The organism is uncultured Methanobrevibacter sp. (genome assembly GCF_902788255.1).
In the GTDB taxonomy this organism is placed as follows: Archaea; Methanobacteriota; Methanobacteria; order Methanobacteriales; family Methanobacteriaceae; genus Methanocatella.
The window spans coordinates 56,741-112,480 of record NZ_CADAJR010000001.1 but is presented as its reverse complement, the minus strand read 5'-3'; the positions used below and the strand labels follow the sequence as shown (position 1 = coordinate 112,480).

The following is a 55,740-nucleotide window of genomic DNA, read 5'->3' as shown; positions in this document are numbered from 1 at the left end:
CAAATCCTTAATAGACTGTTGTAAACTTGTAGACTCCATAGCATCCAAATAAGGTATTGCTTTTTTAAATTTCATCATCAAACTATTTAAAAAAGTATAAGTAGGTTTTATACTATTATCTTTTTTGTATAATTTGTTGTATTCATTTAAGGTTAGATTGTAAACTTTCCTGACACAACCGAAATTCTTATGAAACTCTTCAATCTGTTCCGATGTAGGTTTAATTCTAACCTTAATGCCTATAATCCTCTCAACCATTAAAAATCAACCATATATTATTTTTTTGAATTAAATAATTTAATGATTCTTTAATCTAAAACATACACAAATTAAAGACTCACTAATATTAAATTAACAACATCCTACATATATAAAGAGACAGTAAGAGAGCAAATGATAATCAAAAAAAATTCCATATAAAAAAAATAATTATACTAATAAAAACAATCACGAAAAAAGTTTATACTGAAAATTAATACACATCAGTTATTATAAAATAAGATTATTTAAAAAAAATAACGATTTAAATCAGATAATTAACAAAAGTACACCCAATTTGCGATTCATCCTCGACTTACAGAAGTCGAGGTATTCTCGCATTTTTAAGATAAAAATGGGGTCATAGGGATTTGAACCCCAATCCGGGGATGTCTCTTGCCTCAGTACTCCAATTGTTCATCACAACAGGTACTGTTCAGTTACGCGTATATTTCTTCATAAGACAACTGGAGTCCCCGATGCTGCCAGGTTACACCATAACCCCACATAACATACAATAATAGATATGAGCCTAATAATATATAAACATTTGCAATTATTCAAATTTCATTTGCTTGTCAATACCTGCAATTTCATCAATTTCAAAACCTTTTTCTAGTGCATAATCCTTTTCTACACGATAATTTCCGTTTCTAGTTCTAGGAGTATCCTTTGGTTCTAAAAATAGCCATTTGGTGTATTTGAACCTAACTCCAATATATGGTTTTGCACCGAATATTTTTGAAAATTCACAAAGTGCAGTGATCTGTTCTTCCTCAATATAAATCTTATCCTTTGTGGTGGTTTTAACTTCAATAGCAAGATAAAATTTACCATTTCCAGCTAAAACATCTGGTAAAGGCCTTTTAGTAGCTCCTCCTGATGCCGGAGCCCTCATGGCTGCAAAATTCCTATCCCACAGTTTATGTACCAAATCCCTTTCTTCAGCAGAACCTTTTTTTGCCATATTAACACTCAAATAATAATCTAAATTTAAAGGTATATAAATTGAATGAGAGAGCATTTGAAAACTAATATCAGAAAAATAGCAATTGAAATTATTAATAGAATTTTTAAATTAAAATCAAAAAAAATAGTTTATATAAATGGGGCCGGAGCCGAGATTCGAACCCGAGTCCCGGGATCCACAGTCCCGGAGGATGACCGCCTACCCTACCCCGGCATTTATAAAATATTAAATAAAAAAAATTGTTAAAGTGCGGGAGCAGGGATTCGAACCCTGGAAGACCTGCGTCAACAGGTCCTAAACCTGTCCCCTTTGGCCTCTCGGGCACCCCCGCTTATAAAAAGTAAGGATACAAGAAACCATAAAAAATCTTAACAAGTTTTTTTGAATGCTCCGGCCGGGATTCGAACCCGAGTCTTCGGCTCGAAAGGCCGAAATGATTGGCCGGACTACACCACCGGAGCAAATACATACATTTTAATTAACATGGGCCCAATGGGGTTCGAACCCATGACCTTCCGGTTATGAGCCGGACGCTCTACCTGGCTAAGCTATGGGCCCAAAAGCGCCATCGACAGGGCTCGAACCTGTGACCAATCGGTTAACAGCCGAACGCTCTACCTACTGAGCTACGATGGCATGAGACACCCATCCAACTTAACCAAATAAAACCCATGATAAAAATCAAAAGACTTTAAACAGTAATTAATTGTATGTGATTACCTACTATATAAAGGTTTTGGTATTTCCAAAAATTTCATTGAAAAAACCATCAACATAAATAAATTAGTCTACCTACTATATAAACTTTAAGAACAATATATAAACTCATGGATTCAAACATATTCGACCTAATAAAAAAAGCCAATGACATTACTTTAAAAAATCATGGCAATCTGATAACCCTTGAAAGGGCTGTATTTCTATCCTGGTGGTGTGACAAGGGAGACTGTGCATTCTGCTACATGTCAACACAAAAAAATAAAATTAAAGACCCTAAAAAGGCAAGAAGAAACATCTACAACATCTATGCCGAAGCTGAAATGTGCAGCCGTCTGGACTGGAATATTGAATTCCTGTCCGGAGGCTATGAATCATTCACCACACAGGAAATAAAAGAGATTGCAACAACAATAAAGGACATTACCGGCGACGGAGTATGGTTGAATACCGGAATTACTGATGAACTGGAGGAATTCGGTTCAGAAATCAAGGGGATCACCGGTGCGGTCGAAGTTGCAAATCCCGATATCCACAAAAGAGTTTGTCCATCAAAAAAACTTGAAGACATAAGCAACATGATGGATGTGGCGGGAGATTTAGGATTTAAAAAGGCAATAACTATAATTTTGGGTCTTGGAGAAACATTGGAAGATGTTAACTACCTGATAGATTACATCAAAGAGCATAAAATAGATAGAGTGATATTTTACTCCCTAAATCCGCACAAGGAAACAATCTATGCAAACTCTTCCCAGCCTGCTTCACTTTACTATGCGCAGGTCGTCTCACAGGTAAGGCTGGCCTTTCCGGAAATAGAAATAATCTGCGGAACCTGGATTGACAATCTGGCAAATATCGGAATATTGATCTTGAGTGGAGCTAACGGAATAACCAAATTCCCATTATTTAAAATGTTTGGAACCAAATACGGGAAACGAGTTGAGGAAGAGGTCAAATGGGCAGGACGTGAACTTAAGGGAACATTCACTGACAAATCCCAATTAGGTCCGGAAAAAAGTGAAGTTTCGCCGGATTTGGATAAATTCATCAAAAGGTATGTTAAGGAATCCCTGAAAAATAAATACTGAAAAAAATTATTAATTATTTTCAGGCACAAATACTGAGGAACCCGATCACAAAACTAATTGATGAATTTGAAAACTAATTCTTTATTTTTCAAAAAACACCTAAAAACCCAAATTTTAACATATATTTATAAATTGAAATAAACAAATATAATGATAATATAAAAAATTATCCTAAAATGGAGGAATTATTATTAGTGACGATGTCGATATGATGTGTGGACTTGAAATCCACGTACAATTAGAAACCGAATCAAAATTATTCTGTGATTGTCCTACAAATTATCAGGACGCACCTATTAACTCAAACATTTGCCCAGTTTGTCTTAATCAACCGGGTGCAAAACCACATCCAACAAATGAAAAAGCGTTGGAAAATGCATTGATGATTGCTTTAATGCTCAACTGTGAAATAGACCAAGATGTTATTTATTTCATGAGAAAACATTACGATTACCCTGACTTGCCTTCAGGTTATCAGAGAACTTCCGTTCCAATTGGAATCAACGGAGAATTAAACGGAATTAGAATTCGTGAAATTCACGCTGAAGAAGATCCTGGACAATTCAAACCTGACAGAGGTACCGTGAACTTCAACCGTTCTGGAATCCCATTGGTTGAAATCGTTACAGAACCGGATATAAAATCTCCAGAAGAAGCAAGAAACTTCTTAAAAGAATTAATACGTGTTTTACAATACAGTGGAGGAGCACGTGGTGAAGGTACCATGAGGGCAGACGTAAACATTTCCATCAATGGAGGAAACAGGGTGGAAATGAAAAACGTTAACTCCATCAAAGGTGCATACAAAGCATTGAAATTTGAACTTGTAAGACAAAAAAACCTTATGAAAAGAGGAGTGGAAGTCAAACAGGAAACTCGTGCTTACCTCGAATCTCAAATGATTACCGTAGGTATGAGGATGAAAGAGGATGCTGATGACTACAGATTCATTACAGATCCTGACTTGCCACCAATGAAAATTTCCGATGAAACAATTCAAAGAATCCTCGACACAATGCCTGAAGCACCACACAACAAAGTGAAAAGATTTGTTGAAGATTATGATATTGATGAAGAATCCGCTAAGGTATTAACCTCAGAACTTGATTTGGCAATTGCATATGAAGAAGTTGTAAAAGAGGTGGATTCCAAATTTGCAGCCAAAGTAATGAGAGATGAACTTAAACGTGTTTTATCATATAATAAATTAGACTTTTCAGACAGTGGAATTACCTCTAAAGATCTGATTGAATTCTTAAGTATGATGCAAAACAAAGAGATTACCGCTAAAGCAGCTCATAAAATCATCGAACAAATGCCTAATAACGAAAAATCTCCAAAAGAAATTGCAGAGGAATTAGGTTTACTTGGTGTTGTAAAAGATGATGAAGTGCTTGCAGCAGTTAAACAGGCAATTGATGAAAATCCAAAGGCTGTACAAGATTATTTAGATGGACAAAAAGCTTCACTTAATTTCTTAGTTGGTCAAGTAATGAGATTAACCCGTGGAAAAGCTGATCCTGGAGAAACCGTTAAGCTATTAAGAGAAAATATCGAATAGGAGTGACCTTAATGGCTGAAAAGAAATCCTTTGTAAAAGATTACATGACAAAAAACGTTATTAGCGTTTCTCCAGATACTGAAACTGATAAGATTATAGAATTAATGAGAGAGAGTCACCACAACAGTTATCCTGTAGTTGATAATGGAAAATTAGTGGGAATGGTGACTGCGTTCGACATTGTAGCTAAAGAATGGGCAGATACAGTTTCAGGAATAATGAGTACAAAACTTGTAGTTGCAAACCAGGAATTATCCATTAATGACGCTTCAAGAGTTATGTTTAGAAGAGGTATTTCAAGGATGCCTGTTGTCGATACTAACGGAACCCTTGTAGGAATTATCACAAATACAGACATGGTCAGATCACACATTGAAAGGTCAACTCCAAACAAGGTAGAATACTTTAAAAATACTATGGAACAGTTATACGGCATCAAAACTACTTTAAAACACATGCCGGTTGAAACAAAAAAATTAAGACCTACACAGGACAGGGTATATGCTGATGAACTTGAAGGAAGAGCCTATGAACTTGAAAAGGGACTGGCAGAACCTGCAATTGTGGTTAAAACCGGTGACAGATGGATTCTAGTTGACGGACATCACAGAGCGGTGGCCTCAGCACAAAGAGGATATGAAACCGTGGACTCATATGTTGTTGATTTAGGTCAGGACATAAAGTTAGGTATGGAAAAAACTGCGGACAAGGCAGGAATAAAAACTTTTGATGACATTGAAATAATCGATGATGATAAACATCCATTAATTGCACTTACTGAAAGCCTTCAAGACCAAGAATCAAAAGGTGATTAATGATGGAGAAGGATAAGATTATAAGAGAAGTTTATGAAGTATTGGAATCTAGAAGGGATAACCCCATCGATTCATACACTTCCAACATCATGCAAGACAGTGACAAAAAAGCTGAAGATAAAATACTTGAAAAAGTAGCTGAAGAAGCAGGAGAAGTTATTATCGCTTCAAAAAATGATGAAAATCTTGTATATGAATCTGTTGATTTAATATTCCATACACTATTGCTTCTTGCTTATAAAGGCATAGAACTTGATGAAGTCTTCGATGAATTCGCAAGAAGGCACAAATAGAAAAAATTATATTAATATTTAATAATAAATTAATGTTATTCAATTGAATTAATGGTAAAACAATGTTTGACACATTATCTGAAAAAAAATTTTTATTAAAACAACTCGTTAAAAGAGATTTGACTTCAAAATATAAGGATTCCGTTTTAGGAATTCTATGGAGTTTTTTAAATCCTCTTTTTATAATGTTAGTATTTACAGCAATTTTTTCCATGTTATTTGGTCGTCAAATTGAAAATTATCCCGTTTATTTCCTTTCAGGAAGAGTAATTTACGATTTTTATAACTCCGCAACAAAAGGTGCAATGCAATCAATCAGATCAAATGCAAACCTATTGAAAAAAATTTATGTACCCAAATACATGTTTACAGTAAGTAAGGTTTGCTATGAATTTATTAACTTCCTTATATCCTTTGTGATATTATTTGGAGTTATGCTGATAACTGGAGCTTCATTCCACATTACATCAATTTTCGCAATAATTCCATTAGCTTTATTGGTAATACTGATATTCGGAGTTGGTCTGATTTTAGCTGTATGCAATACATATTTTTCAGATATTGGTCATTTGTACAATGTATTTGCATTGATTTTAATGTATGCTTCCGCATTATTCTACCCTATAGAAATCGTTCCGGCAAGAGTTCAAATCATATTCACATTAAACCCTCTATATTCAGCAATTACCTGCTTTAGAGAAGCGGTCGTATATGGAGTATTTCCGGACTTATGGACCCTTGCATACCTTGCGGTATTCGCATTTGCAGTATTAGGAATTGGAATTTTATTATTCAGCATATATGAGAAAAAATTAGCATTAGAAATATAGTTAGGTTTTACTATGGGTTTTAAAGACATCATTTCAAATTTATTTAATAAAAATTCAAAAAGGCAAATGCTCGATAATGATAATGAAATTGCCATCAAAGTCGAACATTTGACCATGGAATTTAAAATTACAAAGGATAAAATTGATACACTCAAAGAATATGTCATTAGAACTCTAAAAAACAATAAAAATGACAAAAAGAAGATTAGAGTCCTGGATGACATCACATTTAATATTTATAAAGGGGACAGAGTAGGCATTCTAGGATTTAATGGTGCCGGAAAAAGTACTCTTTTAAAAATTTTAGCGGGAATTTATGAACCTACTTATGGTAAAATCACAATTAACGGCAAGGTTGCACCATTACTTGAATTAGGTGCCGGTTTTGATAAAAATTACACTGGAAAAAACAATATTTATTTAAATGGCGCTTTCTTAAGTATGGATGAAAAATTCATTAACAGCAAATATGATGAGATTATAGAATTCTCCGAACTTGGAGAGTACATTAACTATCCAGTTAAAAATTATTCATCAGGAATGCGTGCCAAATTAGGTTTTTCTATTGCTACATTAGTGGAGCCGGATATACTAATCATTGATGAGATCTTATCCGTAGGAGACATTAAATTCAGAAAAAAAAGTTCAGAAAAAATCAGATCAATGATGCAGGATGGAGTCACCGTACTTCTTGTTTCACATTCTATCGGTCAGATTCGTGACATTTGCGACAAATGCATTTGGATTGAAGATGGACATCTTATAATGGAAGGAGAAGCTAATGAAGTATGTGACGCTTATATCAAAAGTGCCGAATCAAGTCAAAAATAGGTCATAACATGGATAAACGATGGATATTAATATTAATCATAATAATTATTGCAATAATATGCGGATATGCAGTCGTATCTTCTTCAAACACCGTTGGTAATGCAATAATAGATATACACAAATCTACTGCTGTCTTACCACCAGAATTTTCAGTTACAGATTCTGGGTCATACAGTACTGAATTGACAAAAAGAGAAGGTGTTGAAAAGATATACATTGAAGATTTAGGTAAAACAGATGTCGCAGGGAAAAGTTTTAATGATAAAGTGAAAGAATTATCCCATGAAGATGACATTAAAATCCTGCAGAATTCAACCAATACAACTAATAAGTACAAATATTATGTAGTTTATTATCAAAACAGTTCTAATCCTCATTCCGGATATTTATCAACTTCATATCTGTATTCACATAACCATACATTCATATTCAACTGTTCTAAATTCCATAGCATTGATGAAATTAACGAAAATCTAAAGCTATTAGTTACCACAATTAAACCGGATTATAAAAAGTCACAGGAGTAATCATTAAATGCAAATTAATTTTTCAGTGATTATTGCAGCGTATAATTCTGAAAAATGGATTGAAGAATGTTTAAATTCATTAATTTTTCAAGATATTGGATTTGAAGAGAATATTGAAGTTATTATTGTTGATGACAACAGCCTAGACAATACAAAAAGCGTCTGTAAAAAGTTTATTGATAAATTTCCAGATAATTTCAAATATATCCGCAATGATGAAAATCTAGGACCTGCAATTTCCAGAAACATCGGTTTAGATAATGCAAACGGAAAATATGTAAATTTCCTAGACAGTGACGATTATTTCTCAAAAACTACCTTTAAAAATGTATTAAATTTCTTTGACACACATGAAGAAACAGATATAGTGTCAATACCCATATTTTTCTTTGAAGACAGGCAGGGCCCTCACTATCTAAACAAGAAATTTGATGAAAGCAAAACTGTAAACCTTATAGAAAATCCTCAATATTACCAATTGTCCGCACCGTCAAGCTTTGTCAAAAAAAGTGCAGCAAACGGTATTAAATTTCCAAACATAGTTACATCTGAGGATGTGGTGTTTGTAAATGAAATACTGATTAATAACCCGAATTTGGGATTGTGTTGCGAAGGAAGATACAATTATAGAAAAAGACGGGAAAAAAGCTCCATTATAGATAATTCTCAATCAGATAAGAATTATTATATTCCAAGGGTTGAAAAGTACTTTAATTACTTATTTGATAAAAGTGAAGAGAAATACGGGCAAATTCCAAAATTCATACAGAATGTAATCATGTATGACATTTCATGGTTATTTAAGGTCAATAGTATCCCAGAGATATTGGAAGGTGAGGAATTAATCAAATTTAAAAAGTCATTAGAAGATATCATAAAAAAGATTGATGATGAAATTATCCTAAACTATGAATTTTTCGACAGATACGATAAAATCAATGCATTCTTATTAAAATATGGAACCTATTCCCATCCGATATTTTCTCAATTCCAACCGGACACCATAGTTATAGACAATTATGATATCATTGAAGACAAATTGCGTGTGCTATTCGATATTTATGATTTCAATAGTGTGGACATTGAGGCATATGTCAATAATGAAAAAATTGCCCTGAAAGAACTCAAGTTTCCTCAAAGGGATAAAAGATATCTCGATTACATTTACTGTGAAAACTTTTCCTTTGAATTCGAAATAGACCTGTCAAAAAATAAAGAGTACACAATTGAATTTAAAAACAAAAACCAAACGTTAAACATCGATTTTTCAAGGCCTTGTAACTTTTCAAAGATTGTCGGATATGCAAAAACTAAAGATTACTTAAGCATTTTACAGGACAATAAGATACATATAACACATAAGACCACAATGAAATGGATTAAACAGGAAATCAAAGCATTGATTCATATGTTTAAAGAAAAAGAACAGGGATATAAAGTTGGAATTCCATTTAGGATAATGTATATGATTGGATATCCATTCTTGAAAAACAAGCATATCTGGTTTTTTATGGACCGTCCTGAAGTGGCAGACGACAACGGAATGCACCTTTTCAGATATGCCGTTGACAAGGATCCGGACATTAAAAAATATTTCATAATCAAAAAGGACAGCCCCGATTATAGTGAAATGGAAAAAACCGGCAATGTTTTAGGATTTAAATCGATTAAACATAGATTTTTAGGACTGTTTGTTGAAAATATCGTGACCTCCCAACCGGACAATGAACTCATATATCCGTTTTGGGGAAGTTATCCTCATTTGGCGGGACTTCACAAATCAAACAATGTCTTTTTACAGCACGGAATAATTAAGGATGACATCTCCTCATGGTTAAATAAATACAACATGAATCTTTCATTCTTTTTAACAAGCGCACCACTCGAATACGAATCCATTTTCAAGCATCCATACAATTATGATGAAAATGTAGTGCAGTTGCTGGGCCTTCCAAGATACGATACCTTGGAAAATAATGAGAATAAAAAGCAGATTATCATAATGCCCTCATGGAGAAGGGAATTTACCCGAAAATCCGCCAACTACATTACCGAAAGTGAATTCTTTAAAAGATTCAATTCACTGATAAACAATGAAAAATTAATCGAAGCCTGCAGGCAGCACGATTATGAGATAATATTCAAGCCTCACCCTAACGTCTATAAATTCATTGATCTGTTTGACAAAAATGACTATGTAACAATAGCTGACAGCAAAATAAAATATCAGCCACTCTTCAATAACGGATCATTGCTGATTACAGACTATTCATCAGTGGCATTCGACTTTTCATATCTCCATAAACCTATATTATACTATCACTACAGTGATGACTATCATTTCGATTTAAACGACAGTTACTTTGACTATGAGACCATGGGTTTCGGTGAAGTGATTAAAGATGAAAAAGAACTGGTGGACTTGATTATAGATTATATTGAAAACGACTGTCAGATAAAGGATGAATATTCAAAAAGAATCGATGAATTTTTCCTATACAACGACAAGGAAAACTGTAAAAGAGTATATGATGCAATAAAAAAATTACCTCTTAAGGACTAATTCCATATTGTGCATTCCCCTTTCAAAACTGAGGAATTTCAGTCTTTTTTTATTAAACTCTCTAAATCCTATTTTTTCATATAATCTTTTTGCACCTTCATTTCTGAAATCGGCATCCAGGATTACACGATTCAGATTTTGGCTTTTGGCATAATCAATGACTTCAAGAAGAACCTGTTTACCCAAACCCTGACCCCTCAGTGAAGAGTCTATTGCAATTTCAGCAATATAGAGGTCTCCCGGTCCAACATCACACAATACAAAATAATCCAGTATATCTACTATCAACAGCCTCAGTGACCGGAAGTTGAAGTGTCTCGGAAACTTGTCTATATAATATATAAGCATCCCAATTATGTTATCATCGTCATCCAAGATTACAGTGAAGGTCTCCAAATCCTCATTTTCAAGGCTTTTTGAAATGGTCTTAACAGCACTGTCAGGTGATTTGAAAAGCATGTCAAATGTCCTAAAATCAACATCATAAACAAACCTGGCCACTTTGGACACATCATGTATCTTGGGATTGAAAGTCTCATATCTCATTTAATCACTTTTTACAATCGTAAGAGCAAATACTCCCGCTCCAAAACCGTTGTCAATATTTACTACCGCTATTCCGGGAGCGCATGACTGAAGCATAGCATCAAGTGCCACCCTTCCGCCTTCACCGACACCATATCCTACGGATGTCGGAACTCCAATGACCGGAACATCCACCAATCCGGCCACAACGGACGGGAGCGCCCCTTCCATTCCCGCACATACGATGAATGCCTTCACATCCTCCTTTACCATATGTGCAATCTGTGGAAACAGCCTGTGGATTCCGGCAACCCCTATGTCATAGGAGGTAATGGCTTCGCACCCTCCTTCCTCAACGATTACGCGTGCCTCTTCTGCAATATTGATGTCTGATGTTCCTGCAGTTATAATGCCTATTTTGGCTTTCGGTTGTCTTTTAGTGATTTTCTTTCTGATGATTAGAATCTGTGCCCTCTTGTTATATTCAACAATATAGGGGTTTTCACCCAAATCTTTTAAAATCCTTTCGTATCTTTCATTGGATAATTTGGTTATAATCAAATCTTCATCGCTGTTTTCAAGATAATTTTTGATAATTGTAATCAGATCTTCATAATCCTTGCTTGGAGAAAATATTGCCTCCGGAAAACCTGTCCTATCGGTTCTTTTAATGTCAAACTTGGCAATGTCATCAAACTCCAGAATGTTTTCAGCCTTCAGGAGTTTTTCAGCTTCATCTATATTTACTTCCCCACGTACCAATCTTTCAAGAATATCTTTCATAATATAATATATAGGATAAAATTATATAAAATTTGACTTACAATATTATAATTTAATGAAGGCATTAAAGATTTTAACACAAGGTATCGTCCAGGGAGTGGGATTCAGGCCATACGTATACAGGTTGGCAAGTGAACTGGATTTGAAAGGACATGTAAGAAACCTTGGAAATGTGGTGGAAATAATAATTGAAGGGGAAAACACTGAAGAGTTTGTAAAAAGACTTCCTGCGGAATTGCCCCCAATAGCCAAAATAGATTCAATGGAAACCACAGAAACAGAACCTGAAAATTATACTGATTTTGAAATCATCGAAAGTGGAGACACATATTCAGGAGTTAGCGTAATTCCACCCGACATTGCAATATGTGACAAATGCCTGGCGGAAATTAGAGATCCGAATGACAGACGCTACAAGTACGCATTCAATGCATGCACCGACTGCGGACCAAGATTTACAGTGATTGAAAGTGTTCCGTACGACCGTGTTAGGACCTCAATGGAGGATTTCCCACTGTGTGACGACTGTCTTGTCGAATACAAACAGCCTCTTGACAGACGTTATCATGGTGAGGCGATATGCTGCAGCGACTGCGGACCACAAATGAGCATCTACAAGGGTCTGGAAGAAATGGATGTTTCCAATCCGATTAGAAAGGGTGCTGAAATCTTAAAAGAAGGAAAAATTTTGGCAATAAAGGGAATCGGAGGAACACATCTTGTAGTTGATGCATACAATGACGATGCAATAAAGGAACTTAGGAAAAGACTGAACCGTCCGAATCAGGCATTTGCTGTAATGTGCAAGGATCTTGAAAGCCTTAAAAATTATGCACAGTTAACGGAAAGGGAAATCCAAACAATAACCTCCAACAAAAGGCCAATTGTCATCTTAAAGAAGAATGAAGGTTATAATTTCCCTGAAAGCCTCTCACCGGGACTGCACAACATTGGAGTGATGCTTCCATACTCACCAATGCACTACCTGCTGTTTGATGAGGGAGACATTGACACTTACGTAATGACTTCAGCCAATATTCCGGGAGAACCTATGATGATAGAAAACGAGGAAATCATCAATGGAGTCAATGACTATTCACTTGTTCACAACCGTAGGATATTGAATCGCTGCGACGATTCTGTAATCAGATTCAGAAACAATGAACTGTCATTTATCAGGCGTTCACGTGGATACACCCCTGAGCCGTACACAATAAACTATGAGGTAAATGACCTGAACGTGTTGGCATTGGGTCCGGAACTTGATGTGACATTTTCAATAGCAAAAGGAGACAGGGCATATCCTTCACAGCATATAGGAAATACCAACAAGCCCAAAACACTGATGTTTTTGAGAAATGCAATTGAAAACATGGAAAGGATTACAAAAATCAATGAGTTTGACGTGATTGCATGTGACATGCACCCGCATTTCTTTACCACACGCCTGGCCCATGAGCTGGCGGAAAAATACTCTGCAGAAGTGCTTCCGGTTCAGCACCACCATGCACACAGCGTTGCACTTGCAAACGACCATGGAATCGATGAGATGATAAGCATTGCCGCAGATGGTGTGGGTTACGGCAGTGACGGCACAAGCTGGGGAGGAGAAATCCTTTATACAAATATTAATGACTTTGAAAGGATGGGACATCTTGAGCCTCAAATGATGCCCGGCGGAGATATGGCAACAAGGTATCCGGTAAGAATGCTTACAAGCATCCTTAACGATGACGAATTGATTAAGAATTACATTGATTATTTCAAATATGGCGAGATTGAAATCAAAAACATCAAAAAGCAGATTGATGCCGGAATCAATGTCGGCGTTTCCACAAGTACCGGAAGGGTTCTTGATTCAATGGCCGTTGCATTGGAGATATGCCATGAGAGGACATATGAAGGCGAGTGTTCCATGAAGCTTGAGTCATGCGCATATTATTCAACCGAAGAACTGGAAATTCCGGTGATAATAGAAAATGACCAGTTGAACACAACAGAAATCCTTCGAGAAGTTGTAAGGCTATACCAGAACGGCGCGAAAAAGGCGGATGTTGCCGCTGCAGGACAGGCTGCAGTTGCAAAAGGATTGAGCGAACTTGCGATTCGGGCTGCAGATAAGAAAAACATAATGGATATCGGAGCAACCGGAGGAGTCTTCTACAATGAGGCAATAACCGAAACCGTCAAGGATTATGTTAAAAACAACGGATACAACTTCATTCAGCACTTGAATACATGTGCAGGTGACGGGTCAGTTTCCCTTGGCCAGAGCATTGTTGCAAAAAAGATTTAAATTTTGAAACTCCTTTTTAGCAATCTTTTTATTGAATTGAAAATATATTTAACATTATGTTAGAAACAGTGTTTTATTTTCCGTGGGAAGTTAGTCTGATACTATTTATACAAAGCACATTTCCCGATTTAGTAATGGGACTCTTTAAAGTCATAGCTGACGTCATCAACAAAAATGTCCTTGCGTTTATATTCATTTCAGTCTATTTGGTATACAACAAAGATTGGGGTAGATTCACATTGCTTTCACTGGGTGTGGCCGGTGTGTGCTGCGAATTTATCAAGGTGACAGTTGCACGTTTAAGGCCATATGCAGTTGTGGACAAAATCAAGTGCATTCATGCCAATGTTCCAGATCAAAACCCTCTAAACTTAAAAATCCAGGGATATTCACTTCCAAGTGGACACAGCATGATGGCAACCAACTTGTTTTTGGCCATTCCAATATATCTCAAAAAATACTCATATGCCGCTATCGGATTGATTGGAGTTTTCATCGTTGCGCTTTCAAGGGTAGGGCTAGGCGTCCACTTTCCGACAGACACCATAGCAGGTTTCGTCATTGCATTGGTGATAATCTTAATATTATCCCGTATTTATGATGCTATTGAAAACAGAACATATCTCTATTTGGGCATTATCGCACTGTCTTTGGTGGGAATCGTATTCTGTCCAGATATGAGCTATATAAAATATGTGGCACTGATAATAGGAATCTCACTAGGTTTTCTTTTTGAGGAAAAATACGTCAACTTTGAAAATCCTAAAAGCAGACGGGACGCAATTGTAAGATTTGTTGGAGCGCTCGTATTGTTTGCATTGCTTTTTGTACTGATTCCTAAACTTGCAGGAAAAACCGATTTGATGGACTGCATCAAGTATTCCTTATTTACATTCATAATACTTGCAATATATCCGTTAGCTTTTAATAAGATTGACAGGGATGCTTAATAAATCCCTCAATCAACTTTATTTTTTCTGATTATTGATTAAATTCACAAAAAGCATTATAAAAAAAGTAAAAAAAGAGTTTGAAATTAAATTCAAACAATAATTATCTATTTTTCATGGTTCTCTCAAGGATGTATTCAGCTCTATCCAAGAGATTACCGTATAATCTGATTTGATTTTTCAGCTCGTCGATTGCCTCGAGCTGACCGTCATCAATTCTTTTTTCTATGTCCAATAGCTTGGACCATTCATCTCCAGATGGCAGTTGTAAAGTATTGAGTATGTCGTCTGTAAATTGCACATCGAAGTTGTTTCTGTTGATAGTAATGTGGATGTTAACTTCGTTTTGCAAATCATAGTATTTACGTGGGCGACCTCTTAAAATCTTTTTGTAAGAGGAGTTCAAGATACCTATATCTTCCATCGCACGCAAATGTGCAATAATAGCTTTTTGACCAATGTCGAGTTCATTGGAGATTTCACTAACAAACATAGGTTCTTCCCTTAAAAGATTTATAATGTCTCTTCTAGTTTTACAACCCATTACATCAAGGATATCTTCCACATCAATGTCATCCGCAGCGTCATTATAGTTTCCACGAATTTCTATATGACCTGTAGGTTCTGTGACATTTCTGCGAGCATTTTTATTTTTCTCAATGTCGTTTGCATTAGTCATGTTTATAGATTATGTATCGAAACCTTTATATAACTTTTTGTTACTATAATAATGTAAGAGAAAGATAACTTTTGGTTACTTTAATATTTGGTTCAGAAAAACTTGAAGTAATAACTCTTGAATGATGAACCATTTTCCTATATGTCCATAAATTCCCAAAAACCAATGTTAAAGAACTAAAATTAAATCTTCTCGGGTTAGAGTTATTACAAAAGTTTTTCAAAAAACCTAAAAAAGGTGTAACTATGACTGATGAAAATAAAAGTGAAACTGAAGTTGAAACCCAAGATTTAGACGTAAATTTTGAAGAACTTCTCGAAGAAAAAAATCAAGAGATAGAACAGCTTCAAAAAGATCTTGAAAAATCACAAAACGAAACCCAAGAATACATTTCACTATCACAAAGACTTCAAGCGGATTTCGAAAACTTCAAAAAAATAACTGATAAAAGAAACAAGGACCTTGTCAAATTCGCAAACGAAAACGTGATAAAAGAATTCCTTGACTGCTATGAAGACTTCGGCAGAGCTTTAGAAACTGAAAACGATGAAGATTTAAGAAATGGTATTGAATTGATCTACAATAAATTTACTGACGTACTTACAAAAGAAGGAGTAAGTGAAATTCCCGCAAAAGGTGAAAAATTTGACTTGAACAAACATGAAGCACTCATGGTTCAGGAATCCGATGATGTTGAAAACGGATACATCATTGAAGAGCTCATGAAAGGCTACATGTACAAAGACAAAGTTCTTAAATATTCAAAAGTTATAGTTTGTAAAAAATAATGTTTATTAAATAATTCATGAAAAAAATAAGGTGATAATTATGTCTGATACTAAAAAAGAAAAAATTATTGGAATCGATTTAGGTACAAGTAACTCAGCAGCATCAGTGCTTGTAGGAGGAAAACCAACTACAATCCCATCTGCTGAAGGAGCAAGCCAGTACGGTAAATCATTCCCAAGTTATGTTGCATTTACAGAAGACGGTCAAATGTTAGTCGGTGAACCTGCAAGAAGACAAGCAGTAACCAACCCGGAAAATACAATCAGTGCAATCAAAAGAAGCATGGGTACTGATCACAAAGTTACTGTAAACGGAAAACAATACTCTCCACAGGAAATTTCCGCATTCATCCTTCAAAAAATCAAAAAAGATGCAGAATCATTCTTAGGAGAACCAATTGAAAAAGCAGTTATTACCGTACCAGCTTACTTTGACGACAACCAAAGGACCGCAACCAAAGATGCAGGAACCATTGCAGGTCTTGACGTTGTAAGGCTCGTAAACGAACCTACCGCAGCAAGCCTCGCATACGGACTTGACAAAGCTGACGAAGATGACATGAACATTATGGTATACGACTTAGGTGGAGGTACCCTGGACGTAACCATCATGGAATTCGGTGGAGGAGTATTTGAAGTAAGAGCTACCAGTGGGGACACCCAACTCGGTGGTACCGATATGGATAACGTTTTAATCAAATACCTTGCTGATCAATTCAAAGCTCAAGAAGGCGTTGACCTGATGGAAAACGACCAAGCAGTACAAAGGTTAAGAGAAGCTGCAGAAAAAGCTAAAATCGAATTGTCAACAACCACTACAACCGAAGTAAACTTACCTTTCATTGCAATGGGAACTGACGGAACCCCTAAAAACTTAATCGACACAATCACAAGAGCAAAACTTGAAGAACTCGTTGACCACATTGTTGAAAAATCCGGTAAACCAATGCAACAAGCATTAGATGACGCTAAAATGAGCAAATCCGACATTGACAAAATCATCCTTGTCGGAGGACCTACCAGAATGCCAATCGTTCAAAAATATGTTGAAAAATTCATAGGAAAACCAGTTGAACGTGGTATTGACCCAATGGAATGTGTATCCATGGGTGCTGCAATTCAAGGAGGAGTATTGGCTGGTGAAATTAAAGACATCGTTCTTTTAGACGTAACCCCATTATCCTTAGGTATCGAAACCTTAGGTGGAGTATCAACCACCTTAATCGAAAGGAACACTACAATTCCTACCAAGAAAAGCCAAGTGTTCTCCACAGCTGCAGACAACCAGCCTTCAGTAGACATCAACGTACTTCAAGGTGAAAGGAAAATGGCAGCGGACAACACCTCCCTCGGACGTTTCCAATTAGTCGGAATCCCACCTGCACCTAGAGGAGTACCACAAATCGAAGTAACCTTCGATATTGACGCAAACGGTATCATCAATGTAACCGCTAAAGATAAAGGTACCGGCAAAGAACAGGCAATCACAATTACCTCTTCAACCAAACTGTCCGATGAAGAAATCGAACAAAAAATCAAAGAAGCAGAAATGAATGCTGAAGCTGATGCCAAAAGACAGGAAGAAATTGAAATCAGAAACAATGCAGACTCATTAATTTACACTTCAGAAAAAACCTTAGATGAATTAAAAGATCAAGTATCTGAAGATGAAAAAACTAAAGTCGAAGGACTTGTAGCTGAATTAAGAGAACTCATAGCTGGCGATGACGTTGATGCCATTAAAGCTAAGTCTGACGAACTCTCAAACGTAGTTCAAGAAATTGGTGCAAAAATCTACCAACAAGCACAAGCAGAAGCACAAGCTCAACAACAAGCTGGAGCTGACCCTAATGCAGGTGCACAAGACAACAGTGATGATGACACAATAGATGCAGACTATGAAGTAAAAGACGATTAGATTAAATAATACAGTTTTATTGATTGTATGGTTATTTAACAAAATCAGAATCAGAATCAATAAGATAACTAGCAATTACATAAAACTATTATTTTTTCTAACTATTATTTTTTTAAGGTGAACAAATGGCAGACAAGCGAGATTATTATGAAGTTTTAGGCGTTGACAAGAACGCTGATGAAAAAACAATCAAAAAAGCTTATCGTAAATTAGCCAGAAAATACCATCCGGACGTTTGTGATGAACCAGATGCGGAAGATAAGTTTAAAGAAGTAAGTGAAGCTTACGCTGTCTTGTCTGATGATGAAAAACGTCAAAGGTATGATCAGTTCGGTCATGCAGGAATGGATGGATTTACTGCTGAAGACTTCTATCAGAACGTGAACTTCGAGGACATATTCCAAGGATTCGACATCGGAAACATATTCGACATGTTCGGTTTCGGTGGAGGAAGCCGTTCCAGAGGAAGAACCGGACCACAAAGAGGTTCAGACATATATACTGAAGTTCCAATCACCCTTGAAGAGGCATTCAACGGTTGTGAAAAGGAAATCAAAATCACAAGAAGCGAACTTTGTCCTACATGCCACGGTTCAAAGTCAAAACCTGGAAGCGACCCTGAAACATGTACCACATGTGGAGGAACAGGACAAATCAAGGAAGTCAGCAACACTTTCCTAGGCCAAATGGTTAATGTAAGGCCATGTAGGGAATGTGGAGGAACCGGTAAGATAATCACAGACCCTTGTGAAGACTGTCATGGTAAGGGAAGCAAAAGAAAAACAAAAACTATCAAAATCGAAATTCCTGAAGGAGTTGACGAAGGCAACCACTTAAGGGTTTCCGGTGAAGGAAACTGCGGAGAGGCTGCAGGCCTTGAAGGTGATTTGATAGTGACCGTCCATGTCAAAAGGGATAAGAGATTCACCCGTGAAGGTGATCACCTATACTTTGAACAGCAAGTAAGTTTCCCGCAGGCGGCATTGGGTGATGTTTTAAGCATACCAACCATTGAGGGAAAAGAGGTTGAATTTAAGATAACTCCAGGAACACAAAGCGGTACAGTATTCAAATTAAAAGGACAAGGAATGAATTCCGTAAGGCATTCAGGTAGAGGAAACATGTACGTTACCGTTACAGTAGTTGTTCCTAAAAAATTAAGTTCAAAACAGAAAAAGATACTTGAGGAATTCGCTGAAGTCAGCGGAGATGAAATCAAGCATGTTAAAAAAGGACTCTTCGACAGGGTCAAGGATGCAATGTAAATTAGTGTGATGCTAATTTACTTTTACTTATTTTTTTGATTAATTTAATTGATACTTCAAACTATTTTTGAAAAATTATCGGATGGATATTCCATAATTTATCATGACATTTCACCGATGCTGAAATCGAATCTGCATGATGTGGATGAAATTACTGAAATATTATTTTTTAAAATTTAGAGATATTTGGGTTGAAAATTAGTGCTCGAATAATACAAATAACAGTTGATTAAATTATAGTTTACTATGAAAGTTAAGTGAATAAATTAGATTACATGAAATATAATCAATCAATATTTTAAAAATAGTTTTTATGAATTGGGCAATCTATATGAAAAAATAAAAAAAGTAATAGAGATTAAAAATCCCTATTTTTTAACTGTAATTTTAACAGTTTTGGCAACTTTGTTATAGTAAGCGTTTCCAGCGAAAGTAACTTTAGCTTTGTAGGTACCTTTTTTCTTCAAGTTTTTGATTTTGAAGACAGCTTTACCTTTAGCATTGGTAGTTGCTTTGTAGGTTTTACCTTTAACTTTAATGGTTACTTTAACCTTTTTAATTGCTTTACCTTTACTGTCTTTTAAAGTTACAGTGTATTTTTTGGTTTTAACTTTAGCTTTGAATGTTTTCTTAGCAGCGGTTAGTTTGGTTTTCTCTTTAGTAATTTTAACTGTAGCAGTTAAAGTGGATGCAACATAGTTGTCATTGCTGTTGAATTTTACAGTTAATTTTTGAGTTCCAGCTTTCTTTGAAACTAATTTATACTTGATTACACCTAAATCATTAGTTGTAAGAGTTTGAGTCTTACCGTTGAATGTGATAGTAACGGTTTCTTTAGCTAAACCATTTCCACGATCATCTTTTAAGGTTAAAGTGTAAACGTAACCGTTTTTAGTAGCAGTGACTAAAGCATTAACAGTGGTAGGGGCAACAATTTCAGAGACCCTTGGTGCAATGCTGATAAAACCTTTAATTGCTTTAGGTCCATAGGTAGCATTACCATCATATTTAATATCTACCAAATAATCTCCAACAGGCCATTCATCAATTAAAAATGCTGCAACACCTTGATTATTTGTTGTTACATTTAACATGTCTGCTCCATAAGTCAAGACGATTGTTGCGTTTTTAATAGGGTCACCATTTTCATCCACTGCTGTAACATAGAACACATCTCCAGCATCATAAACAGTGAAGAAATCAACAGCAGTTAAAACAGTTTTCAATTCAGGAGTAGAACCTGAAACAGTAACATTGTCACCGATTACAGATTTATCACCAACACCTTTTTTACCCGCTAAATAATTATCTGAAACTGTGACATTTTGACCACTTGCTTTAATTGCATAATCCCCTGTTGTAACAATATTATTGTTTTGAACTGTAAGGTTTCCAGCAAGGTCTGTAATACCTGTTGATTCAAGGTTTACAAAATTCCAATCACCAGTAGGATTAGAACCCACATTAGAACCTGCAGACTTAATAACATTATCCTTAACAAGTCTGTTTACAATAGGAATAGAAACCATTTTTTCAGTAGTATAATCATAATAACTACAATATCCAGCAGCAACACCAATAGTATAATTACCATTCAAATCCATATCATTACCAAGAATAGTTTCATTGAAAGATGAAATACTAACACCAACAGCAAAATAACCAGTAGCACTAATATTGTTGTTTGAATAAACACCAATAAGTCCACCACTTGTCATACCAGAATAAATACCATAAGCAGCTTTATCAGAACTAGTAATAATCTCATTATTATCGACCAAAGTAAGAGAACTACCCTCTAAATTAACACCACAAGCATAATTAGGAGAATTTGCTTTAATAGAGTTGTTAATAATTTTTGAATCACTACCTAAAGCACAAATAGCATAAGAATAAACATCATCACCACAATAAATATCATTACCCTCTAAAGTAACATTCTTACCCGCAAAAGCAATAGCAACAGAAGTAGGATACCCACCATCAGGAATACCACTCACATCAACAAGATTATTAGAAAACTTCAAATTAGAAGTTTGATCATTAAAATGCAAAACACCAATTTGATATCCAGATGAAGGAAGAGTAGCAACAAAAGAATTATCATCCACAACAGCATCCATACAATCAACAAAACTAACTGCTTTATTACCGGATTTATTACCTGTTACAGTTACTCTATTGGATTGGAAAGTTAAATTATCAGCTGCAGTTGCATAAATTGCACATGCGGTATCATCATCTACAACACCATTGAAAACGATTATATTATTTGCTATTTTTACATTTTTAGAATCAGCAATGAAAATGGCATTAGATGCATCATCTGTATTAATTGTAAATGAATTAACCTCAACTTGGTCAGCACTAACAATTAATGAAATATTATTTAAAACGGCATTTTTACTAGTCAATTTGATTTCTTTATTAATAGTAATATAATGCACATTAGGAATATTTGAAAATTCACCTTCAAAAACAAGTTCCTCACTAGATACATCAGATTTTAATGTACCATCATTTTCAAAATAATTGAAAAAAGTATTATTTGTAACAGTAGCACTTGCACCAACAACCTCTGAGGTATCATCAGTTTCAAGAACTTTCTCTTCTTCAATATTAACTGTATCAGTGTCTTCTTCAATAGTTAAAGTATCTTCTTCAAAAGTTATTTCATTATCTATTGTGTTTAAAACAGTACCATCATCGGCTGCAAATGTTGTACTTAAAGACAACAAAACAACACAAATTAAGAGTAATGAAATTAATAAACTCTTTGTTCTAATATTTACACCTCTTTTTGAAATTTTTAATAAGATTATAGCCTAAAAAATATGAAATTAAAATAATTACTGACTATAATTAAAGATATATAGATTAAACATATTTAAAAGTTATTAAATAAAAATTGAAAAAAAAGTAAAATAAAGATTAAAAATCTTCATTTTTTAATTTTAATAGTATTTTTAATAGTACACCCTGCAAAGGTGGACATTATAGTAAATTTACCTACATTTAATTTTTTTAAATATACCGTTGCTAAACCCTTATTATTGGTTTTTACAATATATTTTTTGCCTTTAATTTTAAAAGTCACTTTTTTCTTTTTAACTGCTTTTCCATTTTTGTTAACTACTTTAACAGAGAATTTAATTTTTTTTGCTTTTTTCTTAACAATATTTTTTGCAATTAATGTTGGCTTAAATATAAGTTTATTTGAAACTTTATCTCCATTAAATTCTGATGTGATCGTATAAGAACCAGATTTTAGTTTAAAAGATTGTATTGCATAACCATTTTTATCGGTTTTAACATTGTATGTTTTACCATTTATTTTAATAGATACTACATTACCACCACAATATCTGCCATCAGGTCCTTTAACACGAACTTTATATTTTATTACATTACCATAATAAACACTTTGATCTTTATTCTCAAATAAAGAAGGCAACACGTTTATTTTAGCACTATTTTTAGAATCATAATATTGTTCATCCCCATAAAATAAAATAGTAACAACATAACTTCCTTTAGATAAAATTGGCAATATTATCGCACCATTTGAATCAGTAATCCTCTCATAAGCAGCATTACCAATTTTAATTATCACCTGTTTATTTATTAAAACATTACCTTTTTCATCTTTTAAAGTTGCTACAATACCATTAGGTTGAACATTTGTATTAAACAGAAGATTAGTGTTAATCAGCCAAAATGCAGATAAATCAGCGCGAGCAGAAGTTGATTGGAAATAATTAGGATTATCAATTTTTGCAATTACACTAGGATTATCTCCATAGATTTTAGGTATTTTTCCATTGAAAATTGCAAAACCATTGCTATCAGTAATTGCATAACCAACATAGTCTTCATAGCCATCATCATCCACATAGAATTCAACTTTAATTTTAGAAACTCCATTACCTAAAATATTTTTAACAGTAGCATTAAATAGGGTAGTTCTAGCAATAGCTCCAGAAACATTATCAAGAGACAATTTTAATACACCATTATCAATGTTAACTTCACATTCAAATTCGGTCAATTTATAATTTTTCTGATACACTTTTGCATAAAACAAATAGGATGCGGGAGAGTGATATTTAAATCCATTAAAATCATAATTGAATGATGCCTTACCATTTGAAATAACAGTTGAATTTATTATTTCTTTAAAATCATCTAAAAATTCAATTTTAGCACCATTCAATCCAACATCATCAGTAATGAATATAAATGTTCCATTCTCAAAATATTTTATGTTGACATTTTGAAGTTTACCTGACACTAAATACTTATAATTTTCTAAAACATTATTCCCCATACTATTATTTACCGCATCATCACCGATGCCCAATTCTGAGTCCAGATAATTATTTTGAATAATGTTATTCTGAGCATCTTCATCTAAAATTATGGCAAAACCTTTTTTGGAAGTAATGTTATTATTTTTAATTATGTTGCATGAGGAGTTTACTTTAAGATATATTCCTGCATTTCCAGCAGGAATTGAATCAAAGTTATTGAAAATAATTTCCTCATCACTGACATCAGATTGAATAATATTATCATATAAATCATTATTTTTTGAATTTGAAAGTAACATACCATAACTTTTCTTAGCAAAAATATTGAACTCATTTTTTAAGATAGTATTATTACTTGAATCGAAAATCTCTATTCCATAAATGATATCTGAATTTAATGTGAATATATTGTTTTCAATATTAGTCTTTTGAGACATTTCCAAATTAATTCCATAATTTACACAATTTGATTTTGCATAAACAATATTTGAACTAATTACTGTGTCAAAAGAATTTCGACCAATAACAAATCCTTCAACAAAATAAGTTCCTTCAAGATTTATATTATTATTAATAAATTGATTATTTGAAGCTCCTTGACCTTCTGGAGCATCATTACTAGATTTATGACCTAATACTCCCATTCCATAAATATAATTATCATTAGATTTTACATGAATCTCATTATTAGAAAATACATTATTGTGACTATTGTAATATAGATCAATACCTATGACGGAATTTGTGGATTCTACGGTTTCTATTGTTTCATTCAATTTAGATGTTGCATCAATTTTATTTCCTGAAACCAAATTACCGGAGGCATACAACATTAAAATTCCATAAGTTCTATAAACTTCTGCTGGAACAACATGATTTCCATTAAAAGTGTCACCATCTAGACATTGTTCGTTTCCATCTAGACAACTTTCATCACCGTCAATACATGCATCCATTCCAGTATTAATATAAATATTTCCAGTTCCATTTGTTTTAATGGTATTATTAATAAATTTACAATCATCAACAGAATAAGCAAGTAACGTATATGTCAAATAGTTACCAGAAGAGAATAATGTATTGTTAATTACATCAACATCAGTTGACTCAACAACATAAATTGCATATGCCGCATTGGGATCAAAAACTTGAATATCACAGTTTAAAATGGTTGCACCCCTTACTTTATAAACAAGTAAACCCCATGCATTTAATTTACTTGCCTTATTATTTCTGATAACTAAATTTTCAACCCATACCCCATCACTATAGATTTTAAATGTTGTATTTATAAATATTGCATTCCTTCCAACAATCTTAACAGCATTATTAATTATAATATTAAGTTTATTAGTAAATTCCCCTTCAAAAATTAATATATCTCCTTTAGAAATGTCAGCTTTCAAAACTCCATTCTTTTCAAAATAATTATCATAATTTGAAGGATTTACAACATAAGTTTGTCCTTTAAAACTATAACTTGGTTTAGAAGAGTCAAAAACCCCTTGAGGAGTTGCAATTTCGCCATATCCTTTAGGAACATAATTATTTTCAATTTCATTTTCTGTGGATTTATCTACATCCCGGGCATCAATAGAAAATATTTTAGGAACTGTTGTAGAATTACCTGCATAGATAGTATTAAAAGTAATGGTAATATTACCGGGCATTCTTTTAGAGCTTATTTTTTGTATTAAAATACCTACACCAGATTTACTAACTATTGTATTTTCCGTGAAAGTTAAGTTAAATGAATGAGTATTTACTAAAATCCCGGGTCCTGCTACTGTAGAAATAGTATTATTCTTAACTACAATATTTGATCCTAATGGAGTTATTCCAACACCTTCCCTATAAACAATTTGGATATAATTATTTTCAATAACAGAACCATCTAATGCAGAAATTCCTGCACCAGATGCTTGAACTTTACAATTAATAATATAATTATTTTTTATAATAGAATTAGTAGAACCTACAATTGCAGTTTCCCCAGCTATTTCATCATTGGGATTATTAAAATCCGCTCCAGTTAGATTAATAATTTGATTATTAATAATTATATTACCAAAACCTGCTGATGAAATACCTCTATATGCCCCTATTATTTTATTAGATTTAATAATATTATTTGCACCCATAGTCTGAATACCATAACTCCAAGATGTTGGTAACACATCATATTTAATGGTATTATTATATATTAAATTAAAATTTGATACTCCTCCTTTTAAAGGACCTCCAGGATAATTTGATAAATAAATTCCATTTGCATCCCAACAGAATATTTGATTATTTGCAATATAATTATTATGAGACCCTGAAATAATTACTGGAGATGTAGAACGAGTTCCATGCCCATAAGTTATGCCAGATTCTTTTAGAATATTATTAGTAACATTATTATAATTTGCACCATTACCCAAACATATTGTATATGCAGCTTGGGCATGATTGCTTATAAAACAATCATGTATGACACAATTTGATGCACTATTTAAAAAAATACCATAATGATAATCGATTTTGTTTGCAATATTCAAATTTGAAACATTACTTCCGGATGCCCCTCCATAAAAAGTAAAGACACAATTTTCTAACTTGTTATTGGTTAGACCAACAATATTTACAGGAGTTCTAAATGTAAAATTCTTTTTAGAAAAATCTCCTTCGATACTGATTGTATCCCCACTTTTAACAGCAGAGGTAGCTTCTCCACCCTCATTAAAATAAGTATTATAATTCTCCGAATTAACAGTATACCTGTTATCAGAAGAACTTTGCAAATCATTTACTTCTTCAGAAGCAACAATTTCTGAATCAATAGCTTCATCACTATTAACGGTCCCATTGACATCATCAAATGCACTTACTGCACCTATTGAGAGGACCAATAGCAATAAGACTAATAAAATATTAATTTTTTTAATCATTATATACCTCATTCACATTAAATTCAATTATCGATTATTTAACTAAAATTGAAAAATAATCTAATATATTATTATTTATGAAAATAAAGCATATTTAAAAATTTCTAAAAAATTAAAAAAAGTAAAAAATAGATGATTAAATTAATAATCATCATAATCTTCTTCATCGTTTCTCACATATCCAACAAGGAATATTACAATCAGGATGATTACTGCAATCACAACAAATATAGGCATGTTGGATTCTGCTGAACTTGCAGATTTTGCAGCTGAACTGTCAGATAACTCAAATGCTTTGGCACCAGAGTCTCCAGCACCACTGGAACCTGATGAAGATGAACTTTGTGCATCACTTGAGGATTTTGCGTCCCCACTTTCACCAGGCTGTGATCCGACTGCTGTGTTTCCACCATCTGAACTGCTGGATTTGGCATCTGATGTTCCATTAGCCAATTGCTGTGCATTTGAACTGTCATCACCCGCATTTGCAGAACCGTCACTTGAACCACCTTGCGGTGAGTCATAACCTTGGTCTTCAGGTTGCATTTGATATAACGGGTCAGTGTTTGTTGCCTGTGCCAGGATTTCAGCGAATTTCTGTTTTTCCGCAGGAGTCAATGAGCTCATCTGTATGATTTTTGCATTGAACGCAAGGTTCTTACATGTATGGTGACAACATGCTACACCATATTTAGTAGCCTGCCTCATATACTCATTAATTAACTCCTTGACAGTGCTTGCATCACCGTCCCAAGTTCCCTGATCAGCCAAGTAAACCATCCACAGAAGTGATGTCTGATAACCGAATGAACTTGTTGCGCCATCAATATATCCGCTCATACCAAGGAGTTCACCGGATAATTGATTACCCATTTCCTTGCCGAGTTTAGTGTCAGCAACAGTTAAACCTCCAAACATATTCTGGTATCTTGCAGCATATGCGTTCATACCGGATCCACCACCTGTAATGAGTGGTATGTAATATTTAGGGTTTAAGAGCATAGTCCTAATTTCGTAATCAATCTCTTCCTGATAGGTTCTTGAAACATACTTGTTCTTGTTCCTGATATCAACAAATGCAGTGTCAGGTCTTTCCAAACCGGATTTTCCTCTTAAAATGCTTGCAGCATTATATAATCCTCCAAACCAGTCATAGTAATCATCTGAATCGAATAATCTCCAGGTACTGTCGAAGTTTTGAGTAATCAAGTCAGTCTTACCAAGCAAGTATTTGAAGTTTTCCTTCTGATTGCTGATTACAATATTTCCCTTATCATCAACGGACCATGCGTATGATACTCTTGACAGGTAAATGTCCATTGCAAGTTCATTTAAAGTTTCAATATTCCAATCAGCAGTGTTAGGTATGAGAGTTGACATACCGGTTCCCTCAAGCACATTGCCCGGAAGACCGAACAACCTGTCAAGTGAAGGATTTTCCTTGAAGTGCTTTATGACATAATTGTTGGTTTCGTTCTCACCTTGCGCATAAGCCGCAAGTCTTGTAGCTGTAACCATCCAGGTAATCCAATCCTTGTTACTGGTAACGATACTTGCATAAACGTCGATTCTTGGCCTGTTTATGACTGTACCATTTGACAATTTGACTTTCAAATCCTCTAATGGCAACATTTCAACACCAACAACCTTACCGTTATCCTGCCATACAGGTTTACAACCGAGGAAGTACAGGAACTCTGCAACACCAATTCCTTCAGTTCTTGAAATCTCTGTACCCCATAGGATCAATGAAGTCAATTCAGGCCATTTGCCATGCTTCTCATAATAGTTAGCAAGAAGCAAATCCACGATTTTAACAGCTGACTCATAAGCTGAATGAGAAGGCATTCTTGTAGGGTCTGCCGCATAACCGTCATAACCTGTAGGTATTGAATCACCGTAGGAAGGGTCTGCGAATAGTCCTGCTTTAACGTATCCCCCTTCAAGTGCTGTCAGGATAGCGTTCCATTCATTATTGTTTTGAATGTTTACAATAACCTGTGACGCATAACGTGTGGAATTGTAGAGTGCTGAATTTGCAGTTATATTATATTTTACTGCCAAATCATCCAGGGATGAGCCATTGACCATATCAGTTATGATCTGCCTTAGGAACTGCTTGACGACACTTGCCTGAACCAGATATTCAAGGTTGTTGTTAACATCATCAAAGAAGTTTTTACCTTTCAAGGCAGGATATAATTTTTCCATAATCTGATTGTAGATTTTGGTCTGTGAAGTTGTGATTGTAATCACTTCTTCCACAAGCTCCTCACCGGATAGGATTTTACCCAGAGTATGTAATCCGTATGTGATGAAATCATCTTCCATATCCTCAAGGTATAAGTGCAAGTGATCCAACCAGTCCTGGAAGGTTTCATTCTTTTCATCGAATGCCCTGAAACCTAAAGTAGGTGCCAGTTTGATGATTTTTTTCTTATACTCTTCCGCATTGGATGACACATTGAGTTTCACCTGATCCTTATAATAGTTAATGTAATTATTCAAGTCAGTGTAATTACCATATAAACCTGAAGTAACCATTGCAGGAGTCATGTGAGTTAAAAGCAATGCAGCAATCCTATCACGTGCAACCATAGCTTCCCCAGGGTTTGAAACAATATATGGATATAATGTTGGGTTTAATGTTAACTCAAAAGTCCAGTCACCATCCATTGAACCGAGGTTGGTACCAGGCAGCCATTCAAGTGTTCCGTGAGTACCCATGTTGACTATTGCATTGACCTTAGCAGTCTTGTCCAACCATTTGTAGAATGATACGTAGTATTGTGTTGGAGGCAATGTCAAATCGTGGTAATTCTCGACGGTTTTCAATTCCTCCCAACCTCTACTTGGCTGGAATGTTATGAATACCTTACCGAACCATATTCCCGGTACAACCATGTACTGTTCATCGGTTCCATTGTAAACCATTGACGGACCAAGACCTGCACCCCAGTAATCGGTCATATTCTTGATTAGATTCATTGGAATGTCCTTAACCAGATTACGGAAATCACGGGTGGATATCAATTGATGATGCTTAACCAGTTCATCATAGTTTTCCTCAACATACTGTTTCAATAAACCGTATGCCCATGATCCCTTATTACCCATTTTGAAGATTATTTCCTCCAATTCTTTTGGAGTGTACATTTTCCTGATGTCTCCGCCGGTATCATAGCCCTGCTCATATAATTTTACAATCAAATCATAAGTGGACTGGGTCACATTCAAATATGACGCACCTATTTCGGCTTTCCCAGGTGGATAATTATACAATACGATAGCAATTGTTTTATCAGAATTGCCCAAATCCTTCAAGTCTGCCCATCCGCAGCTTAGCTTAACCATCTTATCAACACCCGCTTGGATAACTTTAGTCTTACCCTCACCATCAACATAAGATAGTATGACCGGACCGTAAACTCCCTCGAAACTTGGGAAGGTCACTGCATATGTCCATTCAACTTGTGGACCTAAATCTGAATTGTAACTGTACTCTGATATTTCATTAACCCCTTTAAGAACTGCCAAATCAATATCGGACAAGTCAGGTTCTGCTGAACCGTTAGCATAACTTAAAGACCAACTATATAATGAGGTTATTGTTGAAATACCAATTTTTGAGGAATTGGTAATGCGGTTCAATATAGAAGACATTGACGGAGTGGTACTGGTTTTAAATACGTTGAATGCCAGTCTGCCACTTTTTGCATAACTTCTAATCAAAGAATCCACAACGTCCCCACCACAATAGTAAGAAGCGATAGCTATGAGTTTCTTATCCGGATTGAATTTTGATTTTAATTTGTCCTCGAATTTATTGAATAGTACTTTAGGGTTTAAAGTGTGTTCCACCCATTGTTCATATTCATATTTCATCCAGTTAAGACTTCCATCCTGGGTTTTACTGTAACCAGGGTTTTTTGTAATCCATTCATGAATCAAATCTGATTCCGGTAAGAGTGTTACCATTCCAACATCAGGATGGTAGAAACCACATTCAGGACTCATTAACGGAATACCATCAGAAGTCAATGTTGGATTGGAATATTTATTTGGTTCAATTAGGTAACGAACATAATTAAAGTAATTTTTCATGTTGGTTTGTAAAACATTAGAATCTTTAATATCTTCAGCTTGGAAGTATGATCCGATGTAGGTGTTTTCAATAGTGTCATAATGGTTGTTTGACTGGTTTGCACCAACAATATGTAAATCGGTTGCATTTAAAATTTCCTGAGTGTAAGTACCGAAAGTATAAGCCACATTATAATTTTTATTTGCCGGAGATTGTGCCAGCAATTGTTTTAAATATGAAGATGTGAACTTGTTATAACCTGAGTTTTCAGCAAACATGTCGATATGGATGAATTTTGCATATTGTGCCAACCATGCCCTTGATTCATCAAAGTTGGTTGTACTGATGTATCCGATACGTTTTGACATGTTCATCAATAGGTCAACTTTTTCATTATGTGATGCATAATCCACCAATAATAATATATCAGGCACAAACATCACATCCTTAATATCAAGAGTTGCACCAGTTTTACCTGTAAAGTCCAAATCCTTCAGATAAATAGGATTGTATGTTGAGTAAGTGAACTCCAAATTATATTTTGAAGAATCAAGACCGGTGAATTTAGCAATACCATTTTGATTGGTAGTTTGAGTTGATACCAGCTTATTTGAATCATATAATTTAACGGTTGCACCTTTAAGTGCAAAACCGTCCTCATTCCAGGTTTTGCCAATTTCGTCATAAGAATCATAAACGTGAACATTAATTACATTACTCCCTGCTTCAAGGGTTCCCTCATCTGATTGAGAAGATGTAACATCCGTAACTTCCTGTCCCAACGTTATTTCTTCTAACTCACCCGAATCACTCACCACATCAGATATTGTTTCATTTTCCCCTGCACTAACTGCAGTTACAGAGAATAGAAGCAATATTGAAAGAATTAATGCGAATACTAAGTTTTTATTAACCATTTTTGTCTTTTCACCTCCTTTATGCCGAGTTTATAACAAAATAGCAAAATTGAAATTTTACTATATGTTTAAATTTGATTTGAAAACATATAAAATTTACTAAACAAAAGCAATATTACAATTTAATAAAATAAACTAAACACAAATAAGATACATTTATATACTTAAATATCCAAATAAAATTTACCAATAATTAAGAGGTGATAGTATGCGCAAGGCAATGATTATTTTAGGAATACTCATTATCGGAATGCTCATTCCAGTAGGATTTTCCACTAATGACTCCCAGGTTGTAATAACCTACGGTGAGACAACCTACAACAATGCAAACTATAAAAATACCGTTGATACATTTTTCAAAAATCAGGCAAATGTTGATTTGAACTCTGTTGAATCAAAAATCATCAGCGCAAGTGACGTAAATAAGATTTCAAGTACAATAACCGGTAAAACATACTCTTCCAGCCAAATCTATTCATCAGCACTGGTGGATTTGAATGACAACGACAATCTGGAGGTAAGTGTTGACAAGTCACAAATCACAACAATTACCGGAGACATGTACATTTCCGCATTAAAATCAGCGGGAATCACTGCAGGACACGTTTATGTAACAAGCCCAGTGAGTGCAACAGGTGAATCCGCACTTGCGGGAATCATGAATTCATATGAAGTAGTGACTGATGTTGAAATTCCTGAAACAGTAAAAGAAGCTGCAAACAATGAGATTTACACACAGGCAGAAATCGTGAAAAACTCAGATGTGAATGCGGATGACCTATCCAAACTCGTTGATGATGTAAAAGAAGAGGTTAAGGAAAAGAATGTGACAGATCACACCACCATCGTAAACATCATTAACAACTATACTGTAGTTAACAACGTCAACATTACAAACAGTGATATTGAAAACCTTGCAACAAGTATCGAGCAAATCCAAAACGTGCAGGGAGACATTAACACTTACCAAAGTGAAGTGTCAGGTGCATTCAATAACACAACAAATCAGGCAAATGACTTTTTAGGTGGATTATTTAACTAATCCACTTCATTCTATTTTTATCAGTGTTTTTCCTTTAGACCCGCCAGCATCCACCTTTTGAAGAGCCTTATTAACATCACTTAAAACAAAGAAATGATAATCTAAAAGCAAGGATTTTATGAAAACATGAATGATTCCAATAGCTGGAAAAGACTATTCATAATGCATCCGTTTTTTCAAAACAAATTCCCTCAATAATGTATATGACCTGACAAAAAACAGCAAAAACCTTCTCAAATAGTTTGATGAAAGAAACTAAATACTCATAAGGAAACATCCTCAATTAAAAAGCGAAATTTAAAAAAAAGAAAAAGGACACTACCTTTTAATAAAGATAGTGTTTTTAATTATATTTTTGCCATAACTGGTTTTAACAGTGTGCTTACCGACTTTAAGTTTTAATTTAAGTTTTAAAGTGGCAATACCTTTTTTATTGGTTTTCACCTTATATGATTTACCTTTAATCTTAAAAGTGATTTTTTTATTCTTTAAAGCTTTACCTTTAATATCCACCAGTTTTGCATTGAATTTTATTGTTTTACCTTTTTTAACCTTAATGTTTTTAGCAGTCAGGGTTGGTTTTACAACAATATTGTTTTTAACTGTTTTACCATGATAACTAGCAGTTATCTTGTATTTTCCAGCCTTCAAATTGATTTTAACTGATGCAAAACCATTAGAGTTACTTACTGAGCGTATTGAAACCCCATTGATTTTAAATGTTACCTTTAATCCGGATACGTATTTACCTTCATCATTGCAAACACGCACGGTAAATAGTTTACCCTCACCATAATACATTTTCAAATCTTTATTTCCAACAATCCAATTGTATACCTTTGGCTTGGTGGTTTTTTTAGCGATTTCAATTGATTGTGTGATTACCTCCCCGTTGGCAAGGTTTGTAATCTCCACCTCATAGTGACCATTTGGAAGATTCAACGGAATGTATGCGACACCTTCACTGTTGGTGGTTGTGAAATAATCCTCTCCTCCAATGCGTATTTTCACTTTCTGATTTGTGGCCAACTCACCATCACCTTTTATTAAAGTAACGCTAAATTGAGAATCATAAACCTTGTTTTCAAGAATTATTGTTGGTTTAATCAAAACATTTACAGTGTCATATGAAGCCGCATAATTTACATTACCTTTAAAACCAATGCCCAGATTATAGCTTCCCTGAGGCAAATTGATTGGTATTGAAGCATGACCGTTTGAATCAGTTGTTCTTTTATAAGAATTGCCATTGATTGAAAACAGCATTTCCATTCCTTTTAATGGATTGCCATATTGATCAAGCAACTGAACCGAATACAGTATGTTCCTGTTGGAATAATCAACAATATTGTTTGCCCTGATTTGAGTATTAATAAGACTCACTACATTAAATGAATGAGTGTTATTTAAAAATTTATAGTTTAAACCGCTTTCAACATTGATATGATGAATTCCTCGTGCCAGTCCCATTAATGAGAATGTCATATAACCGTTTACAATTTTCTTATTAATCCTTTCACCGTCAACACTTACGATCAAATCATCATCAATATTTGCCGCTGAGATTTGAATGACGGCATTATTGCCATGAATGCTTGATGAAATTCTAATGACCATTTCCTTTTTAGTGACTTTAATGGATTTAACAGTGCTGTATACAATATCCTCACTGCCGAATCCCGCATAACCAATATCAACAGTGTAAACTCCTGCATCCAAATCAATAGGCAAATATGCAACACCGTCAACATCAGTGTAGGTTGTGACAACCTGACCATTGGATAAGCTGAATACGACTTTACGGCCTGAAACTTCACCGTTTAAAATATCAGTTAAAATAATGGAATATGTCTCATCATTATCATATACTGCAGTCAGATCACCTGCAAGAATTGTTGTCCTTGCAAATGAAGTGGCATTACTTGAAGACATGTACTCTCTTGCATGGAATGTTGAGGAGATATTGTTCACTTCACCCAATATGACGTTGGAAAGAATTGCAACACCATTTATAACATCAACCGTCGTTAAAACACCATTTACATTGAATGTGACCGCACCGCCATTTATAAGATTGCCATCCTTATCTGTTATTGTAGATACAACATCAACAGCTTCGCCTCTGCTTGCAATAGTCAATTTATTATAGGATTCCTTATAAGTTAATGTGAATGCTTTAATGCATGCAACCATCCCGTCATTGTTCATGTCATATTCCATACCTGACGGAGATATGCGATAGGATATTTCAGACCTGTAATTGGCATCCCTAACAGCCTTGTTGGCGCGTGAAAGTGAAAAGAAACTTTTTCCTTCATCTGAAGTCAACCCTATCACCACTTCAAACTTATCGCCCCTGCTGAGCTTTACCGGAGTGTTCAGGTTAATAGTGAAATAACCTGCCTGACCAATGTAGCCTGATTGATAGTGTTTTAATTCATCATTGACCAATATTTCAACTGTCCACTCGGCCGGAAATGAAAAATAGGTTGAAACGGCAGCAAGATACTCCTCTTCAGTTGAATGGAAAACGTTTTTGAATTTATATCCGTTGCCTCCACTGACCCATGTTGTGGACACTCCAGTTGTCTCGTGCTGATAGTTCTTATCAAAAGCAACAGTGTCATTTAATATCAGAGTGTATCCGTCTTCCTTACCAACCTGCAATAAGGTCTTATCATAATAGGAAACATAGAAATACCCATTATTTCCCCAATTAGGGCCCCAACTGTTTTTAACTAACCATGCCCCTGTACGACCGTTAATGTTTATTGTATCATCCCAGCCTACAACGGTTACGGCATGATCTGATGATATGTCCTCATCACAGCAATAATAGTAATCCCCACTTAGGAAATAGTCATCATAATACATTGATGTTGCAACAGCACCATATTTTAAAATGGCCCTTTTGATTTCATCATTATCAAGATAATCGGTTCTTGTGAAAAACAGTGCATTTTGAACGTGCATGATACTGTCCATAAATGTTGAAAGAACTGAATTGGCATCATACGGATCATCTTGTTCCAGTATAGGACCTAACCAACTTGCAAGATAAGCCAACGCCATTTTAAAGTTACCACCATCATTAACCACTTTATCATATCCGTAATCCGAATATAACGTGATGAGGTTTTTCAAATTGTTTTCAGACAAGTCAACCACATTGCCTCCGGCTTTAAGAATGCATGATTCCAAAACGGCCAGTGCTGAGAATGCCCAGCAGTTTCCATTGGCTCCTTGATTTTTGACAGAGGTCACAAATCCATCTTCAACTAAACTGTATCTTGTTGGAATGCCTCCAATATAATCTGTTATGGAGTATAATGTATAATTCCCATCCCTGAAAACAAGGTTGACTGATGATGATTCATATTTATCATTTCCGTTTCGGGCATGATTGTTTTGATAAGTGTTGGCATCCAATCCCACATTATTGAATAGTGAGCATATTGCACCACCATATTCAATTGCCTCATTGTCAATGAAGTAATTCGAGGAAATGATAGGTTGCTCCACACTATCAATGAATAATGCCCCGCCGCTTTTAGCAGTATTATTTACAAAAATGGAGTTGGTTAAAGTGACTGTCTCATACATTGAATAAACAGCACCTCCTTTATATGATGCGATGTTATTTTCACACCTAATTCGATCCAATACCATATTAGATGAAAGTGATGTGATTGCACTTCCCATTTTTGCCTGCATATTTGTAAAATTAGAATAATTTAGCGTTAAGCCTGATTCATATAAGTATATTCCCGCTCCTGCATTTGCTAATGCCTTGCCGTTTGAGAATCGAGAATTTGAAATCAGCACATTTGATGAATAATGAATAGCTATTGAACCGCCATAGTATAAGGCAGTATTATTTATAAAATCAGAGTTAATAATTTCCAGAATACCGTTTTCCACATAAACAGCACCACCTTTAAAGGCAGCATTGTCTTTTATTGTACAGTTAGTTAATTTAACATCAGTTGCATACGCATAAATCGCCCCACCATCATATTCGGTGTTGAAACCTGTCCTATTGGATGAGGTGAAAATTGAGTTTTTTGCCTCGAGGCTTCCCTGGATGTTGACGAAAAGGAAATTTTTCAATGTGATATTTTCAAAATACAGATATCCATTGTAGTTTATTATTTCACATCCCCTTCCATCGATTATAGTTTGTGATGCGTCCTGACCATAAAAATTAACATTGTATAAAGGCTCGTAACCATCATGGTTGAAAGTGTATTCACCATTTGCAAAGTGCAAATCTGAATTGTCCTTAAGCCTGTCCGTTTTCAATTCCCTGTAAGGATTTGATTTTGTTCCTTCCCCATCCCTTTCCTGTGATGAGTTGAAATAATAACTAGGGGTTTCTTTTAAAGCAATGTTTTCAACATGCTCTATCACCTCAGTTTCATTTGCCGACTCATCAAAAGCATAAGCTGATGGGAGCACCATTAAAACAGAAAAAATTATTGATAATAATATCAAATTGTAATTTTTCATTTAGTTCACCAATAATACAAAAAAGTATTTTATTTTCTTTGATAAAAACGAGCGATACAATTAAATTGATAAGAAATAGGATTAACTAATCCTTTTTATCATATTATCAGCACAATCCATGTTTTTATAATAACACGGTTAACGACGAGCAAATAATCAGGTATTGGATTAACTAATTGAATTTCTCAAAAACATTGAATGTAACTTAATTATTTTCACTCAAAAAAGTACATCTTTACACAATACGAACAACATATAGTCAATGAGGACATATGCCATATTTAATGTACTTAAAAAAAGTCCTCATTATATCTATTGTTATATGATTATATAAAGCTTACCATAGTTTAAAGAAAATAAGTTACATGAAAACCAAAAATCAATTAAGTAGAAAAAATAAGAAAATAATTAATATTTCATGGCATGTCAAGAGTAAGCTACATTAAATTATGTGGGTTACCTTCTAAAAATAAGGCAAAACTACCACGAATTCCAACAAAAATAAATAGAAAAAATCATAATAACTGCTCAACTTCATCAATAAATTTTTCAGCTTGCAAAATAAGCTCTTCAGCTAACTCTTCAGAAAAAACAACAGAATAATCATAACTAGATTTATTCCTAAGTGTTCTACCATCATAGAGATAATCATAAGATTCTTTACTAAGCAAACCTTCTTTAACATACTCTTTAGCTAGTTGCCTTAAAGTACCCTCATGAGTCTTTGGAGAAATATCCTTTTTCAATAACAAAGCTAAAGCAGAAGAATACATTGCATAATAAGATAAAGTCACTGAATCCCTATATTGTCCACCTTCAAACAACATTTTACTGGAAATCAATTGCTCCTTACCTACATTAAATGCTTCTCCAACATTATCCAATTACAACACCTTCATTAAGCACATTAGTTAAAAATGGATTATTTCTTGTTTTATTAAAATGTTCTTCTGTCATTAAATGTGGAGAAATCACTTCATCTTTTTCAAGAATAATATCAACAGCTATTCTATTAATTTTATATCTTAAATCATCAGCATTAGGAGATACAATTAAGATATCTATATCGGACTCTTCGGTATCTTCACCACGAGCAACAGAACCAAATAACATTATTAATTTAATATCATCAGATTTAATAGTTTTTGCGAATTCTTTAGCTATTTCAATCCTGTCATTCATGATAATCACCTAGATTTAATATAATAATTAATATCAAACTCCTACATAATAAACATTTTGCAAAACAACAATGCCATGATATCAAACATAACCACTCAAAAGAGCACTTACATGTTTAATTAATTTATTAAACAATTATAAAAGGTTTTTGATATGAATCTAGTGAAATATTGATTTTAACTTGTAAAATTACAAAAACAAATTAATATTGATAGATATATATTAAAAAAAATACATAAATATCTATTAATGTTTCATTGAGTAGATAATATGGTTAATGAAAAGAATACAGATTTATTTATATCAAGGTTGTTAGATAGTGCAAATATCGAGTTTATGCCTAATGGAAGTAGTATTAAAGAAATTGAAGATGCATTAAAAACTGCATCCAAAAGAGGAACAAAAAGAGTAGGATTTCCAGAGTTTGTAGGAAAATCAAAAGAATTCATAATAGTTATTGAGGATAAGGCAGAAACCAGCAAACAAGCATTATACTGTGAAAAAAATCTCAATAGATTAGATTTAAGAATAAATGCACTAACAGATTATGCAGAAAATGGTGCATTACATTATGCACAACATATAATAAACAATACTAATTTTAAAAAAATTTTCGCATTTGGATGTAGTGGAGATGAAAAACACCATATTATCAGACCCATATATGTAGATGAAAATGATTACACCATATTAGATGAAGTTGAAAACTTTGAAAACTTTAACGAGGAAAATATAGAACAATATTATAAAGAAATTATACTTAATGAAACTCCGGCAGAAGTTATAGAAATAGAAGAAGTATTAGGAAAATCAAAAGAATTAAATGAACTATTAACATCAAGAGGTAGTTTAACAGATGCAGAAAAACCATTAGTAGTATCAGCAATATTATTAGCATTAAATGAAAATGCAGATATTGATCAATCACTAAAAGCAGATGAAATAAGTAATGATGGAAAAATAATAAGTGATGCCGTTTGTTGTAATTTGCAAAGAATAAAAGTAGAACAAAAAGTAGACGCTATAATGCACCAATTTAATTTTATAAAAGATAGACCCAATCTTAACGAAGTAGATGAAAACTTAGGAAAAACACCATTAAAGTATTTTACCGAGTATATTAAAGATAAAATATTTCCGGCAATATCAACAACACATGAAGATATACTAGGCTTCTTTTATGGAGAATTTATTAAATATAGTGGGGGTGATGGTCAATCATTAGGAATTGTACTAACACCAACACATATAACAGAATTATTTTGTGATTTACTAGAAATTACTCCACAAGACAAAGTATTAGACCCTTGTGCAGGAACTGGAAGCTTTTTAGTATCAGCAATGAATAGAATGATAAATTCAGTTGAAACAGAAGAAGAAAAGAAACATATAAAAGAAAATAACTTACATGGCATAGAATTAAAAGAAAATATGTTCTCAATTGCTACAACAAATATGATTTTAAGAGGAGACGGTAAAACTAATTTAATTTGTGCCGATTTCTTAAAACAAGACCCTCAAGAACTCAGAAAAAATAAATATACTGTAGGAATGATGAACCCCCCATATTCACTAAGAAAAAATAAAGAAACAGCCCATTTATCAGAAATACACTTTGTTAAACACTTATTAGACTCCTTAGATGATAATGCCCGATGTGGAGTAATTGTCCCACAACCAGCAATGATTGGAAAAAATACCGAAGATAAGAACATGAAAAAAGAAATTCTCAAAAATCACACACTTGAAGGAGTTATAACTCTAAATGGAGATACTACTTTCTATGGAGTTGGTACAATGCCATGTATTGCCATTTTTAAAGCACATAAAACCCATCCTAGTGAAAAAAGATGTAAATTCATCAATTTTGAAGATGACGGATATGAGTTGAGAAAACATATTGGTATAATAAAAACAGAAAGGGCAATCGAACGAAAGGAACACCTTCTAAAATGTTGGAATGATGAACTTGATGCAACAAGTGAATTCATGGTAAAATCTAAAATAAAACCTACAGATGAATGGTTACATTCATTTTATTATTTTAATGATGAAATACCTCTAGAAAACGAATTCTATAAGACAATGGGCGATTATTTAAGTTTTGAATTTAAAATGATAATGGAAGATAGAGAGAATTTATTTAAATAGTGATAATATGGCACTTAATGAAATAATTAACTGGAAATCATTTCGTTTTGATGAAATCTTTATTATAAAAGGAGGATTTTACAATAAAAAGCCACCATTCAATGAAAATGGAGAAATCCCATTCATAGGTGCAACAAATTCTAATAATGGTGTGACTGGCTTTTGTCTATTACAAGATATTGAAAATTCATCTAAAATGGGACATGGAAAAAATCATGACATAACTAATAAAATTTTCGAAGGAAATTGTATTACTGTAACAAACAATGGTTCTGTAGGTTATGCATACTATCAAACAAATCAATTTACATGTAGTCATGATATAAATGTATTATATCTTAAAAATTTTGAATTAAATAAATATATTGCATTATTTTTAATCGTTGCAATCCAACAACAAAAATCTTGTTATGCCTACTCTAGAAAATGGAGACCTATGAGAATGAAAAGTTCAAATTTAATATTGCCTACTAATAACAAAGGCATGCCCCATTACCAGTATATGGAAGAATTTATGAAATCAAAAGAAAAAGAATTAATTGAAAGATATACTAATTATCTAGACTCTACTAATTGGGGGGGGGGCAAAATATAATCTAAAATCTGTTCAATGGAAAGAATTTTATATTAATGAATTATTTGAAGATATCCAAAGAGGTAAAAGATTAACAAAAGCAAATTTTATCAATGGAGAAACACCTTATGTATCGTCTTCTTCTGAATCAAATGGCGTTGATACATTTATAGGAAATAAAGAAAAAGTTAGAATATTTGAAAATTGCATAACATTAGCAAATAGTGGAAGTGTTGGCAGTACCTTCTATCACCCTTACACTTTTGTAGCAAGTGACCATATAACCCATTTAAAAAATGATAATTTTAATAAATACATCTATTTATTCATTGCTTCCATTATTAAAAGATTGAAATCAAAATATAATTTTAATAGAGAAATTAATGATAATAGATTGAAAAGAGAAGTAATAATATTGCCCATAACAGAAAATGAGGATATAGACTATAAATTTATTGAAGAATATATGATGAACTTAGAAACGGGAATGATTAAAAAATATTTAAAATACCTAAAATATAAATCTTAAGCCATCTCTTAACCAATAATCAAATAATTAATTTTTTAATTACTAAATTAATTTATTTAATTACATTCACATTTACAAACTTACCTACATCAACATGACGAAAAATGATAGTTTATAAATAGTGGAACAATATCTAAATTAGCCCCCATAATTATAATACTTAATGGGTCATCTATTAAATATATTCATCAAAATAATGTTAAGTAATAGTTGTTATAAGTTTCACCCTTTCAAATACTAACTTCAGTGCCAAACCCCCAACTAGATGATCATATTAAATTATAGCACAATAAAATTCTACTTCAGCACCCCTAACTAACACCATCACAACAATTGCACAAGCAAGTAAGCAACAAACTAATTAATCATGTACAAAACTAATAGCTATTACTACAGACTAACAATACTAAAACAAGCCGAATTACTGAAAAAAACTGAAAATAAGGACTCAAAACTCGATTTTTCATTAAATGACCTTTCCACCTTCATTTAATAAAATTACCTACTTTTAATGTCTTACAAAACATGCAATATTTAAAAAAATTTTCCTTTTTATAGTCTTTAGAATACTAGGAATATACATGAACAATAAAAAAGATTGTCCAAGTGAATACACGGACATAATTACATTAAAAGTTACTGATGACTTTAAAGATATGCTCGATTATTTACAAGAGCACACCATGTTAAATAGAAGTTCAGTAATTAGGTATGCAGTTGTTGAATTTTACAAAGCTAATAAAGGTGATTTACATAAATACGATTGATTTTAGAGAAGAAGAACTTCTCGAACAGAAAGAAAAAACAGAGTTTCTGATAGAACTTTGCAACAAATACAGAGCTGAACATAAAAGGTATTATAATTTACCCCTTCCTGAAGATATTATTCGTATACATGACAATAAAATTGGATACAATAATTACAATAATATAAACAATTTAGAATACTACAAGGAAGAACTAGATTTTTATAAACATGTAGCTGAACATTATGATAATAATGATTTCATAATAACAGATATGCATCTCTACGGTGGATTATATGATGCAGAGCAACTTGAAAAGTTTTACATTAGTCCTGAAGCAAGAAGGAGAGTGCATAATATTTGTGATGAAATTGAAGCAAGTATAAAAAAATTAAAACAAAACAAATAACAGCCAATTATATTAAATACTGCGAAAAAATCAAGAGTCATGTGAGCTGTTAAAGTAGCTTTAATGACTCGACCAATCATCACAGTAAATGAAATTATTCCTAAAATAAAACTATCTTAAAAGACTTTAATTTTAAAATGTCTGCAAATATGATGTGATAATATAAATCGAAAGGTTTATATATCTTTTTAATGTAAAATATGTTTAAATATATCCCAAAAGTGAATTTGAAAGGTGATTTTGAATAGAAGGATAACTTATAATTAATGAAGTTCTATTAGGTGCTCGAACTAAATTACTTTATGGGAGGTCTTTTTTTATGATTTCCAAACCTGAAATATGCTTAAATAATGAGCATATTAATATAGGAATCAATTATCAAATATTGAGTTATTTAAGAACACATCATACTAGAAATGGTTATGATGACTGGTACGATATTACAATTACTCGCAATGATATTCCGACTTTAATGTCTCTTGCAGAAACTGAAGATGAAGTCAAATTCATTAGTAGACTAAAACATGACGACATCATCGATATAATAGAACACACATATTTTTAATTTAAAACAAGTAGAACACTTTTGGTGTTGTTCTTAACAAGCAGAAACAGACAGGAAGAACAGTTACCATATTGTACACTGTAACTGTTTATTTTCTGACACTTATAAATATTTTCTGCTAACCATTACCACACTAAAACTCGTTCTTAAGCCAGTTGAATAAATAAGCATGTAATTGCGTAATTAATTGCTTGAATAATTAAGCAATTAAAAAAAACCATAAAGGAGTAATATATATGGTTATAAGAACAATAGATGAGTCAGAAAATCGAAGAACTGATTCAAATCAATTTTATAAACAATTAGAAATGATTTACGAAAATTTATTTTATCCAATTGATGAAAAAAGAAAAGGAAAATACTGGAAAAAACCAGCTAATAATGCAAAAGAATTAGTGGAATTTGCAACTAACACCAATGATGAAGACAAATTCATTGAAATATATACATCAATCAATGATGATGTAGTAGGAACAATACGAACGATATTTTTAGATTTTGACTTAAGCAAAGAATCACAATTAGAATGGGAATTAAACCATACATTAAATACTATATCTGACTCTGAAATCAATCCAACCATTGAAAAATATAAAACACGAGAAGATATAAGTGACTTAACTGATAAAGAACGAACGCACTTATTAAACTACTTAAGCAATAAAGAAAAAATAGAATTGTCTGAATTAACAGAGGAAGAAATACAAAGCTATTTTTACAAAAAAATTAAAGATGGTTATCTAAAAGAACCCTTTGAAGATGCAATGAAGGTCGCAGACTATTTCACAGAACATGGAATTGATGTAACTGTAAATTGGTCTGGAAGTAAAGGTTTACACATTAGAATACCTTTAAATGAATTAACTTTCACCGACAAGATAAATAATGACCCGAAACTTTTCACATTATCATTAGGCGAAGCTATTGAAACATCAATACTACATAAACCTATAAAAAAATCAACACTTGATTATGCAGTATTGAATAGAAATAAAGGTTTACAAAGATTACCAGTTACACAACATAGCACAAGCAAACTTTACAGTAACTTTATACAATTAAATGATGATTACAGTACAGCCATCAGCCATTTATTACATGTAAAATCCAATTATCTCCCAAACACCATAGATAAAAAAGCAAATACGAAAAAGTTCATGGAATTGTCTATTGTTAAAGAAGCTATTTCAACAGCTACAGAAAATAAATCTGATGACAACTACCCTGATGAACATGCAAATCCCCATTATAACTTTAGTTCTGACCGTGAAGAACTGAAAGAAATGATTGGAAAAGTGTATATTACAGGACATAGAAATGAAATTGGTTACAGAATTGTGCATGTATTGCGACGGAGCGGATTTACACAAGAAGAAGTTGAAAGCATCTTCCAAGAATTACACATCACAGGATCATCAGATTATGCCGACACTATTGGTGGAAGCATCAAATATGCTTATAGTAAAGACATTAAACACCTTTGTGGAATGCGACACTTAATAAAAGGGATAGAAGAATTACCTCACTTTACTGGTAAGAAAACTGTAATCGATTACTTCAAAAGCAACTTTGGTTATTATGATAAACCTACAGAAACTGAAGTAAAACCATTTAAAATTAAAAACAAAGAAGTAGCAGTTGTTGTTTACGAAAATAATACTGACAAATGGATTGTTTTTTTAGAAATCATTGATGGTATTAATCTAGAATTAAATTTTAACACACTGCAAGGTTCATTTATTAGAAAAAACGATGATGAAAACCTAATAACTTTTGAATTTAAGTACAAAAAGCAGTTATTTAAAATAGCTAAAGATGAACTAAAAACCATCAAAGCTATTTTAGCTGATGAAGATGTTGAAATGCCAAAATTGTTAGATACAAAGCTAAAACAGTATTTTAAGAATAATGACGATTTTATTTCATCAAAAAAAGAATTAACACTTGAACAAGAGCTAATTAAATTATTTTCAAGTTATAATGTTAATGTTAGGAAATGTAGACAACGATTAGGTCATTATTTTAAAGAAAAAGGAATGCTATTGCGAAAAAGTATCAATACCCCGTATTTACTAGATAAAAATACTAATGGATATGATTCAGTTGATATAGATAATCTAGTGATAAAACTAGACAATGAATTATTTAATAATCAAGACTTAGTTCACTCGAATGATGTTAAAGATGCAATTGGATTTGTTAGTAACCGACAAAACCCAAAATACAACATTGTAAAGTTTAACAACTGTTTGTATGATATGGTAAATTTTAAAGTAATATCAGCTAATGATGAACCAGTATTTACATTGATTGAAGCCGCACATAATTACAATCCCCAAGCTAAAGGAGAAAAAGTACAGCATTTCCTAGAAACATCATTAGCTAAACCAAATAATGAATCAAAACAAGATATAGAAGAATTAAAGCAAGGTTTTTTAGAAATGATTGGTTATATCTTAACAAGTGGAAACAAATTAAATGCTTTCTTTATCATAGCAGGTATAGGTGGAGCAGGTAAAGGTGTAGCTAGTAATCTAATCACAAACATTTTCGGAAGTGATAAAGTAGGTAGATTACAATTACAAGAGCTTACACCTGACAACAGATTTGCAACAGCACATCTAGAAAATAAGCAAGTAAATATTGTAAGTGACTCCCCTAAAAAACCTATTGAAGATACAGGACTGTTAAAATCAATTACAGGATATGATGACATACCAGTCGAACCTAAAGGTAAGGATAAATACACAATTCCTAAAGAAGAAGTTCCAGACATGATAGTTGTCTGTAATAACTTACCAAAATTTAAAGATGGGATTGAAGAGGCTATTGTGCAAAGAGTAGTTATATTTGAGTTTCTTAATCGATTTCGTGGCACCGAAGAGATGAATCCTAATCTTCTTGAAGAACTATTAACTGACCCAGAAGAAATGGAATGGTTAATTTATAATGGCATTGAAGCATATAAAAAAATGATTACAGAAGGAAATGATTTTAAAGCTAGAATCGATGATGAAAAATCAAGAGAAATATTGGGCAAATTTACTGACCCAATTGCACATATTCTACCAAGATTGGTAAAGTATTCTGATACAGATATCAGTAGTGAAGACCCTATTATTACAACAGAATTAAATCAATTAATTAGGTATGTCGCAAAATGTGAAAGCTTACCAATAGATGTTCTTGATACAAAGGGTCATATAAAAGCTAAGCATTTAACTTCAGAAATCCGTGAGGAATTTGGTTTAGGTAAGGAATGGACAACAACAACTAAACATATCCCTCAATTAAAGGAATCAAGGACTATCTTTCCAAATCTTTATAAAACAGAAGAATATGATGTTTGGCTAGAAAAAATGAATAAAGATAAAAAAGAAAAAGTGAAATAATCAAATTCTAGAGTTCTGGACTTGAATAGTATCAAGTCTAGGTTACTCTCATTCTCTATTTTGCTCTGAAAATGCTCAAAAAGGCTTCTTTCCCAACCCATAGAGAACAATCCATTATACGAAAAAATGATAAAAAATTTTTAATTAACCAACTTTATTTAATTTTATATGTAAGTGATTATAGAACTAACTCTATGAATTTCAAAATATCACATTAGCTTTGTTAGTTCGCCAAAACACAAATGCTTCATCATCTAGTGTTATATGACATTAAGTCCATAAGTCTAGAATTAGTTCTTTTCCTAAAATATCACTATTGTTTTTGCCTTTATTGAGAAGATCATGACTATCTCAAAAACAGATCATCGGAATTCATGAGGAACAATATTTCGCCAAAACATCAGCATGCTAAAAATTAAACTAAAAGCTATTAACTCACATTTAATTTTAAAGCAAAATACATGATTAAATAAGCAATTAATCAAGCAAGTAATTAAATACGCAATTATACTATGCAAAAAGAGATAAAACTTGAAGATTAGTGCAGTTTATACTTTTGCGAGCACCAATTACCCATAAAAAGAAAAATTAAAGAACAAAAGTTTAACTAGATTACCTGAAATGTGCAATGATATGTTGCTTCTTATTGAAATAAAAAAAAGATTGAAGCTAGTTAATTAAATAACTTCTTAACATACAACAATATCATATATCTCTTCGGGAGGATATGTTTCAGGAGCAACATAAACTAATAATCCATCATTATCAAAATAGACAAATCTTTCAGTATTAGCTGGTTGATAATATAATATCTGTCCATCGAAACCATTTATTGTTTTATCCCGTTGAAGTTTAACATATTTACTTACTGGAAATTGATTATCTGAAGAGACATGAATCTCAAATGATGCACCTTTATCATTTTTAAAATCAACTGTTTCAAAAGTTGAAGTTCCATACCTATTAGATTCTTCAAAACCTTCAGGAATAGTGAATGTTTTTCCAAACACAGTTGTTTGACCTCCAGCAACATATTTTGGACTACCATCAGATGTTGAAGATGAACTAAAAGTTCCAGATAGCCATAAACTACCAACTAAAGCTAAAATTAATATTACTGCAACAATGATTAATTTTTCTTTAGATATAGTGTGGAAGTTATAATCCCCTAGAGAATTTGTTTCTAAAACACGATTGAAAATAATAATTGTAATAATTTCAAATAATACAAATCCAACATTAAATAATGAAATAATTGCTAATATTGAAAAAATAATGATTAATAATACATTTACGTTGGTTTTATTGAATTTTCCACTGATTAGTTCATCATAGCTTTTGTAAATTAAATATATACCTACTACAGCACCAAATATTGCTAAACTGGGCAAAATAGTACCTAAAATTGCTAAAATGTATCCTATGACAATATGATTTTTGTATGACTTTTTTGATGAAGAAATGTTGCTATTTGTTTCTTCTTTATCGTCTAGTTTATTACCACATTTTGAACAAAATTGCATTGACTCTTCAAGTTCAGCCCCACATTCAGTACAAAAAATCTTGCTCATTTATTTTTCCTCCATTTAATATCAACTAAATATTAGAGTTTTTCATTTTTTCCAAACATACTTGTTTAATTTCATCAAATTCCTCTTGAGTTATTGCACCCAATTCTAATAATTCTTTAGCTTCTTTTAATTGACCCATATAATTTGTTTCAACTTTTATTTGTGAATTTCCTCCTCTATTACTATGGATATCTAAAATTTTTTGATTTACATAATCATAAATTCTATCAATTTCATTTTGATAAAAAGTTCGATAGTGAACAACATTTTCGCTTTTGCCATATTGTCTTGATTGTGCCATTCCTGGAACTTCAAATTCAATAGAACCCAAAATGTTTATTGTAGCATCTCTTTTTTGAATACTATGTATTTGATTATAATATATTCTTTTCACACCTCCCAATTTACTTAAAAATTGTTTTAGAGGATTTCCAGTGAAATCTAATTCAATATAATCTTCAAAAACAGATAATGAAGCATCTCGCCCATTTACATAAAACAATGCTCCATCTGGTTTTTCGTTTTTTATTTGTTGATTAACTTTTTTTTGGGTTTCTATTTGTTTTTTTGATTTTATTGCTTTTTTACGAATGTTCTGATTTTTTTGATAGTTTGATACCTCTTCAATTATATTGTTTACACCTAAATCTGATAAAATAGAATTTGATTTACTTGAATTATTTTGTGTTTTTCGTTTAGAAACATCACATGGAATACCACAATTATGGCAAAAAGCATCATCATCATTTAATTGTGTTCCACATTGGTCGCAGAATTTAACCATAATTTTTAACTCCAATAATGTTCAGTTAGTTTTCGATAAGCAAACCCTACACCTACAATAATAAGATATGGAATTAAACAAACAAAAACTAAAAGAATAAAAAATCTGACTTCTGTAAATACAAGTGGCATGAAAATAAATAAACCTGAAATGAAAAAACCAAGAAATACAATAATAGCAAGAATTTTTGATTTAGAATATCTATATCCAAAATCTTCTCCATCATATACCATTAACAATTTGCATACAAGTCATCAACATCGTTTTTAGTTTTAATTGTATGTTTTAAATTATTTTCTAAGGAGGTAAATTGACCACATTTAGGACAAAATTTAGCTCCCTCATCCAATTCATTTCCACACTCAGTACAATACACTTTTTCCATATATCCACCTACTTAAAATTTTTAATACTGCCAATATAATAAATAAAAGAAAGTTGTTTAATTAACAACTTAATGATTAAAATATTATATTACTGAACCACTTCCAGAAGAGTATTTATATACTGTAGCCGAAGCAGGGACATCATAATCAATATGTCCAACCACTTTTTCATTTCCACCGACAGTGTTTATTACAATATCTCCTTTAATATGGTGTGTTGCATGTCCAAAATCATATTCATCTAAACCATCAATACAATCATCAGAGATTGTATAATCAAATTTAAACCCATATTCATTATCTTTAACATAAGTATTTTTGGAGTTAAATGTAACATCTTCTAAATGTTGTGTTTTACCATTATGGTAAGTAACTTCAATGTTCTTTAGCTGAACATTATTAACTTCAGTTATTGTATCAGTTGGTATAATTGTAAAAGCCACATTAGTTTTGTAATTATAATTTACAGTCATGCCAACATCAGTTACATTTACTGAATCACCACCACTAAAAAAGGAGATTATCCCAAAAATAACGATTAAAGCAACTATTACTAAAATAATTGTCTTTAAACCAATTTCAAAATCGCCAATTTTCATATATTATCACCTAAAAAATTAAGCAAGGATTTTTTAGTTAAAATTCTATAGAATTAGCATATGTTTTTAAATCATCTAAATTATCCCCAACAATACCTACTACTTCAGTTTCATTATCATTTGATGCAATTAACATATAACCTCCATCATGTTGAACCATCTGATTATATAATACAGTGAAACCATCTTCAACAGAAGGATGTTTAAAAGTAGAATTTTCATCTAAAATATTAATTACATATTCAGTTATATTAGTATCATTATCATCAACAATGGATTCATTAAAGTAATAAACTATTATATTATCACCAATTGGGTCTCCATCATTAAAATTATATCCAAATACAGAAGCACCTGAGATATTAGAGTCAAGAGTTACAAATTCCTCATCAGAGGGAACACTCATGTTAAACAAACCATCGAAATCGTGAGTTGTTGTTTCAACTGCAAAAACACTAGCTAAAGAGACAAAAGCCATTACAACGATCAATATAGCAAAAATCTTTTTACTCAATTAAATTACCTCCAACAATTAAATTTTTTTACAAAATTTAAGTTTTGTATTATTATGTCTCTTTTAAATATAATATAAAAGTTGTGTATAAATCGAATCAATAAGAATTATAAATAATAAATAGGAATCAATAAGAATCTTTTAATAACTATTAAAGTAGTTAATAAAGAATATAACAAATAAATATGAGTGAAAATGAATCAGAACCAAATTTTTGGTCTTTAATTGGATATATAAAAGTTTCTCCAGCACGTTTAAATTGCATCACTTGTATCGGCACTGAATATAAAATGCCAAAAGAAATTGTTGATGCAACAGGAATGCGAATAACACAAATATCAAATGCATTACACGACCTAAAAGAAAAGAAAATAGTAGTCTGTTTAAATGAGGAAAATATCAAAGGCAGACTATACCAAAATACCGAATTAGGATTACATCTATTGGAAGAATTAAAAAAATAACAACATCGAATACTATTACCATCACCAAATAAAAAAGTTCTTGTATAATTCATTAAGCTATCAAATAAAGTATTAATTAAATTAATTAAATATTTAATTTTATAATAGACCTGTAAATGAAGATAAACTATCACTAATTACATAGACATGAACAATAAAAAAACACATAAGAATCAGAACTACACATAATTAAGAAATCAAATAATTGGCAAACCACTAAAAATCAAAAAAAGATAAAGAGATTATTTAATCTTTTGATTAAACAACCCTCTTAAAAGTATTAATGTCTAAGTACAATATTATCAATTATTGATTGTACTTTAGATTTTTTTACTTTTTCATTATCTTCCCATAATTTTATTGAATAACTCTCCAGTTCATCAGTAATCTTTTTACTTTGGGATTTAGATAATACATACCCATTACTTTCAATATAATCATGTTCATAGAGCCCAATTTCTGAATAAATTCGCTTCCAATTATCATCAGTTCGATAATATTCATCTCTAATTGCTGTAGATTGAAATGCTGATGTTGTATTGAATGCCTGTGTTATTAAATCTTCAATATAATAATCAGTAACACCAGTAAAATCTTCTTTTTTAACATCTTCCTTATAATATCCAATAATAGTAGAAGCCAAATTATATTTTTCAACTAATTCGTGTCCAGAAATATACTCCTGTATTCTTTTTAAGTCATTAGCATTGGCAAGATTATCTAATTGATTTTGAATATCCAATACTTGAGAAGATAAAGCTGAATTGACACTTTCCACATGACGAATCTTTTTTTCATATTGCTCTTTCTGTTCGTCCATTTCCCTCTGCATAGAGACAGCTTGAACTTCTAATTGTTTTCTTAATGCTTTATTTTGTTCTTCTAATTCTTTAAATTCTTGTGTTGGAATATCCTTAATTTTTATATCTTTAATACTAAGATAGGGACTTAATGCAAGGTAAGTTTTCCTAAGATAACTATCATGACTATCTGATTCAATTGCTTCATACACTTTTGAATTTGATTCATTAGGTGGCACATGTCCAGTAAATATACTAATAATATCCACTTCTGAAGTTTTATCAGAATTAATAACAACTTGAGTAATGTTTCTCCTACAAGTAGTGGAAAACAATTTTCTAAGAGAATGAGACCTAAATCTACGATACTTACCATTTTTATCCATCTTATCCCCTAATTGTTTATTTAACCTTTGAAATAATTGTTCAATAGCTGTAGATTTTAGTTCTTTATTAGTAGATGTTGCAAACAAAGGATAATCAGATTTTAATATTTCATTTCTTCCTTTTCGTATATTATATTCAATTCGATTATGGAGATATTGCCATATATATGTACTTGCTTCAGGAGTATTAAATGTAACACATAATTGTGACTTTTTGGCTGTTTTTGACGGCATGATTTCCCAACATGGATAAATTTCTTCAGGATTTTTAGCTAATAAGTTATCTATTGTTTTTTCCTCATTATTCTCAAAATAAATATCACATGCCTTAATTAAATCACCGATTGTTAATCTCCTTACATCACTACTTCTTAAACCAGTAGTGGAAAAAAAAGAAATTATAGCTTTATCCCTAATACTCTTACAATATGACATTGCTGTTTCCACTTCCCTCCAAGAAACAATATCTTCATCACGAATCCTATCGTTTTGAATGGTTATTTTAATTGGTTTAGGTTTTTGAATATCATATTCGCCCAATAAAGCTCTGAATGTATCTAATTTAAGCTTAATAGTCCTATTAGTTAAACCTCTGCTTTTTAAATAATTATAATATTTAAATTGATATATAGTTACAGACCTATCTTCCAAATCAAGAAGGTCATGATTTCCTGTTTCATTATCTATATATGGTTTTTGTTCTCTTTTTCCTATTCTAACAATATCAGATGGCGTGACATCAAATAATTCATGTATTTCTTTAAAAACAGTGTTGTAATTTTTAATTGCATCTTTAGTAAGGTTTCTTCGTTCCACCATCATACTTAATTTAGCATCGGTTTCAGAAAATTTGGTTTTGGTTGTCATAATTAATAATATGCAGATTACCAACATATAAGTGTTTGGTAACCCACATAATTTTACATGGCCTGTTAAGAGTAACCCACATTCTGTTTATCAGCATTCATCTTAGCGAACTACCTTGCCTACACAAGCGATTATCGGCAACTTTGCTCTTGCATCCTATGGAATGGCCGTTTCACCGTTTCTTTTAATGTCCTCAATTAAATATCATCGTCTACCATTAAAAGCCGTGTCGTTTCTGCTCCAGAGTCATGCCTCTCAGCATACGTCTTTCAACGCCATAGTCTTGTATTGATGTGCGGAGTTTCCTTAGTTATAAATAACCAGCAGCTGTCTTCAACTTGCCATGAAAAATATTAAGAAAAATTAGCAGGGCCTAGATTTGAACTAGGGATCTCAGGGTTATGAGCCCTGCGGGTTCACCAGACTACCCCACCCTGCTATACGAAAATAAGTACTAACAATATTAATTATGACAAAAATAATATATAAACTTTTCGATAAAATAGGATAAAATTAAGAAAATAAAATCATTTATTTTCTAAAGATTCAATCCTTTTATTCAAATCGTTTAACTTTTCCTCAGTAGTTTTTTGGAACTCTTCTGATGATTTTTTGAAATCATTAAAGTCTTTTTCCAAATTATCAACATTACTGGTTGTTTCAGAAAATTTGGTTTGCAAATCTTCCAAATCATCAGTAGTGGCTAAAGACCAATCCTTAATCAGTTCCTCACTTTTAGCATCCAAAAACGCATCAATCTTGTTAGAGAATGCATCAGTGTTAATGCCGGACATGTCGATGTCGCTTAACTTAACCTTGATTCTTTTTGTAACTGATTCATCCTTTTCAGAGCCAACATCTTCTTTATCCAAATCGTTGTACTCAGGAGAGTTGTTTAAAACCTGTTCCATATGAGCATCGGCACTGGTTGGAACGTAAGTCTTTAACTTATCCATTGTGGATGGACTGTTCAATAAATAATAATAAACCAATACTGCAATTGCAACAATTAATATGAGTACTGCAACTACTTCCATAGCATCCATATTATCACCTATTTCATTCCTTTAAGTTTCTTTTCTTTTTCTTCGATTTCTGTAAGCATCTTTTCGAGTTTTCTTTGCTCGGTTTCAGCTTCAAGTCTTGCTAATCTTTCATTGATTTCAGAGTGAAGGAAACCTACACGACTTCTTGCTTCAGTGGTGGACTGTCTTATTTCGGAAAGGCGGTCCTGTTGATCTTGTGGTAATGGAATAGGATTATCCATTAATCTTTTAGATTCAATGTCTTTTTCAACCATGGACATTTTCTTAAGCTCAATTTCCTTTTCAAGAAGTGCGATTGAATTTTTAGATTGAGCAATGCTCCTCCATTGGAAAACAATGATAATTAATACAATAGCTGCAATTACCGCAATGATTAATATAAACATTTGGTCAGGTATTGTAGGAATATCCATTTTTCAACCTCCAATAATTAATATACTTATAGTAATATATAATATTATATAACATTTATCAATTAAATATTTAATTGTATTAATTTAGAAGGTAAAAATTTATGATAGAATCCTATATAGAATCTGGAAAAATCGCTTCAAGAATTCGTGAAGACGCTTCAAAGATGATTAAGGATGGTGCATTGGCAATTGACATCGTAGAATATGTTGAAAGTGAAATATTAAAGTCTGGAGCCCAAATAGCATTTCCATGCAACCTGTCAATCAATGAAGTGGCAGCACACTACACCTCCCCTGCAGGAGATAAGACCGTGATTCATGCAGGAGACATGGTCAAGCTGGATTTGGGAGCAATGATTGACGGATACATTGCAGATACTGCAGTGACAATAATAGCTGATGGAAACATCGACGAGAGATACACACAGGATGAGATAAACCTCCATGAAGAGATAGTTGAAGCATCAGCAGCAGGTCTTGAAGCTGCAATTGCAACAGCAAGGGCAGGAGTTGAAATCTCAAAAATCGGTGCTGCAGTGCACGAGGCAATATCCGAATACAAGCTAAATCCAATATTCAACCTTATGGGCCACAGCCTGGAGCAAAACAACCTGCACGCAGGAATATCCATACCAAATTATGACAATCACGACAATTACGTTTTAGAAGAAGGCCAAGCCGTAGCAATAGAACCGTTTGCAACAAACGGAGAGGGCTACATCAACGATGCCCCTGGTCATTACATCTTCTCATACATGGCAAACAAACCTTTCAGAATGAAATCAACACAAAGGGTATTGAAATATATCCAGCAGAACCACAGATACGTTCCATTTTCAGGAAGATGGATTACCGATGAGTTTGGTGAAAGAAAAGGTGCAATCGCACTCAAGCAATTATCAGATGC

The 55,740-nt window shown here is 32.8% G+C and carries 41 protein-coding genes, 7 tRNA genes and 1 other RNA gene (1 of these 49 running past the window's edge); 22 read left to right on the top strand and 27 right to left on the bottom strand.

Annotated elements, in window-relative coordinates; all coding sequences use genetic code 11:
• From QZV03_RS00600 to QZV03_RS00565, 8 genes are all read right to left on the bottom strand, one after another.
• A partial coding sequence (locus tag QZV03_RS00600) for a helix-turn-helix domain-containing protein (RefSeq protein WP_296873771.1) occupies positions 1 to 258 on the bottom strand: 258 nt, incomplete at its 3' end.
• A 356-nt stretch (positions 259 to 614) separates the two neighbouring features.
• A tRNA-Trp gene (locus QZV03_RS00595) sits at positions 615 to 763 on the bottom strand.
• 51 nt (positions 764 to 814) lie between these two features.
• Positions 815 to 1,225 (bottom strand): Holliday junction resolvase Hjc, encoded by a 411-nt coding sequence (hjc, locus tag QZV03_RS00590; RefSeq protein WP_296873770.1) that lies wholly within the window; start codon positions 1,223 to 1,225, stop codon positions 815 to 817.
• A gap of 140 nt (positions 1,226 to 1,365) precedes the next feature.
• Positions 1,366 to 1,441, bottom strand: a tRNA-His gene (locus tag QZV03_RS00585).
• A gap of 35 nt (positions 1,442 to 1,476) precedes the next feature.
• Positions 1,477 to 1,559 (bottom strand) — tRNA-Leu (locus tag QZV03_RS00580).
• 55 nt (positions 1,560 to 1,614) lie between these two features.
• Positions 1,615 to 1,689: transfer RNA gene (locus tag QZV03_RS00575), tRNA-Glu, on the bottom strand.
• A gap of 23 nt (positions 1,690 to 1,712) precedes the next feature.
• Positions 1,713 to 1,786 (bottom strand) — tRNA-Ile (locus tag QZV03_RS00570).
• Between the two features lie 5 nt (positions 1,787 to 1,791).
• Positions 1,792 to 1,864: transfer RNA gene (locus tag QZV03_RS00565), tRNA-Asn, on the bottom strand.
• Positions 1,865 to 2,055: 191 nt separating this feature from the next.
• Here QZV03_RS00565 and QZV03_RS00560 point away from each other — a divergent pair.
• The 8 genes from QZV03_RS00560 to QZV03_RS00525 all read left to right on the top strand — a co-directional run bounded on the left by QZV03_RS00560 (position 2,056) and on the right by QZV03_RS00525 (position 10,456).
• A complete protein-coding gene (locus QZV03_RS00560; protein WP_296873769.1) occupies positions 2,056 to 3,036 on the top strand; it encodes a radical SAM protein in 981 nt (326 codons plus the stop codon).
• A gap of 208 nt (positions 3,037 to 3,244) precedes the next feature.
• Positions 3,245 to 4,597 carry an Asp-tRNA(Asn)/Glu-tRNA(Gln) amidotransferase subunit GatB gene (gene gatB / locus QZV03_RS00555; protein WP_296873768.1) on the top strand — a complete coding sequence of 451 codons (1,353 nt, stop codon included), beginning with the start codon at positions 3,245 to 3,247 and terminating at the stop codon, positions 4,595 to 4,597.
• An 11-nt stretch (positions 4,598 to 4,608) separates the two neighbouring features.
• Complete coding sequence (locus tag QZV03_RS00550) at positions 4,609 to 5,412, top strand: CBS domain-containing protein (RefSeq protein WP_296873767.1); 804 nt, start codon at positions 4,609 to 4,611, stop codon at positions 5,410 to 5,412.
• Positions 5,413 to 5,414: 2 nt separating this feature from the next.
• On the top strand, positions 5,415 to 5,705 hold the full coding sequence (gene hisE, locus QZV03_RS00545; RefSeq protein ID WP_296873775.1) for a phosphoribosyl-ATP diphosphatase: 291 nt from the start codon (positions 5,415 to 5,417) through the stop codon (positions 5,703 to 5,705).
• A 62-nt stretch (positions 5,706 to 5,767) separates the two neighbouring features.
• The gene (locus QZV03_RS00540; RefSeq protein ID WP_296873766.1) at positions 5,768 to 6,535 is read left to right on the top strand and encodes an ABC transporter permease; all 768 of its coding nucleotides are present in this window, start codon (positions 5,768 to 5,770) and stop codon (positions 6,533 to 6,535) included.
• A gap of 12 nt (positions 6,536 to 6,547) precedes the next feature.
• The gene (locus QZV03_RS00535) at positions 6,548 to 7,366 is read left to right on the top strand and encodes an ABC transporter ATP-binding protein (protein WP_296873765.1); all 819 of its coding nucleotides are present in this window, start codon (positions 6,548 to 6,550) and stop codon (positions 7,364 to 7,366) included.
• Positions 7,367 to 7,374: 8 nt separating this feature from the next.
• Positions 7,375 to 7,893: a hypothetical protein gene (locus QZV03_RS00530; RefSeq protein ID WP_296873764.1), complete on the top strand. Its 519-nt coding sequence runs from the start codon at positions 7,375 to 7,377 to the stop codon at positions 7,891 to 7,893.
• Between the two features lie 7 nt (positions 7,894 to 7,900).
• Positions 7,901 to 10,456: a CDP-glycerol:glycerophosphate glycerophosphotransferase gene (locus QZV03_RS00525; protein WP_296873763.1), complete on the top strand. Its 2,556-nt coding sequence runs from the start codon at positions 7,901 to 7,903 to the stop codon at positions 10,454 to 10,456.
• Here QZV03_RS00525 and QZV03_RS00520 read toward each other — a convergent pair.
• Positions 10,439 to 11,002 carry a GNAT family N-acetyltransferase gene (locus tag QZV03_RS00520; protein WP_296873762.1) on the bottom strand — a complete coding sequence of 188 codons (564 nt, stop codon included), beginning with the start codon at positions 11,000 to 11,002 and terminating at the stop codon, positions 10,439 to 10,441. The two genes, QZV03_RS00525 and QZV03_RS00520, sit on opposite strands and share 18 nt — an antisense overlap.
• Positions 11,003 to 11,764, bottom strand: a complete 762-nt coding sequence (gene larB / locus QZV03_RS00515; protein ID WP_296873761.1) for a nickel pincer cofactor biosynthesis protein LarB — start codon at positions 11,762 to 11,764, stop codon at positions 11,003 to 11,005.
• 55 nt (positions 11,765 to 11,819) lie between these two features.
• Here larB and hypF point away from each other — a divergent pair, with 55 nt between their 5' ends.
• Entirely contained in the window at positions 11,820 to 14,060 is a 2,241-nt protein-coding gene (gene hypF / locus QZV03_RS00510) for a carbamoyltransferase HypF (protein ID WP_296873760.1), read from the top strand.
• 56 nt (positions 14,061 to 14,116) lie between these two features.
• Positions 14,117 to 15,010 (top strand): phosphatase PAP2 family protein, encoded by an 894-nt coding sequence (locus tag QZV03_RS00505; protein WP_296873759.1) that lies wholly within the window; start codon positions 14,117 to 14,119, stop codon positions 15,008 to 15,010.
• A 103-nt stretch (positions 15,011 to 15,113) separates the two neighbouring features.
• Here the strand turns inward: QZV03_RS00505 and QZV03_RS00500 are convergent, their stop codons facing one another.
• Entirely contained in the window at positions 15,114 to 15,689 is a 576-nt protein-coding gene (locus QZV03_RS00500) for an ArsR family transcriptional regulator (RefSeq protein ID WP_296873758.1), read from the bottom strand.
• Positions 15,690 to 15,934: 245 nt separating this feature from the next.
• Between QZV03_RS00500 and QZV03_RS00495 the strand changes: the two genes are divergently transcribed.
• The 3 genes from QZV03_RS00495 to dnaJ all read left to right on the top strand — a co-directional run bounded on the left by QZV03_RS00495 (position 15,935) and on the right by dnaJ (position 19,660).
• Positions 15,935 to 16,477, top strand: a complete 543-nt coding sequence (locus QZV03_RS00495; RefSeq protein WP_296873757.1) for a nucleotide exchange factor GrpE — start codon at positions 15,935 to 15,937, stop codon at positions 16,475 to 16,477.
• 40 nt (positions 16,478 to 16,517) lie between these two features.
• Positions 16,518 to 18,395, top strand: coding sequence for a molecular chaperone DnaK (gene dnaK, locus QZV03_RS00490; RefSeq protein WP_296873756.1), 1,878 nt, complete (start codon positions 16,518 to 16,520; stop codon positions 18,393 to 18,395).
• 125 nt (positions 18,396 to 18,520) lie between these two features.
• Positions 18,521 to 19,660 (top strand): molecular chaperone DnaJ, encoded by a 1,140-nt coding sequence (gene dnaJ / locus QZV03_RS00485; RefSeq protein ID WP_296873755.1) that lies wholly within the window; start codon positions 18,521 to 18,523, stop codon positions 19,658 to 19,660.
• A 368-nt stretch (positions 19,661 to 20,028) separates the two neighbouring features.
• Here the strand turns inward: dnaJ and QZV03_RS00480 are convergent, their stop codons facing one another.
• From QZV03_RS00480 to QZV03_RS00470, 3 genes are all read right to left on the bottom strand, one after another.
• Positions 20,029 to 22,395, bottom strand: coding sequence for a right-handed parallel beta-helix repeat-containing protein (locus tag QZV03_RS00480; protein WP_296873754.1), 2,367 nt, complete (start codon positions 22,393 to 22,395; stop codon positions 20,029 to 20,031).
• Positions 22,396 to 22,601: 206 nt separating this feature from the next.
• Positions 22,602 to 26,903: a right-handed parallel beta-helix repeat-containing protein gene (locus QZV03_RS00475; RefSeq protein WP_296873753.1), complete on the bottom strand. Its 4,302-nt coding sequence runs from the start codon at positions 26,901 to 26,903 to the stop codon at positions 22,602 to 22,604.
• A 141-nt stretch (positions 26,904 to 27,044) separates the two neighbouring features.
• Complete coding sequence (locus QZV03_RS00470; RefSeq protein WP_296873752.1) at positions 27,045 to 31,904, bottom strand: cobaltochelatase subunit CobN; 4,860 nt, start codon at positions 31,902 to 31,904, stop codon at positions 27,045 to 27,047.
• Between the two features lie 208 nt (positions 31,905 to 32,112).
• Here QZV03_RS00470 and QZV03_RS00465 point away from each other — a divergent pair, with 208 nt between their 5' ends.
• Positions 32,113 to 32,946 carry a DUF1002 domain-containing protein gene (locus QZV03_RS00465; RefSeq protein WP_296873751.1) on the top strand — a complete coding sequence of 278 codons (834 nt, stop codon included), beginning with the start codon at positions 32,113 to 32,115 and terminating at the stop codon, positions 32,944 to 32,946.
• A 318-nt stretch (positions 32,947 to 33,264) separates the two neighbouring features.
• Here the strand turns inward: QZV03_RS00465 and QZV03_RS00460 are convergent, their stop codons facing one another.
• The 3 genes from QZV03_RS00460 to QZV03_RS00450 all read right to left on the bottom strand — a co-directional run bounded on the left by QZV03_RS00460 (position 33,265) and on the right by QZV03_RS00450 (position 38,637).
• On the bottom strand, positions 33,265 to 37,455 hold the full coding sequence (locus tag QZV03_RS00460; protein ID WP_296873750.1) for a C1 family peptidase: 4,191 nt from the start codon (positions 37,453 to 37,455) through the stop codon (positions 33,265 to 33,267).
• Between the two features lie 515 nt (positions 37,456 to 37,970).
• Positions 37,971 to 38,339, bottom strand: a complete 369-nt coding sequence (locus tag QZV03_RS00455) for a HEPN domain-containing protein (RefSeq protein ID WP_296873749.1) — start codon at positions 38,337 to 38,339, stop codon at positions 37,971 to 37,973.
• Entirely contained in the window at positions 38,332 to 38,637 is a 306-nt protein-coding gene (locus tag QZV03_RS00450; protein ID WP_296873748.1) for a nucleotidyltransferase domain-containing protein, read from the bottom strand. The genes QZV03_RS00455 and QZV03_RS00450 overlap by 8 nt, the downstream gene beginning before the upstream one ends.
• Before the next feature lie 270 nt (positions 38,638 to 38,907).
• Here QZV03_RS00450 and QZV03_RS00445 point away from each other — a divergent pair, with 270 nt between their 5' ends.
• The 6 genes from QZV03_RS00445 (at position 38,908) to QZV03_RS00420 (ending at position 47,003) form a co-directional block, all read left to right on the top strand.
• Entirely contained in the window at positions 38,908 to 40,788 is a 1,881-nt protein-coding gene (locus QZV03_RS00445; protein ID WP_296873747.1) for a class I SAM-dependent DNA methyltransferase, read from the top strand.
• 7 nt (positions 40,789 to 40,795) lie between these two features.
• Positions 40,796 to 41,383, top strand: a complete 588-nt coding sequence (locus tag QZV03_RS00440) for a restriction endonuclease subunit S (RefSeq protein ID WP_296873746.1) — start codon at positions 40,796 to 40,798, stop codon at positions 41,381 to 41,383.
• Complete coding sequence (locus tag QZV03_RS00435) at positions 41,361 to 41,891, top strand: restriction endonuclease subunit S (protein ID WP_296873774.1); 531 nt, start codon at positions 41,361 to 41,363, stop codon at positions 41,889 to 41,891. The genes QZV03_RS00440 and QZV03_RS00435 overlap by 23 nt, the downstream gene beginning before the upstream one ends.
• Positions 41,892 to 42,611: 720 nt before the next feature.
• A complete protein-coding gene (locus QZV03_RS00430) occupies positions 42,612 to 43,046 on the top strand; it encodes a hypothetical protein (protein ID WP_296873745.1) in 435 nt (144 codons plus the stop codon).
• Positions 43,047 to 43,365: 319 nt separating this feature from the next.
• Positions 43,366 to 43,611 (top strand): hypothetical protein, encoded by a 246-nt coding sequence (locus QZV03_RS00425; RefSeq protein ID WP_296873744.1) that lies wholly within the window; start codon positions 43,366 to 43,368, stop codon positions 43,609 to 43,611.
• Between the two features lie 236 nt (positions 43,612 to 43,847).
• Entirely contained in the window at positions 43,848 to 47,003 is a 3,156-nt protein-coding gene (locus tag QZV03_RS00420) for a DUF5906 domain-containing protein (RefSeq protein WP_296873743.1), read from the top strand.
• Between the two features lie 689 nt (positions 47,004 to 47,692).
• Here the strand turns inward: QZV03_RS00420 and QZV03_RS00415 are convergent.
• The 5 genes from QZV03_RS00415 to QZV03_RS00395 all read right to left on the bottom strand — a co-directional run bounded on the left by QZV03_RS00415 (position 47,693) and on the right by QZV03_RS00395 (position 50,857).
• Positions 47,693 to 48,574, bottom strand: coding sequence for a zinc ribbon domain-containing protein (locus tag QZV03_RS00415; RefSeq protein ID WP_296873742.1), 882 nt, complete (start codon positions 48,572 to 48,574; stop codon positions 47,693 to 47,695).
• A gap of 25 nt (positions 48,575 to 48,599) precedes the next feature.
• Positions 48,600 to 49,358 (bottom strand): zinc-ribbon domain-containing protein, encoded by a 759-nt coding sequence (locus QZV03_RS00410; RefSeq protein WP_296873741.1) that lies wholly within the window; start codon positions 49,356 to 49,358, stop codon positions 48,600 to 48,602.
• A 232-nt stretch (positions 49,359 to 49,590) separates the two neighbouring features.
• Entirely contained in the window at positions 49,591 to 49,743 is a 153-nt protein-coding gene (locus tag QZV03_RS00405; protein ID WP_296873740.1) for a zinc ribbon domain-containing protein, read from the bottom strand.
• 84 nt (positions 49,744 to 49,827) lie between these two features.
• The gene (locus tag QZV03_RS00400; RefSeq protein ID WP_069575441.1) at positions 49,828 to 50,343 is read right to left on the bottom strand and encodes a hypothetical protein; all 516 of its coding nucleotides are present in this window, start codon (positions 50,341 to 50,343) and stop codon (positions 49,828 to 49,830) included.
• Positions 50,344 to 50,380: 37 nt separating this feature from the next.
• Positions 50,381 to 50,857 (bottom strand): hypothetical protein, encoded by a 477-nt coding sequence (locus tag QZV03_RS00395; protein ID WP_296873739.1) that lies wholly within the window; start codon positions 50,855 to 50,857, stop codon positions 50,381 to 50,383.
• Between the two features lie 185 nt (positions 50,858 to 51,042).
• On the opposite strand from QZV03_RS00395, the gene QZV03_RS00390 reads away from it, so the two are divergent.
• On the top strand, positions 51,043 to 51,321 hold the full coding sequence (locus QZV03_RS00390) for a MarR family transcriptional regulator (protein WP_296873738.1): 279 nt from the start codon (positions 51,043 to 51,045) through the stop codon (positions 51,319 to 51,321).
• Positions 51,322 to 51,601: 280 nt separating this feature from the next.
• Here the strand turns inward: QZV03_RS00390 and QZV03_RS00385 are convergent, their stop codons facing one another.
• The 5 genes from QZV03_RS00385 to QZV03_RS00365 all read right to left on the bottom strand — a co-directional run bounded on the left by QZV03_RS00385 (position 51,602) and on the right by QZV03_RS00365 (position 54,833).
• Positions 51,602 to 53,374, bottom strand: a complete 1,773-nt coding sequence (locus QZV03_RS00385; RefSeq protein WP_296873737.1) for a tyrosine-type recombinase/integrase — start codon at positions 53,372 to 53,374, stop codon at positions 51,602 to 51,604.
• Positions 53,375 to 53,434: 60 nt separating this feature from the next.
• Positions 53,435 to 53,716: RNase P RNA component (gene rnpB, locus QZV03_RS00380), an RNA gene on the bottom strand.
• 22 nt (positions 53,717 to 53,738) lie between these two features.
• Positions 53,739 to 53,813: transfer RNA gene (locus QZV03_RS00375), tRNA-Met, on the bottom strand.
• Between the two features lie 88 nt (positions 53,814 to 53,901).
• Complete coding sequence (locus QZV03_RS00370) at positions 53,902 to 54,420, bottom strand: hypothetical protein (RefSeq protein ID WP_296873736.1); 519 nt, start codon at positions 54,418 to 54,420, stop codon at positions 53,902 to 53,904.
• An 8-nt stretch (positions 54,421 to 54,428) separates the two neighbouring features.
• Entirely contained in the window at positions 54,429 to 54,833 is a 405-nt protein-coding gene (locus tag QZV03_RS00365) for a hypothetical protein (protein ID WP_296873735.1), read from the bottom strand.
• A gap of 101 nt (positions 54,834 to 54,934) precedes the next feature.
• On the opposite strand from QZV03_RS00365, the gene map reads away from it, so the two are divergent.
• Positions 54,935 to 55,740: the 5' portion of a type II methionyl aminopeptidase gene (gene map, locus QZV03_RS00360; RefSeq protein WP_296873734.1), read on the top strand. Its footprint extends 112 nt past the window's final position; the window shows 806 of its 918 coding nt (coding positions 1–806); the start codon lies at positions 54,935 to 54,937; the stop codon falls past the right edge of the window.

Excerpts from the sequence above, each read along its gene's own strand:
- hjc (WP_296873770.1), bottom strand. The coding sequence starts at position 1,225 with ATGGCAAAAAAAGGTTCTGCTGAAGAAAGGGATTTGGTACATAAACTG.
- QZV03_RS00560 (WP_296873769.1), top strand. The coding sequence starts at position 2,056 with ATGGATTCAAACATATTCGACCTAATAAAAAAAGCCAATGACATTACT.
- gatB (WP_296873768.1), top strand. The coding sequence starts at position 3,245 with ATGATGTGTGGACTTGAAATCCACGTACAATTAGAAACCGAATCAAAA.
- QZV03_RS00550 (WP_296873767.1), top strand. The coding sequence starts at position 4,609 with ATGGCTGAAAAGAAATCCTTTGTAAAAGATTACATGACAAAAAACGTT.
- hisE (WP_296873775.1), top strand. The coding sequence starts at position 5,415 with ATGGAGAAGGATAAGATTATAAGAGAAGTTTATGAAGTATTGGAATCT.
- QZV03_RS00540 (WP_296873766.1), top strand. The coding sequence starts at position 5,768 with ATGTTTGACACATTATCTGAAAAAAAATTTTTATTAAAACAACTCGTT.
- QZV03_RS00535 (WP_296873765.1), top strand. The coding sequence starts at position 6,548 with ATGGGTTTTAAAGACATCATTTCAAATTTATTTAATAAAAATTCAAAA.
- QZV03_RS00530 (WP_296873764.1), top strand. The coding sequence starts at position 7,375 with ATGGATAAACGATGGATATTAATATTAATCATAATAATTATTGCAATA.
- QZV03_RS00525 (WP_296873763.1), top strand. The coding sequence starts at position 7,901 with ATGCAAATTAATTTTTCAGTGATTATTGCAGCGTATAATTCTGAAAAA.
- QZV03_RS00520 (WP_296873762.1), bottom strand. The coding sequence starts at position 11,002 with ATGAGATATGAGACTTTCAATCCCAAGATACATGATGTGTCCAAAGTG.
- larB (WP_296873761.1), bottom strand. The coding sequence starts at position 11,764 with ATGAAAGATATTCTTGAAAGATTGGTACGTGGGGAAGTAAATATAGAT.
- hypF (WP_296873760.1), top strand. The coding sequence starts at position 11,820 with ATGAAGGCATTAAAGATTTTAACACAAGGTATCGTCCAGGGAGTGGGA.
- QZV03_RS00505 (WP_296873759.1), top strand. The coding sequence starts at position 14,117 with ATGTTAGAAACAGTGTTTTATTTTCCGTGGGAAGTTAGTCTGATACTA.
- QZV03_RS00500 (WP_296873758.1), bottom strand. The coding sequence starts at position 15,689 with ATGACTAATGCAAACGACATTGAGAAAAATAAAAATGCTCGCAGAAAT.
- QZV03_RS00495 (WP_296873757.1), top strand. The coding sequence starts at position 15,935 with ATGACTGATGAAAATAAAAGTGAAACTGAAGTTGAAACCCAAGATTTA.
- dnaK (WP_296873756.1), top strand. The coding sequence starts at position 16,518 with ATGTCTGATACTAAAAAAGAAAAAATTATTGGAATCGATTTAGGTACA.
- dnaJ (WP_296873755.1), top strand. The coding sequence starts at position 18,521 with ATGGCAGACAAGCGAGATTATTATGAAGTTTTAGGCGTTGACAAGAAC.
- QZV03_RS00475 (WP_296873753.1), bottom strand. The coding sequence starts at position 26,903 with ATGATTAAAAAAATTAATATTTTATTAGTCTTATTGCTATTGGTCCTC.
- QZV03_RS00470 (WP_296873752.1), bottom strand. The coding sequence starts at position 31,904 with ATGGTTAATAAAAACTTAGTATTCGCATTAATTCTTTCAATATTGCTT.
- QZV03_RS00465 (WP_296873751.1), top strand. The coding sequence starts at position 32,113 with ATGCGCAAGGCAATGATTATTTTAGGAATACTCATTATCGGAATGCTC.
- QZV03_RS00460 (WP_296873750.1), bottom strand. The coding sequence starts at position 37,455 with ATGAAAAATTACAATTTGATATTATTATCAATAATTTTTTCTGTTTTA.
- QZV03_RS00450 (WP_296873748.1), bottom strand. The coding sequence starts at position 38,637 with ATGAATGACAGGATTGAAATAGCTAAAGAATTCGCAAAAACTATTAAA.
- QZV03_RS00445 (WP_296873747.1), top strand. The coding sequence starts at position 38,908 with ATGGTTAATGAAAAGAATACAGATTTATTTATATCAAGGTTGTTAGAT.
- QZV03_RS00440 (WP_296873746.1), top strand. The coding sequence starts at position 40,796 with ATGGCACTTAATGAAATAATTAACTGGAAATCATTTCGTTTTGATGAA.
- QZV03_RS00425 (WP_296873744.1), top strand. The coding sequence starts at position 43,366 with ATGATTTCCAAACCTGAAATATGCTTAAATAATGAGCATATTAATATA.
- QZV03_RS00420 (WP_296873743.1), top strand. The coding sequence starts at position 43,848 with ATGGTTATAAGAACAATAGATGAGTCAGAAAATCGAAGAACTGATTCA.
- QZV03_RS00415 (WP_296873742.1), bottom strand. The coding sequence starts at position 48,574 with ATGAGCAAGATTTTTTGTACTGAATGTGGGGCTGAACTTGAAGAGTCA.
- QZV03_RS00410 (WP_296873741.1), bottom strand. The coding sequence starts at position 49,358 with ATGGTTAAATTCTGCGACCAATGTGGAACACAATTAAATGATGATGAT.
- QZV03_RS00405 (WP_296873740.1), bottom strand. The coding sequence starts at position 49,743 with ATGGAAAAAGTGTATTGTACTGAGTGTGGAAATGAATTGGATGAGGGA.
- QZV03_RS00400 (WP_069575441.1), bottom strand. The coding sequence starts at position 50,343 with ATGAAAATTGGCGATTTTGAAATTGGTTTAAAGACAATTATTTTAGTA.
- QZV03_RS00390 (WP_296873738.1), top strand. The coding sequence starts at position 51,043 with ATGAGTGAAAATGAATCAGAACCAAATTTTTGGTCTTTAATTGGATAT.
- QZV03_RS00385 (WP_296873737.1), bottom strand. The coding sequence starts at position 53,374 with ATGACAACCAAAACCAAATTTTCTGAAACCGATGCTAAATTAAGTATG.
- QZV03_RS00370 (WP_296873736.1), bottom strand. The coding sequence starts at position 54,420 with ATGGATGCTATGGAAGTAGTTGCAGTACTCATATTAATTGTTGCAATT.
- QZV03_RS00365 (WP_296873735.1), bottom strand. The coding sequence starts at position 54,833 with ATGGATATTCCTACAATACCTGACCAAATGTTTATATTAATCATTGCG.